Here is a 56,959-nt window from a genome sequence, read left to right on the forward strand (position 1 = left end):
CCCGTACGCCGGGACCGGGGAGGGAGCCCTGCGCCTGTGCGCCCGGACCGCCCTGGCCCGGACCGCCGGGGCCGTTCTGGCCCGGCATCGGCGCCTGCTTCTTGCCGCCCTGGGCGACGTCCACCGGGAGCATGACGAGGGCGGTGGTACCGCCCGAGTCGGAGGGGCGCAGCTGGATGCGGATGCCGTGTCGCAGGGACAGGCGGCCGACCACGAACAGGCCCATGCGGCGGGAGACGGAGACGTCCACGGTCGGGGGCGACGCGAGCCGCTCGTTGATCGCGGCGAGGTCCTCGGGGGAGAGGCCGATACCGGTGTCGTGGATCTCGACGAGCACGCGGCCGTCGGGAAGCGCGTGACCGGTGACCTTGACCTTGGTCTGCGGGGAGGAGAACGACGTGGCGTTCTCCAGCAGCTCGGCGAGCAGGTGCACGAGGTCGTTGACGACGCGGCCGGCGACGTCGGTGCCGGGCACCGACGCGAGTTCGATGCGCTCGTACTGCTCCACCTCGGACGCCGCGGCACGGAGCACGTCGACGAGCGGGACGGGGCGGGTCCAACGGCGGCCCGGCTCCTCGCCCGCGAGGACGAGGAGGTTTTCGCCGTTACGGCGCATGCGGGTCGCGAGGTGGTCGAGCTTGAAGAGCGAGGACAGCTGGTCCGGGTCGGCTTCGCGCGACTCGAGCTCGGAGATGAGCGAGAGCTGACGCTGGATGAGGCCCTGCGAGCGGCGCGAGAGGTTGGTGAACATCGCGTTGACGTTGCCTCGCAGGAGGGCCTGCTCGGCGGCGAGGCGGACGGCCTCGCGGTGCACGTCGTCGAAGGCCGCGGCGACCTGGCCGATCTCGTCGCGGGTGTGCAGGCCGACGGACTCCACCGTCGTGTCCACGTCCTGCGGGTCGGACTCGGACAGCTGCTTGACGAGCTCGGGCAGCCGGTCCTGGGCGACGCGGGTCGCGGTGTCCTGGAGGCGGCGCAGCGAGCGGATCATCGAGCGGGCCATGACGAAGGCGCCGACGAGGGAGACGCCGAGGACGAGGAGGATCAGCGCACCGTTGATGATGGCGTCGCGCTGCGACTCGTTCTTGAGCTCGCGGGCCTTCTGCTCCATGTCCTCGAGCAGGGTGAGCTCGATGACCTTCATGGCCTGGAGCTTGGTGTCGTCCGCGTCGTACCAGTCCATCCAGGACCGGTTCTTCTCCTTGGCGAACTGGTCCTTGGTGTTCAGGACGCGGCGGGCGTAGTGGTCGGCGGTGCCGATCTCCTGGTTGCCGTCGCCGAGCACCGAGAGGAGTTCCTCGGGCTTGCCCTGGTAGACGAGTTCGAAGGTCTTCTTCGACTGCTCCTCACCGCGGAGCGCGGAGAGGCCGTACAGCCGGTCGTTCTCGTTGAGGACTCCGCCCTTGGCGGGGTCCTCGGGGAGCGAGGCCGCGATGATCGCACGCTGGATCGAGGCGTACTCCTTGGCGGAGGAGAAGGCCGCCAGGGCGCGCGTGCGCTTGATCATTTCGGGGTTCGAGGTGGCCTGGGCCATGTCCTGCGAGAGCGAGAGCAGCGAGACGATCAGCGCGTTGTACTCGGTGACGGTCTGCTGGGCGCCGTTCTGGTACGCCTTCTTGCGGATTTCCTCGATGTTGGTGAGCTGGCGGCCGATCTGCAGGATGTTGTTGCGGATCGACTTGAGCGTCTCGTCCTTGTCCTCCGCGTTGTCGACCTTGTCGGTCGCGGCGGCGAAGGCCTTGGCGGCGGAGTCGGTCTGGTCGCGGACGCCCTGGACGAGGCTGTTGGGCTTGCCCGCCTGGCCGGGCACCGACAGCGGACCGGCGGAGTTGTCACGCTCGGCCTGCAGCATGGCGGCCAGGTTGGTGGCCTGCCGGGTCATCGTCGTCAGCAGCTGCATGTGCTCCAGCTGGGCGATGTCGTTCATCGAGTCGTTGATGCGGAAGCCACCGAGCGTGGTGGCGGCGACGACCGGCAGGGTCAGCAGCGACACCAGTCGCGTGCTGATGCGCCAGTTCTGCATGGCGAGACGTGAACCGGACCCAGTGGGGGCCTTGGGTATCGCCGTGTCGCGCTCGGCGGACTCGTCGTTGCCCCTGGGCTCGCCCTTGGGCTTGGAGCGTCCCTTCGCCTTCACGGCGACGGAGGCGTCGGGGCCCCCGCCTTCGACAGCCGGCCCGCGGTTCTGGGCGTGCTGGGGCGAGGAGCCACGGTCGGTCCCGCCGCGCGGCTCCTGCTCCGCCGCAGCGCTGCCATCCCTCTTGAATCGTCCCTGCACTAGCGTCGCAACCTCTGGACCAGGCGTCCCGCCGGGCGACCGGTGGGACGGTGTCGAGTCGTGGGGCAATGCGCCCCATGGTGGTCGTCGGTGACCGGCGCGTCTCCCTCTCCGTTGCCGCCGCGCTCGGCGCTGTCTCGCGCCACCTGCGCGCCGGCTGATTCCCGCGGCGGTCCCGCGAATTCCAGCACAGAGGCGGATCTCCAACAAGGTGCGAGTACCGGCCCGCCGAATCGGTCACGGTTCGTGACTCATGCACTACCCGGCGTGGAGGTCAATTCCTCTGGAATCGGACTTACGCCGCCCAAACTCCACGCCTGTCAAGGCGCCCCAGTCGCGATGATCAGGAGCGGAATGGCGCATTCAGTGGCGCAATGTCCGTTTTTCCGGGTGTAGTTGACTGCCCGAAATACCCGTAATGACCGGTCACGGGTGAGCAAACTCACATAGCCGTGGCCATTACTTCCCGGTTCAGCCGGGGATTCAGATGTTTAGCCTTGCGCTTTACAGGGTTGTCGCGTGCGACAAGCGGCATCCCCGAAGGCACACCGGCGGCACCCGCCGCCACCATCCGACCAGCGAGCCGAGGGCCCCACACTCCGATGAAGACGACGATGATGTTCCGCAACATAGCCAACCCGCGCCGCACCACCCTCGCGCACCTCAAGGACGCCGAGGAGCTGCAGGCCGTACCGGCCCCGGAGCACACCGTCGAGCTGCCGGCCCAGACCGCGAACCCGCGCCGCACCATCCTCATGGACGCGCCGGTGGCCGCCGCCGCGCAGTAGGCCCCCGGCGAAAGCCGCGCGAAGCGTCGGCCCCCACCGCGTTAGCCTGGAGTCCGCAGACTCCAGCCAGCGGAAATACAGAGGGGCAGACGCAACACGTGCGCATCGCCAGGTTCTCGATCGACGGCAATGTCGCGTTCGGCGCGGTCGAGGGCAGCACTGCCCCCGGCGCCGAAGGTGAGCTCGTCCTCGACATCATCAAGGGCATCCCGTTCGCGGACTTCGAGCTCTCCGGCACGAAGGTCCCGCTGAGCAAGGTCCGGCTGCTGCCGCCCGTGCTCCCGAACAAGGTCGTGGCCATCGGCCGCAACTACGCGGAGCACGCGGCGGAGCTCGGAAACGAGGTCCCGGACGCCCCGATCACGTTCTTCAAGCCCTCCACCTCGGTGGTCGGCCCGGGCGACCCGATCGCGTACCCCTCCTTCTCCCAGGAAGTCCACCACGAGGCGGAACTCGCCGTGGTCATCGGCCGCATGTGCCGCGAGGTCCCGCGCGAGCGGGTCAAGGACGTCATCCTCGGCTACACCTGCGCCAACGACGTCACCGCGCGCGACGTCCAGCAGCGCGAGAAGCAGTGGGCCCGCGCCAAGGGCTTCGACGGCGCCTGCCCCCTCGGCCCCTGGATCGAGACCGACCTCGACCCGAGCGACCTGACCATCCAGTGCACCGTCAACGGCGAACAGCGCCAGCTCGGCCGCACCAGTCAGATGGTCCGCTCCATCGAGGACCTGATCGTGCACATCACCGAGGCCATGACGCTGCTCCCGGGCGACGTCATCCTCACGGGGACCCCGGCCGGAGTCGGCCCCCTCAACGTCGGCGACGAGGTCGCCGTCACCATCGAAGGCATCGGCACTCTCACCAACAAGGTGATCAAGCGTGGCTAACGCGAACGTCCGCGTACGTTTCTGTCCCTCCCCGACCGGCAACCCCCACGTGGGCCTGGTCCGCACGGCCCTCTTCAACTGGGCGTTCGCCCGCCACCACGGCGGTACGTTCGTCTTCCGCATCGAGGACACCGACGCGGCCCGCGACTCCGAGGAGTCGTACGGGCAGCTGCTCGACTCGCTGCGCTGGCTCGGCTTCACCTGGGACGAGGGCCCCGAGGTGGGCGGCCCGCACGCCCCGTACCGCCAGTCCGAGCGCATGGACATCTACAAGGACGTCGCGCGGAAGCTGCTCGACGGCGGGTACGCCTACCACTGCTACTGCACCACCGAGGAGCTCGACGCGCGCCGTGCCGCCGCCCGCGCGGCCGGCAAGCCCTCCGGCTACGACGGCCACTGCCGCGAGCTGACCACGGTGCAGGTCGAGGCGTACCAGGGTGAGCACCGTGCCTCGATCGTCCGCTTCCGGATGCCCGACGAACCGATCACCTTCACGGACCTCGTCCGCGGCGAGCTGACCTTCACCCCGGACAACGTGCCGGACTTCGGCATCCTGCGGGCCAACGGCGCCCCGCTGTACACGCTGGTCAACCCGGTCGACGACGCGCTGATGGAGATCACCCACGTCCTGCGCGGCGAGGACCTGCTCTCCTCCACTCCCCGCCAGATCGCCCTGTACAAGGCGCTCATCGAGCTGGGCGTCGCCAAGACCACCCCCGCCTTCGGCCACCTGCCGTACGTGATGGGCGAGGGCAACAAGAAGCTCTCCAAGCGCGACCCCGAGGCCTCGCTCAACCTGTACCGCGAGCGCGGCTTCCTCCCCGAGGGCCTGCTGAACTACCTCTCGCTGCTCGGCTGGTCCTTCTCCAAGGACCAGGACATCTTCTCGATCGAGGAGATGGTCGCGAAGTTCGACATCCCGGACGTCAACGCGAACCCGGCGCGCTTCGACCTCAAGAAGGCCGAGTCGATCAACGCGGACCACATCCGGATGCTGGACCCGAAGGCCTTCGCGGACGCCTGCGCCCCGTGGCTGACGGCCCCGCACGCCAACTGGGCCCCCGAGGACTTCGACGCCGCGGCCTGGGAGCGCATCGCGCCCCACGCCCAGACCCGCGTCACGGTCCTGTCCGACATCACGGCCAACGTCGACTTCCTGTTCCTGAAGGAGCCGGTGGAGGACCAGGCCTCCTGGGACAAGGCGATGAAGGGCGACCCGGCGGCCCTGCTGACGACGGCCCGCGAGAACCTCTCCGCCGCGGACTGGTCGGACCCCGAGTCCCTCAAGCAGGCGGTCCTGACCGCCGGCGAGGCCCACGGCCTCAAGCTCGGCAAGGCCCAGGCCCCGGTCCGCGTCGCGGTCACCGGCCGCACGATCGGCCTCCCGCTCTTCGAGTCGCTGGAGATCCTGGGCAAGGAGCGCTCCCTGTCCCGCATCGATGCGACCCTGGCGAAGCTCACCGCGTAGGCGAACGGCGCGCACGCGCACCCGCACGCCCCCAGGGGGCGGCCACCGGAGGCTCCGGCGGCCGCCCCCCGGGGCGTTTTCGGCCTGACTTCCCCGTCGTGCCCGCGCCCGTGGGGGCCGCGGCGTAGGGTCGGCCGCATGGCCATTCGCGCGGTGCTGTGGGACATCGACGACACCCTGTTCGACTACACGGGAGCCGACCGGGCCGGGCTCGCGGCGCACCTGGCCGACGAGGGGCTTGCCGAGCGGTACGGGACCGCGGGCGAGGCCCTCGCGCTCTGGCGGCGCGTCACCGAACGCCACTGGGAGCGCTTCGCCGCGGGGGAGGGGACCTTCCAGGGGCAGCGCCGGGACCGGGTGCGGGAGTTCCTCGGGGCGCCCGCGCTGAGCGACGCGCAGGCCGACGACTGGTTCGGGCGGTACGTCGAGCACTACCAGGCCGCCTGGGAGCTGTTCCCCGACGTGGTGCCCGTACTGGACGCCCTCGCCGGCACCTTCCGGCACGGCGTGCTCTCCAACTCCTCCGTCGCCAACCAGGACCCCAAGCTGCGCCACCTCGGCCTGCGCGACCGCTTCGAGGTCCTCGTGTGCGCCGTCGAGCTGGGCGTCAGCAAGCCCGAGGCCGCCGCTTTCCTCGCGGCGTGCGCCGAGCTCGGGCTGCGGCCGGGGGAAGTCGTCTACGTGGGCGACCAGCCGGAGATCGACGCGCGCGGCGCCCGTGACGCCGGCCTGACGGCGGTCTGGCTCGACCGGGACGGCGGGCGCGGTCCCGGGCCGGAGGGCGTGCACCGGATCGCCGGACTCGACCGGCTCCCGGAGGTGCTGGCCGGGGATACCCGTTTTGGAGCACGGTCAGCCATCCGGTAATGTTCTTTCTGCGCCGCCCAAGCGGGCCGAAAGGCCGGACCGGAGGCGCTAACCGAACGAAAGTCCCTCAGGGTCTTGAGTTTTGGTGGGCTATAGTGTAATTGGCAACACGAGGGTTTCTGGTTCCCTTATTCTAGGTTCGAGTCCTGGTAGCCCAGCGCAGTTCCGTAGTGACGCAGTGCTTGCCCCCGTTGTGTAGCGGCCTAGCACGCCGCCCTCTCAAGGCGGTAGCGCCGGTTCGAATCCGGTCGGGGGTACAGATCCTTCCCGCGAGATCTCCTGGGTCGCACCCGGATGTTTTGATGCAGGATCGCTAGGGCCCCCGTTGTGTAGCGGCCTAGCACGCCGCCCTCTCAAGGCGGTAGCGCCGGTTCGAATCCGGTCGGGGGTACGGTGTCTAGCTGGTCTAGACCTTTGGGCTATAGTGTAATTGGCAACACGAGAGTTTCTGGTTCTCTTATTCTAGGTTCGAGTCCTGGTAGCCCAGCGCAGTACCGCAGTAACAGCTAGCCCCCGTTGTGTAGCGGCCTAGCACGCCGCCCTCTCAAGGCGGTAGCGCCGGTTCGAATCCGGTCGGGGGTACGCACAGGAGAGGCCTTCCGCGTTCATCGCGGAGGGCCTCTTCTTCGTTCCACGGACAGGGCGCACAAGTGTGGGCCCGAAGGCGCGCGTTCGGACGTGTGCGGCGTCGTGCGCGCCCCCGGGCCCGGGGGAGTGGTGGGAAAAGGGTCGGAAGGTCAGCTGGAGCGGCGCAGGGCCTCGGTCAGGCGGGCCGCCGCGTCGATGACGGCCTGGGCGTGCATGCGCCCCGGGTGCCGGGTCAGGCGCTCGATCGGCCCGGAGACCGATACGGAGGCCACCACCCGGTTCGAGGGGCCGCGCACCGGGGCCGAGACGGACGCCACACCGGGCTCCCGCTCACCGATCGACTGCGCCCAGCCGCGGCGCCGTACGCCCGAGAGCGCCGTCGCCGTGAAGCGCGCGCCCTGCAGGCCGCGGTGGAGCCGCTCGGGCTCCTCCCAGGCCATCAGGATCTGCGCGGCCGAGCCGGCCTTCATCGGGAGCGTGGAGCCCACCGGGACGGTGTCCCGCAGGCCCGACAGCCGCTCGGCGGCCGCCACGCAGATGCGCATGTCGCCCTGACGCCGGTAGAGCTGCGCGCTCTCTCCCGTCACGTCCCGGAGGTGGGTGAGCACCGGTCCGGCCGTGGCCAGCAGGCGGTCCTCGCCGGCCGCGGCGGCGAGTTCCGCCAGCCGCGGTCCGAGGATGAACCGGCCCTGCATGTCCCTCGCCACCATCCGGTGGTGTTCCAGTGCCACGGCAAGGCGATGTGCCGTGGGTCGTGCGAGCCCTGTCGCCGCGACCAGCCCGGCGAGGGTGGCCGGACCGGACTCCAGTGCGCTCAGTACCAGAGCTGCCTTGTCGAGAACGCCGACGCCGCTAGAGTTGTCCATGAAACGATATTCGCGTCTCACACTGTGAAACGCAAGTTCAATTTTTCCAAGAACGAGCGAGTCTGTATGTGCGGGTCCACGAACCACTGGGTCCGAGCCGTCGTCCGGGACGTGGGGTACGGGCGATCAGGCGCACAAGATCTCTATGAAGCGCCGGCACAACCGGCCGGCCGGAGGGAAAGCGATGGGTAGGACACTCGCGGAGAAGGTCTGGGACGACCATGTCGTCCGGCGCGCGGAGGGCGAGCCCGATCTCCTCTTCATCGATCTGCACCTGCTGCACGAGGTGACCAGCCCGCAGGCCTTCGAGGGTCTGCGCCAGGCCGGCCGCAAGGTCCGCCGTCTCGACCTCACCATCGCGACCGAGGACCACAACACCCCCACGATCGACATCGACAAGCCGATCGCGGACCCGGTCTCCCGGGCCCAGCTGGAGACGCTGCGGGCGAACTGCGCCGAATTCGGTGTGCGCCTGCACTCGCTGGGCGATGTGGAGCAGGGTGTCGTCCACGTCGTGGGCCCTCAGCTGGGCCTGACCCAGCCGGGCACCACCGTGGTCTGCGGCGACTCGCACACCTCCACGCACGGCGCCTTCGGCGCGCTGGCCTTCGGCATCGGCACCAGCCAGGTCGAGCACGTCCTGGCGACCCAGACGCTGCCCCTGGCGCGCCCCAAGACGATGGCGATCACCGTCACCGGCGCACTGGCCGACGGCGTCACCGCCAAGGACCTGATCCTGGCGATCATCGCCAAGATCGGCACCGGTGGCGGCCAGGGCTACATCCTGGAGTACCGCGGCGAAGCCATCGAGCAGCTGTCGATGGAAGCCCGCATGACCATCTGCAACATGTCGATCGAGGCCGGCGCCCGCGCCGGCATGATCGCCCCCGACCAGACCACCTTCGACTACCTCCAGGGCCGTGACCACGCCCCGACGGGCGAGGACTGGGACGCGGCGGTCGAGTACTGGAAGACCCTGCGCACCGACGAGGACGCGGTCTTCGACGCCGAGGTCGTCATCGACGGCACCACGCTCTCCCCGTTCGTCACCTGGGGCACCAACCCCGGCCAGGGCGCGCCGCTGTCGGCCAGCGTCCCCGACCCCGCTTCGTACGAGGACGCTTCGGAGCGCCACGCCGCCGAAAAGGCCCTGGAGTACATGGGGTTGACCGCCGGGCAGCCGCTGCGCGACATCAAGGTCGACACCGTCTTCGTAGGTTCCTGCACCAACGGCCGCATCGAGGACCTGCGCGCCGTCGCGGGCATCGTCGAGGGCCGCAAAGTCGCGGACGGCGTACGGATGCTGGTCGTCCCGGGCTCCGTCCGGGTCGCCCTGCAGGCCGTGGCGGAGGGCCTGGACAAGGTCTTCAAGGAGGCCGGCGCCGAATGGCGGCACGCGGGCTGTTCGATGTGCCTGGGCATGAACCCCGACCAACTGGCGCCCGGTGAGCGCTCCGCGTCCACCTCCAACCGCAACTTCGAGGGCCGGCAGGGCAAGGGCGGGCGCACCCACCTGGTCTCCCCGCAGGTGGCCGCCGCCACCGCGGTGCTGGGCCACCTGGCCTCGCCCGCCGACCTGTCCGACGCCACCGCGACCGCCGGAGTCTGAGAACGATGGAAGCCTTCACCACCCACACCGGCCGGGCCGTCCCGCTGCGCCGCAGCAACGTCGACACCGACCAGATCATCCCGGCCCACTGGCTGAAGAAGATCACCCGCGACGGGTTCGAGGACGGGCTCTTCGAGGCCTGGCGCAAGGACCCGGAGTTCGTCACGAACCGTCCTGAGCGCGCAGGCGCGACCGTCCTGGTCGCCGGCCCCGACTTCGGCACCGGATCCTCGCGCGAACACGCCGTCTGGGCCCTGCAGAACTTCGGCTTCAAGACGGTCATCTCCTCCCGCTTCGCCGACATCTTCCGAGGCAACTCGCTGAAGAACGGTCTGCTGACGGTCGTCCTGCCGCAGGAGACCGTCGAGCGGCTGTGGAAACTGACCGAGGCCGACCCCACCGCCGAGATCACGGTCGACCTGGTCGACCGCCAGGTCCGAGCCGAAGGCGTCGTCGCGGAGTTCGAACTCGACGACAACGCCCGCTGGCGGCTGCTGGAGGGGCTGGACGACATCTCGCTCACCCTTCAGAACGAAGCGGACATCTCCACTTACGAAAGCGGCCGGCCCACCTTCAAGCCGCGCACGATTCAGGCGTGATTCCGGCCTGATCAGCGCTTATTCGCCCTAGGGTGATGACATCGCCAACACTGTGCCCCCTGCCTTCCGGCAGGGGGCACAGCTGTGTGTTGAGGCCCCGTGAGGCGACAACTCGCCCCAGATGGCACAATCTGTGCATGGAACGCGACAGTCAACTTGAGCTCTACGAACTCGTCGCGGACCGATTGAAAGAAGCACACACAAGGGTGCGCGAACTGCAAGTCCCGGAGGGCGTAAGGATGGCGCTGTCCCGGAAGCTGTTGGTCGTCACGGCTGCGGCGAAGCATGATCTCGCCGATGCGGCAAGGCGCCTGGACAGGTTGATGAAGGACCTCAACGAGGGTCGATTCCCTGAAGGCGACTGATGCGAAGGAACTCCGCAGCGGCCTAGAGCGTTGCGGCACTAGGGTGATAAGCCCGTTTCGTGTTTGATTTGCGGTATATATCCGCCTAACGTGCGAAATAAGCTTGAACACATTCGTTCTGGCGAAGTCTCCGAAGGGGAAGACGTGAACAAGGCGCAGCTCGTAGAAGCGATTGCCGACAAGCTGGGCGGCCGTCAGCAGGCCGCGGACGCTGTCGACGCGGTACTGGACGCCATCGTCCGCGCGACCGTCGCGGGCGACCGGGTCTCGGTCACGGGCTTCGGCTCGTTCGAGAAGGTCGACCGCCCGGCCCGCTACGCGCGCAACCCGCAGACGGGTGAGCGCGTCCGGGTCAAGAAGACCTCGGTTCCCCGCTTCCGTGCGGGCCAGGGTTTCAAGGACCTGGTCGCCGGCACCAAGAAGCTCCCCAAGGGTGGCGAGGTGTCGGTGAAGAAGGCGCCCAAGGGCAGCCTCACGGGTGGCTCTTCCGCCGCCTCCGCCACGGTGAAGAAGGCGGCGGCGAAGAAGGCCACCACCGCCAAGAAGGCTGCGGCCGCCGCCAAGACCACGGTCGCGAAGAAGACCACGGCCAAGAAGGTCACGGCCACCGCCAAGAAGTCGGCCTCGAAGGCCACAGTGGCGAAGAAGGCCGCGCCCGCGGCCCAGAAGACCACCGCGAAGAAGGCCACGCCGACGGCGAAGAAGGCCACCCCCACCGCGAAGAAGACCGCGCCGGCGGCCAAGAAGACCACCGCCGCGACGAAGGCGCCCGCCAAGAAGACGGCGACGCGCAAGGCCACCGCGAAGAAGACCACCGCCCGCAAGACCAAGTAGGGCAGGAGATCACGCGCCGGGCCGGTTTCCCCGTCGGGGGAAGCCGGCCCGCGGTGCGTTCGTGCAGCCCGCCGCCCTGAGGTCCGCTGCCCCGAAGTCCGCTGCCGTGTGGTCCCGGCGGCGGAGGCCGCCCGCGGGAACGTCAGAACGTCTGCAGAGTGACCAGGGTGATCCGCAGGCCCGCGCCCTCGCCGTCCGTCTCGATCCGGACCCGCTGCCCCGGGCGCAGCAGCCGCAGGCCGCCCGCGTCGAACGCCGGGGCCTCGAAGGGCACCGGGGTGCCGTCGTCCAGCAGCACACTGCCGCTGCGGGTCTGGGAGTCGTACGTGTACGCGGTCGCCTGCATACGGGCACTGTATCGGGCCGTATGGCGCCCCACCCCGAGGACGAGGGCCGTCCGCAGATCCGCCGCGGTGTCCACGTCCCGGCGCACGCTGTCGACGCCCTCCAAGGCGATTTCCACCGCCCCCGAGGCCGAATGCCGGGCCCGCGAGGGCCCGCCGAACGAGGGCGCCAATTCCACGTCCGGAGCAGCGGAAAGCAAGGTCGTCCCGATTCCCGCCGCATCCGCCAGAAATGCCCGGGGAAATACCGATGCGGTTTCGAGCACGCGTAGCAATTCGGGCGGCCGCAGCGCCGGCAGATCGGCGTTCATCGCGGCCACCGCCGCCCCCGGCCTGCCGGTGCGTATCTCCCGTGCCCCGTGGGCCAGTGCCGCGTTGAGCCCGGCGGCCGGGGAATCCGGCACGATCCGCGCCCCCAGCCGCGCCAGTTCCGCCCCGGCCGCGGGGTCGTCCGTGACGACCACCACATCGGCGACCGCCGCGCAGGCCAGCGCCCCCGCGACGGTGTCCAGCGCGAACGCCAGGGCCAGCCCCGGCCGGGACCCGCCGAAGGCCTCCGCGAGACGGCTCTTGGCCACCGCCAGGGGCTTCAGCGGAACCACCAGACTCCAGACGGCGTTCGTGACGGACCCCTTCCCTCCGGTCGTGCTCGCGAGGCCGCGCAGACCATGCGCGGGTCATGACCTGGTCATGCGTGGGCCCATTGTCACCTCACGCCGGGCGACCCGGGGCCTGACCCGGGTGTGCGGGGCGTACGGTGTTCTCGACAGAGACCGGACCCGGGGCGACACTTGTCCGGCCCCGAGGCGCCCAAGCCGCGCACCGGTCCAAGAGGAAGGTGTCCGAGTGTCCCGCCGCAGAATCGGCTTCTGGTACCGCCTTGCGGCGGCCATCGCGAAACCGCCGCTGGTAGTGCTGTTCAAGCGGGACTGGCGGGGAATGGAACACATTCCGGCCGAGGGCGGATTCATCACCGCCGTCAATCACAACTCGTATCTGGACCCGCTGTCCTACGCGCACTTCCAGTACAACACCGGCCGGGTGCCCCGATTGCTCGGCAAGGCGGCCCTCTTCGACGTCCCCATTGTCGGCGCGATCCTGCGCGGCTCGGGCCAGATCCCCGTCTACCGGGAGTCCACCAACGCCCTGGACGCATTCCGGGCGGCCGTGGCCGCGATCGAGAAGGGTGAATGCGTCGCTTTCTACCCGGAAGGCACCCTCACCCGGGATCCCGACATGTGGCCGATGGCCGGCAAGACCGGCGCCGCACGCGTGGCCCTCCTGACCAAGGCCCCCGTCATTCCGGTGGCCCAGTGGGGCGCGAACCTCGCGATGCCGCCCTACGCCAAGGAGAACAAGCTCAGCCTGTTCCCGCGCAAGACCCTCCAGGTCCTCGCCGGGCCGCCCGTGGACCTCTCCGAGTACTACGACCGGGAACCCACCCCGGACGTGCTCAAGGAGGTCACCGAAGTCATCATGGCGGCCGTCACCGGGCTGCTGGAGGAACTGCGCGGGGACAAGGCGCCCCCGCAGCCGTACGACCATCGCCGGGCCAGGGCGCAGCAGCGGCGCAAAGCCGCGGGAGAGGGCAACAAGTGACACGTCCCGTGAAGGCAGCCGTATTCGGAACCGGCTCCTGGGGCACGGCCTTCGCCATGGTCCTCGCCGACGCCGGCTGCGAGGTGGTCCTGTGGGGCCGCCGGCGCGAGCTCGCCGACGCCGTCAACGGCAGCCGGACCAACCCCGACTACCTCCCCGGCGTCGAACTCCCCGCGAACATCCGCGCCACCACCGACCCGGCCGAGGCCGCGGCGGGCGCGGACTTCACGGTCCTCGCCGTCCCCTCGCAGACCTTGCGCGGCAACCTCGCCGACTGGGCGCCTCTCCTCGCCCCCGACACCGTGCTCGTCTCCCTGATGAAGGGGGTCGAACTCGGCACCGCCAAGCGGATGAGCGAGGTCATCGAGGAGGTGGCCAAGGTCCCCGCCGGCCGCGTCGCCGTCGTCACCGGCCCCAACCTGGCCCGTGAGATCGCCGCCCGGCAGCCCGCCGCCTCCGTGGTCGCCTGCGTGGACGAAGACGTCGCCCGGCGCCTCCAGGCCGCCTGCCACACCCCGTACTTCCGCCCGTACACGAGCACCGACGTCGTCGGCTGCGAGCTCGGCGGCGCCGTGAAGAACGTCATCGGCCTCGCCGTCGGCATCGCGGACGGGATGGGCCTCGGCGACAACACCAAGGGCTCGCTCATCACCCGGGGCTTGGCCGAAGCCACCCGCCTGGGCCTGGCGATGGGCGCCGATCCGCTCACCTTCTCCGGCCTCGCGGGCCTCGGCGACCTCGTCGCCACCTGCTCCTCGCCGCTCTCCCGCAACCACACCTTCGGCACCAACCTCGGTCGCGGCATGACCCTGGAGGAGACCATCGCGGTCACCAAGCAGACCGCCGAGGGCGTCAAGTCCTGCCAGTCCGTGGCCGATCTGGCCCGCCGCCACGGGGTCGACATGCCGATCACCGACACCGTCGTCGACATCGTCCACCACGGCAAGCCCACCCTGGTCGCCCTGAAGGAACTCATGGGGCGCAGCGCCAAACCGGAACGGCGCTGACTGCTTTCCGGACGTTCGAGCGGGTACCCTCGTGGCGATATGAGCAGCGAGAACCTCCCCCAGACCCCTGAGCAGCAGGGCCGCAAGCCCCGCGTGGCCGTCGTGTTCGGCGGCCGCAGCTCGGAACACGCCATCTCGGTCGTCACCGCGGGCGCCGTCCTGCGCTCGATCGACCGCTCCAAGTACGAGGTGCTGCCCATCGGCATCACCACGGACGGCCGGTGGGCGCTGACCGCGGACGAGCCCTCCCGGATGGCCATCGCCGACCGGCAGCTCCCCAACGTCGAGCAGCTCGCGGACTCCGAGTACGGCGCCGTGGTGCTCTCCGTCGACCCGGCCAGCCGCGAGGTCGTCTACACCGAGCCCGGCGCCGTCCCCAAGGCCCTGGGCGAGGTCGACGTCGTCTTCCCCGTCCTGCACGGCCCGTACGGCGAGGACGGCACGCTCCAGGGCCTCCTGGAGCTCTCCGGCGTCCCGTACGTCGGCTCGGGCGTCCTCGCCTCGGCCGTCGGCCAGGACAAGGACTACATGAAGCGGGTCTTCACGTCCTTCGGGCTGCGCGTCGGCCCGTACGTGACCATCCGGCCCCGCGAGTGGGAGAACGACCGCGAGGGCGCCCTCGCCCGCATCTCGGACTTCGCCGGCGAGCACGGCTGGCCGCTGTTCATCAAGCCCGCGCGGGCCGGCTCCTCGATCGGCATCACCAAGGTCGACGACGCCTCCGGGCTGGACGCGGCGATCCGCGAGGCCCGCCGCCACGACCCGAAGATCATCGTGGAGGCGCTGCTGCGCGGCCGCGAGATCGAGTGCGGCGTCCTGGAGTTCGAGGACGGGCCGCGCGCGAGCGTGCCCGCCGAGATCCCGCCGGTCTCCAGCCACGACTTCTACGACTTCGAGGCGAAGTACATCGACTCCGCCTCCGGGATCGTTCCCGCCCCGCTCACCGCGGAGCAGACCGCCGAGGTCCAGAGGCTCGCGGTCGAGGCCTTCGACGCCGCGTCCTGCGAGGGCCTGGTGCGCGCCGACTTCTTCCTCACCGAGGACGGCACCTTCGTCATCAACGAGATCAACACCATGCCGGGCTTCACCCCGATCTCCATGTACCCGCGCATGTGGCAGGAGTCGGGCATCGAGTACCCGGAGCTGGTGGACCGCCTGATCCAGGCGGCACTGCGCCGCTCCACCGGGCTGCGCTGAGCCCGGGCCGCGCGTCCCGACGTACGCACAGGACCGCCCGCCGACCCGCCCCGGAAGGGGTGGCCGGCGGGCGGTCCTTGTGAGCGGCGCGGGGTGGGCCCCCTCAGTACGAGGAGACGCCCCGCGGAACGGTCTTGGCGATCGCGGCGGACAGGCCCACCAGCATGCCCGCGTCCGTGGCATGCTCCTTGTCGACCCGGACCTCCGTGTACGCCAGCCGCATCCCGGTGGTGAACCGGAAGCCGCCGTCGTCCAGCTTCTCCAGGAGCCAGCCGACACCGTTCACGTCGACGCCGTCCTGCGCCTCGTCCGCCATCTTCCCGGGTCGGGCGATACCGCACCGCAGTACGATCGCCGAGCCGCCCCACGCGGCGGTCAGATCGGACGCCGGAACCGCCGGGGTCCGGTCCAGGCCGGACACCGTCGCGGGGAGCTCCTCGTGCAGCGCCGCACACAGGCCCGCGACCTCGGCGGGCGGAGCGGACGGCGGGGTCACACGGGCCTCGGAACCACCCGGAGAACAGCCCGCGAGGGCCGCCGGAGCGGCCAGCGCGGTCAGTGCGGCGAGCAGAGACAAGGGCCGGCGGTGTCGTGACATCACCGGCCAAGAGTAGACGGGGGCTACAGATGGACCACCGGGCAGGTCAAGGTGCGGGTGATCCCCTCCACCTGCTGGACCTTGGCCACGACCATGCGGCCGAGCTCGTCCACGGTGTCGGCCTGGGCGCGCACGATCACGTCGTACGGGCCCGTCACGTCCTCGGCCTGGATCACCCCCGCGATCTGCGCGATGGACTCGGCGACGAACGACGCCTTGCCCACCTCGGTCTGGATGAGGATGTACGCCTGTACCACGGAACCTCCAGGGCGGCCACGAGGATCATTTCCCCTACCCTTCGGGTGGGCCCGGGGATCACGGGTGGGCCCGGGGAAGAAGGGACGCCACGGTACCGCGTCGCCGAGCGCCGCGGGGAGACCCGCGGGTCCGGCACCACGCACAGCGGGGCGTACGAAGAGCAGAAGTTGACGTATCTGTTGACGGTACCCAGAGCTGTGACGGCTCGCGACCGCAAGCGGACTGGGCAAGAAGGGGCACAGCGATGAAGGGCACTGTGGGCGAGCTGGGGGAGTTCGGGCTCATTCGAGAGCTCACCTCACGGCTCACCACCACCCCGGCGGTCCGGCTCGGACCGGGCGACGACGCCGCGGTCGTGTCGGCTCCCGACCGGCGGGTCGTGGCGAGCACGGACATCCTGCTGGAGGGCCGGCACTTCCGCCGCGACTGGTCCACCGCCTACGACGTCGGCCGCAAGGCCGCCGCGCAGAACCTCGCCGACATCGCCGCCATGGGCGCGGTGCCGACCGCCCTGCTGCTCGGCCTCGTCGTCCCGGCCGAGCTGCCGGTCACCTGGCCCACCGAGCTGATGGACGGCATCCGCGACGAGTGCCAGGTCGCCGGCGCGGCCGTGGTCGGCGGGGACGTGGTCCGCGGCGACACCATCACCGTCGCCATCACCGCGCTCGGCGACCTGCGCAACCACGAGCCCGTGCTGCGCTCCGGCGCCCAGCCCGGCGACGTGGTGGCGGTCACCGGCTGGCTCGGCTGGTCCGCGGCCGGCTTCGCGGTGCTCTCGCGCGGCTTCCGCTCGCCGAGGGCCTTCGTGGAGGCCCACCGGCGCCCCGAGCCGCCCTACCACGCGGGCCCCGCGGCCGCCGGGCTCGGTGCCACGGCCATGACCGACGTCAGCGACGGCCTGATCGCCGACCTCGGGCACATCGCCGAGGCCAGCAAGGTACGGATCGACCTGCGTTCGGCGGCCGTCGACATCCCGACGCAGATGCACGACATCGGGCAGGCCGTCGGCGTGGACCCGCTCCAGTGGGTCCTCACCGGGGGAGAGGACCACGCCATCGTGGCCACCTTCCCGCCCGACGTGAAGCTCCCGGCCCGCTGGAAGGTCATCGGGGAGGTGCAGAACCGCTCCGCGCTGCCCCAGGTGACCGTGGACGGCGCCCCCTGGACCAGCACCGGCGGCTGGGACCACTTCGGCGGCGACCAGGCCGCCGAGGAGTCCCCGCGTTGACCGGGTCCCCCCCAGGGCGCCCGCACCCGCCGCTGTGCCTGACCGTCGCCGGATCGGACTCCGGCGGCGGCGCGGGCATCCAGGCCGACCTCAAGACGATGCTCGAACTCGGGGTCCACGGGATGAGCGTGGTGACCGCTGTGACCGCGCAGAACTCGCTGGGCGTCAAAGGCGTCTGGGAACTGCCCGCCGACGCCGTCAGGGGCCAGTACAGGGCCGTGGTGGACGACATCGGCGTCCAGGCCGTGAAGACGGGCATGCTGTCCAGCGCCGAGCTCGTGGAAACCGTCGCCGAGCTCCTGGCCGCGACCCGCGCCCCCGTCGTCGTCGACCCCGTCGGAGTCTCCAAGCACGGGGACGCGCTGCTCGCCGCCACGGCGCTGGACGCCGTACGCGCGCAACTGCTGCCCCGGGCCACCGTGGCGACCCCGAACCTCGACGAGGTGACCCAGCTCACCGGCGTCGTCGTGGAGAGCGAGGACGACATGCGCCGGGCCGCCGGCGCCGTCCTCGCCTACGGATCCGCGTGGGCGCTGATCAAGGGCGGCCACCTCGCCGCGCACGGGGGCGAGGCCGTCGACCTGCTGACGGACGGCACCGCCGAGCACTGGCTGCGCGCCCCCCGCCACGCCAACCGGCACACGCACGGCACGGGCTGCACGCTGGCCAGCGCGATCGCGGCGGGCCTGGCGAAGGGCCTGGAGGTCCCGGAGGCCGTCACGGCGGCCAAGGAGTACGTCACGGGCGCCATCGCGGCCGGTTTCGCGCTCGGCGCGGGCACCGGACCGGTCGACCACGCGTGGCGTCGGCGCTGAAACGCCTGTAGGGCCTGCTCCACCGCGTGAGTTCACGAGGTGAGGCAGGCCCCACAGGTTCGATCAGGCAAAGCAAGAGGCCGGCCCACCAGGTGGACCGGCCTTCTCAGCAACCGGAAAGGGCTGCGCTACGACGGGAGGCGTCAGCGCGAGACCTTGCCGGCCTTGATGCACGAGGTGCAGGCGTTGAGGCGCTTCGGCGTCCCATTGACCACGGCACGGACGCGCTGGATGTTCGGGTTCCAGCGACGCGAGGTGCGGCGGTGCGAGTGGGAAATGCTGTTGCCGAAGCTCGGCCCCTTGGCGCAAACGTCGCAGTTGGCAGCCACAGGTCACTCCAAAGACTTCAGATGCACTTACAGTGAATTCCGGCGCACCGGAATCAGGGAGTCTGAAGTGGTTTGCCGGAGGAATGGCCCGACTCTCATCGGGCAACCGGAGCAGCATACAACGCCTGCCTCGGTCCAAGAAAACTACCATGGCCGCCGCCGCCCCCGCCCCGGGGTCCCGACTCCCCGGCAGTCCTTCGTTACCCTGCGGTGAACCCTGGCCCGCACAAGGAGGAACGCCCGGTGGCGCACGAGCCGCAGCCGCATCCCGTCGACGAGCGCGACGCCCTCGACGCCGAAGCGGTGCGCACCTGGAGCTCGCTGGCCCTGGCCGCACTGGGCCGGGCCCGCGAGGACATCGACGCGATCAACGTCTATCCCGTCGCGGACGCGGACACCGGCACCAACCTCTACCTGACCGCCGAATCGGCCGACCGGGAACTCGGTGAGGCCCTCGACGGCGTGACGGACGGCACAGCGCGGGCCTCCCTGCCCCGGGCCGTACGCGCCTTCGCGCACGGCGCCCTCATAGGCGCCCGGGGCAACTCCGGGACGATCCTCGCGCAGCTGCTGCGCGGAGTGGCCGACGTACTCGGCGACGAGCCCGGCGGGCGGGGGCCCGCGCGGCTGCTCGCCCAGGCGCTGGACCGGGCCCGCGAGGAGGCGTACCAGGCCGTCGCGCACCCGGTGGAGGGCACGATGCTCACCGTCGCCACCGCCGCCGCGCAGGCCGCCGCGGTCGCCGAGGCCGCCGCCGGAACCGTCGCCGACGTGGCCCGGGCCGCCTACGACGGGGCCCGCGCGGCCCTGGAGCGGACGCCCGGGCAGCTGGCCGTACTGGGCCGGGCCGGGGTGGTGGACGCCGGCGGCTGCGGGCTGGTCGCGGTCCTCGGGGCCCTGTGGCAGGCGCTGTCCGGGCAGGAGCCCGCCCCCGAGCCGGTGCGCGGCCGGGCCGTGCCCGTACCGCAGCCGTCCGAACCCTGCGTGCAGGAGGGCGGCGGCCCCGGGTACGAGGTGGTCTACCTGCTGGAGGCGTCCGGGACGGCGGTCGGGGAGCTGCGCACGCGGCTCGACGGACTCGGCGACTCCCTGGTGGTGGTCGGCGGCGACGGACTGTGGAACGTCCACGTGCACGTCGACGACCCCGGCGCGGCCGTCGAGGCCGGAGTGGCCGCCGGGCGGCCGTACCGGATCCGCATCACGCACTTCGGCGACGAGCGGCGCCGGGCCCGTGGCGAGCGCGTCCAGCGGGCCGTCGTCGCCGTGGTCCAGGGCGAGGGGCTCGCCCGGTTGTGCGAGGAGGCGGGCGCCACCACGGTGCTCGCCCGGCCCGGCGGACCGCCGCCGTCCGTCGCCCAACTCGCCGACGCCGTCCGCCGGGCGCACGCCCGCGAGGTGGTGCTGCTGGCGAACGACGTCGAACTGCGGGCGGTGGCGGCGGCCGCCGCCGAACAGGCCCGCGCCGACGGCGTGCGCGTCGCCGTGATCCCCACGCGGTCCGAGGTCCAGGGCCTGGCCGCGCTCGCCGTGCACGACCAGGACGGCACCTTCGACGAGGACGTGGTCGCCATGACCGCGGCCGCCGGCGCCACCCGCTACGGCGAACTCGCCGTCGCCGAACGGCAGTCCTTCACCTCGGCCGGCATCTGCCAGGCCGGCGACGTGCTCGGGCTCATCGACGGCGACGTCGTCGTCATCGGCGAGGGCCTGGCGCAGACCGCCGAGGCCGTCCTGGCCCGGATGCTCGGATCCGGCGGCGAACTCGTCACGCTGGTCCTGGGACCCGACGTGCCGGACGCGCTGGCCGAGCGGCTGGAGGCGTACGTCCAGCACGGGCACCTGGCCGTCGACACCGTGACCTACCGGGGCGGGCGCTGGTCGGCGCCGCTGCTCATCGGGGTGGAATAGCCGGGTTGTCGGCGCCATGGTGTGCAATGAACAGGTGCCCGCGCTCGACGAAGACCTCAAGAAGACCCTCGGCCCCGCCACCGCCAAGGTGCTGGCCGAGCAGCTCGGCCTGCACACGGCCCTGGACCTGCTCCACCACTACCCGCGGCGGTACGCGGAGCGCGGCGAGCTGACGTCCCTGGCCGAACTCGCCGACCAGATCGACGAGCACGTCACGGTGGTCGCGCAGGTCGCCGACGCCCGGCTGATGACCTACCAGGGCAGCCGCGGGGGCGGAAAACGCCTCGAAGTCACCATCACCGACGGCAGCGGACGGATCCAGCTCGTCTTCTTCGGATCGGGCGTCCACAAGCCGCACAAGGACCTGCTGCCCGGCAGCCGGGCGATGTTCGCCGGCAAGGTCTCGAAGTTCAACCACAAGCTCCAGCTCGCCCACCCCGCGTACGAGCCGCTGGGCGCCGAGGCCGGCGAGTCCGACGCGGCGGCCGCCTTCGCGAGCCGGCTCATCCCGATCTACCCGGCCTGCGCGAAGCTGGAGTCCTGGAAGATCGCCAAGTGTGTGGACGCCGTACTGCCCAGAGCGCAGGAGGTCGTCGACCCGCTTCCCGCCGCCCTGCGCGAGGGCCGTGGGCTGGTCCCGCTCACCGAGGCCCTGCTGAAGATCCACCGCCCGGCGACCAAGGCCGACGTCGAGGACGCCCGCGGGCGCCTGAAGTGGGACGAGGCCTTCGTCCTCCAGGTCGCCCTGGCCCGCCGCCGGCGCGCCGACTCCCAGCTCCCCGCCGTGCCGCGCCGCCCCGCGCCCGGCGGCCTCCTCGACTCCTTCGACGCCAAGCTCCCCTTCACCCTCACCGAAGGCCAGGAGACCGTCTCGAAGGAGATCTTCGACGACATCGCCGCCGACCACCCCATGCACCGCCTCCTCCAAGGAGAAGTCGGAAGCGGCAAGACGATGGTCGCCCTGCGGGCCATGCTCGCCGTCGTGGACTGCGGCGGTCAGGCCGCGATGCTCGCGCCCACCGAGGTGCTCGCCCAGCAGCACCACCGGTCCATCACCGAGATGATGGGCGAGCTCGCCGAAGGCGGGATGCTGGGCGGCTCCGACCGGGGCACCAAGGTCGTGTTGCTCACCGGCTCCATGGGCGTGCCCGCGCGCCGCCGGGCGCTGCTCGACCTGGTCACCGGCGAGGCCGGGATCGTGATCGGCACCCACGCGCTGATCGAGGACAAGGTGCGGTTCCACGACCTCGGGCTGGTCGTGGTCGACGAACAGCACCGCTTCGGCGTGGAACAGCGCGACGCCCTGCGCTCCAAGGGCAAGCAGCCCCCGCACCTGCTCGTCATGACCGCCACCCCGATCCCGCGCACGGTCGCCATGACGGTCTTCGGCGATCTGGAGACCTCCGTCCTGGACCAGTTGCCCGCCGGACGCTCCCCGATCGCCACCCACGTGGTGCCCGCCAAGGACAAGCCGCACTTCCTGGCGCGGGCCTGGGAGCGGGTCCGCGAGGAAGTCGAGAACGGCCACCAGGCGTATGTGGTCTGCCCGCGCATCGGCGACGGGGAGGACGACGCGAAGAACGGCAAGGGCGCCAAGAACGCCAAGAAGAAGGCGGCCGAGGAGGACGGCGACAAGCGGCCCCCGCTCGCGGTGCTGGAGATCGCCGAGCAACTCGGCCGCGGCCCCCTCGCCGGACTGTCCGTCGAAGTGCTGCACGGGCGGATGGACCCCGCCGACAAGGACGACGTCATGCGCCGCTTCACCGCCGGCGAGGTCAAGGTGCTCGTCGCCACGACCGTCATCGAGGTCGGGGTGAACGTCCCCAACTCCACCGTCATGGTGATCATGGACGCGGACCGATTCGGCGTCTCCCAGCTCCACCAGCTGCGCGGCCGCGTCGGCCGCGGCTCCGCCCCCGGACTGTGCCTGCTGGTCAGCGAGATGCACGAGGCCAGCCCCGCCCGAGCCCGGCTCGCCGCCGTCGCCGCGACCCTGGACGGCTTCGAGCTGTCCCGCATCGACCTGGAGCAGCGCCGTGAGGGCGACGTCCTCGGCCAGGCCCAGTCCGGAGTCCGCTCCTCGCTGCGGATGCTCGCGGTCATCGAGGACGAGGAGGTCATCACCCAGGCCCGCGAGGAGGCCACCCGCGTGGTCGCCGCCGACCCGGAGCTCGCGGAGCTGCCGGGGCTGCGGACCGCCCTGGAGGCGCTGCTGGACACCGAGCGCGAGCAGTACCTGGAGAAGGGGTGAGCGGTACGACCTATCGTTGAAGGCCTGCACCACCTCCCCGCTCGCCTCACCGAAGGACCCCAGATGACCCGCGTGATCGCCGGAAGCGCCGGCGGGCGACGCCTCGCCGTACCGCCCGGCACCGGCACCCGCCCGACCTCGGACCGGATGCGCGAAGGCCTCTTCTCCACCTGGGAGTCGCTGCACGGAGTCGAGGGGGCCCGCGTGCTCGACCTCTACGCCGGCTCCGGCGCCGTCGGCCTGGAGGCGCTCTCCCGCGGCGCGGTCCACGCGCTGCTCGTCGAGCCCGACGCCAAGGCCGCCAAGGCCATCCGGGACAACATCAAGGCCATCGGCCTGCCCGGCGCCGAATTCCGATCCGGCCGGGCCGAGCAGATCGCGGCGCTCCCCCTGCACGGGGAGCCGTACGACGTGGTCTTCCTGGACCCGCCGTACGACGTGGAGCACGACGATCTTCGCGAGATCCTGCTCACACTCCGGTCCAATGACTGGCTCACCGGCGATGCTCTCGTCACCGTGGAGCGCAGGACGAGGAGCGGCGCCTTCCCGTGGCCCGAGGGCTTCGAGCCGCTCCGGTCCCGGAAGTACGGCGAAGGCACCCTTTGGTACGGTCGCGCCGCCTTCACCAGCGAAGACTCATGAAGCCCGCACCCGGGAACGAGGGAATCCAGTTGCGCCGCGCCGTCTGTCCGGGGTCGTTCGACCCCATCACCAACGGTCACCTCGACATCATCGGCAGGGCCTCGCGGCTCTACGACGTGGTCCATGTCGCCGTGATGATCAACCAGTCCAAGCAGGGGCTGTTCACCGTCGAGGAGCGGATCGAGCTGATCCGCGAGGCGACCGCCGACTACGGCAACATCGAGGTCGAGTCCTTCCACGGACTCCTCGTCGACTTCTGCAAGCAGCGGGACATCCCGGCCATCGTCAAGGGCCTGCGGGCCGTCAGCGACTTCGACTACGAGCTGCAGATGGCCCAGATGAACATGGGCCTGTCGGGCGTCGAGACGCTCTTCGTCCCGACCAACCCCACCTACAGCTTCCTGTCCTCCTCCCTGGTCAAGGAAGTCGCCGCCTGGGGCGGCGACGTCGCCCACCTGCTGCCCGCGCACGTGCACGCGGCGCTGATGGAGCGCCTGGCCGACCGCTGAGCGGGCATCGGCCGTTGCCGGGTCCCGGCCCGGTGGCCTTAAAGTCGTTGCGTCCGTCTCGGGAACCGCCCGAGGCCGAGAGAGTGCGAGCCCCCATGGACGTGCAGAAGAAGCTCGACGAGATCGTCGCGGCCGTCGGCAGCGCCCGCTCCATGCCCATGTCGGCCTCGTGCGTGATCAACCGCGCCGAGCTGCTCGCCCAGCTCGAAGAGGTCCGCGGAGCCCTGCCGGGCTCGCTCGCGCAGGCTCAGGAGCTCATCGGCGGACGCGAGCAGATGGTCGAGGAGGCCCGCCGCGAGGCGGAGCGGATCATCGAGTCGGCGCACGCCCAGCGCGGTTCGCTGATCTCCGACACCGAGGTCGCGCGCCGCTCCCAGGACGAGGCGGACCGGATCCTCGGCGAAGCCCGCCGGGAGGCCGAGGAGATCCGGGCCGAGGCCGACGACTACGTCGACAGCAAGCTCGCGAACTTCGAGGTCGTGCTCACCAAGACCATCGGCTCGGTGGACCGCGGCCGCGAGAAGCTGCTGGGCCGGGGCCCCGGGCTCGACGAGCAGGGCTACCCCGACGAGGAGGCGCCCGAGCGCAGCCACGACCCGCAGACGCAGCGCGAGCAGGCGGACGCGTACGTGGACAGCAAGCTGGCGACCTTCGAGGCGGTGCTCGCCAAGACCCTGGAGGCCGTCGGGCGGGGCCGGCAGAAGCTCCACGGCCGGGTGGCCACCGACGACCTCGGCGCGCACATGGCCGCCCAGGACGCGGCCGGGATCCAGCAGTCGCGTTCCGCGAGCGACGCGGACTTCCTGGCGGGCCTGGCCGAGCCGCAGGCCCCGCTGATCCCCGCGCAGTCGCAGTCCCAGGTCCACGCCCAGCAGCAGGAGCCGGCGTACGACGGGTACTCCTACCAGCAGCCCGTGCAGCAGGACGGCTACGGCTACCAGGACCCCTACGCGAACTACCAGCAGGTCCAGCAGCCGGACCCCTACGCCGTCTCCTACGAGCAGCGGTCCGACCCGTACGGGGGCTACCAGCAGCCCCAGCAGGGCACGCAGGAGCAGCAGGCGGCGCTCGACGAGACCAGCTTCTTCGACACGAGCATGATCAACCTGGAGCAGCTGCGGCAGTACGAGCAGGGCCGCTGAGCGCTCCTCGGGGCCTGGATTGGGCGCAGGGCGAAGCGGCGGGTATCCTGGCTCTTCGGTCGCGCGTATGCACCGCGATCCATGCTGCCCTTGAGTGGCGGAATTCTTGATCTTCAGCAGTCTCCAGTGATTTTGTGAAAGCAGGAACGGCCCTGAATACCCGCCTCGACCACCACAACCCCCTCGTGTTCGACACGCACGAGCTGGGTCGGCGTCCTGGTGCCATGCTGCGGCTGTCCCGTGAGATCGCGGCACCGGCGGACCTCGGTCTCGCCGGCGTCATCGGAGTGCCGGAAGGCAACCGGCTGAACATCAAGCTCCGCCTCGAGTCGGTCATGGAAGGGGTGCTTGTCACAGGCACCGTCCGTGGAATGGCCGCAGGGGAGTGCGTAAGGTGTCTGGAGGCCGTGGAGCGCGAGCTCAAGGCGGACTTCCAGGAGATGTTCTCGTACCCTGACGCCGACGACCGGAACCGCTCGAAGGCGGAGCCGGCCGACGACGCCGAGGACGACGAGGACACGCTCTTTCTCGAGGACGGCTTGTTCGACCTCGAACCCGTGCTGCGCGACGTGGTGGTGCTCGCACTGCCGCTGCAGCCGGTGTGCCGGGAGGACTGTCTCGGACTGTGCCCCGATTGCGGGCTCAGCCTGAACGACGACCCGGACCACCACCATGACGCCGTCGACATCCGTTGGGCGGCATTGCAAGGACTCGTCACCGATCAGGGCGTCGAGAAGGACAACATGAGCGGCACTGCGTCTGACGGAGTTCAGAGCGCCGCCGAGAAGCAGGAGAAGTAGCCGTGGCTGTTCCGAAGCGGAAGATGTCGCGCAGCAACACGCGCCACCGCCGGTCGCAGTGGAAGGCTGCGGTCCCCACCTTGGTTTCGTGTGAGCGTTGCCAGGAGCCGAAGCTCCAGCACATTGCGTGCCCGAGCTGCGGCACCTACAACAAGCGCCAGGTCCTCGAGGTCTGAGCGGCTGGTGAGAGGCGCAATGTCTGAGCTGTCCAACGCTGAGAAGCAGGCAGACAGTAAGAACGCGGCCTCGTCCCACACGCTTCTGGAAGGGCGGCTCGGGTACCACCTCGAGTCCGCCCTTCTGGTGCGTGCGCTGACCCACCGTTCGTACGCGTACGAGAACGGCGGTCTGCCCACCAACGAGCGGCTGGAGTTCCTCGGGGACTCCGTGCTGGGCCTGGTGGTCACGGACACGCTGTACACGACCCATCCGGACCTGCCGGAAGGCCAGCTGGCCAAACTGCGGGCAGCGGTCGTCAACTCACGCGCACTTGCGGAGGTCAGCCGCGGCCTCCAACTCGGCTCCTTCATCCGGCTCGGCCGGGGCGAAGAGGGCACGGGCGGCCGGGACAAGGCCTCCATCCTCGCCGACACCCTTGAAGCGGTGATCGGCGCGGTCTACCTCGACCAGGGCCTCGACGCGGCCTCGGAGCTGGTTCACCGGCTCTTCGACCCGCTCATCGAGAAGTCCTCGAACCTCGGTGCCGGCCTGGACTGGAAGACCAGTCTCCAGGAGCTCACGGCGGCCGAAGGTCTTGGTGTGCCGGAATACCTGGTCACCGAGACCGGTCCGGACCACGAGAAGACCTTCACCGCTGCCGCCCGCGTCGGTGGTGTCTCGTACGGCACCGGCACCGGCCGCAGCAAGAAGGAAGCTGAACAGCAGGCGGCGGAGTCCGCGTGGCGCGGTATCCGTACCGTGGCGGACGAGCGGGAGGCGGCGCAGGCCGCACCCGCGGCCAAGCAGGTCCCGTCCAAGGCCACCGCTTCGGCCCGGGCCGCAACCGGGGCCGAAGCCGGTGCGGCGGCCAAGGACGGCGGGGCGCAGGCGCCCGTCGACCCGGCGCCCGGAGCCTGACGCTTTCTTCCGGATTTCCCCGCCCGCCCTCGCACGCGAGGGCGGGCGGACCCGTTTGCGGACCCCGGAGGACAGGCCGGTACGCTCGCCGTGAGCGTTCGCCACCGCACCCTCCGGAGGACCCGTGCCCGAGCTGCCCGAAGTGGAAGTCGTGCGGCGGGGTCTGGAGCGCTGGGTGGCCGGTCGGACCGTCGGCGCCGTGGAGGTGCTGCATCCGCGCGCCGTACGCCGCCACGCGGCCGGCGGCGCCGATTTCGCGGCGCGGCTCGCGGGCCAGACCTTCGGGGTGCCCCGGCGCCGAGGGAAGTACCTGTGGCTGCCGCTGGTGGAGCGGGACCTGTCCGTGCTCGGCCACCTCGGGATGAGCGGGCAGCTGCTCGTGCAGCCCGCGGACGCGCCCGACGAGAAGCACCTGCGCATCAGGGTGCGCTTCCAGGACGACGCCGGGACCGAGCTGCGCTTCGTGGACCAGCGGACCTTCGGCGGGCTGTCGCTCCACGAGAGCGTCGCCGACAGCCCGGAGGGGCTGCCCGACGTCATCGCGCACATCGCGCGGGACCCGCTGGACCCGCTCTTCGACGAGGCCGCCTACCACCTGGCGCTGCGCGCCAAGCGGACCACCGTGAAGCGGGCGCTGCTCGACCAGTCGCTGATCAGCGGGGTCGGCAACATCTACGCGGACGAGGCGCTGTGGCGCGCCAGACTGCACTACGAGCGTCAGACGGCCACCCTCACGCGCCCTTCGAGCAGCGAGCTCCTCGGTCACGTCCGGGACGTCATGAACGAGGCCCTCGCCGTCGGCGGCACCAGCTTCGACAGCCTCTACGTGAACGTCAACGGCGAGTCCGGCTACTTCGACCGGTCCCTCGACGCCTACGGGCGCGAGGACGAGCCCTGCCGCCGCTGTGGTACCCCGATGCGGCGCAGGCCGTGGATGAACCGGTCGAGCTACTTCTGCCCGCGCTGTCAGCGCCGGCCGCGCGAAGCGTCGTAGACGGCCCGGGACGAGAGCACCGTGGGCATCCTGTCCTCCAGCAGCTCGATGAGCGCGATCAGGCGGTCCGCGATCTCGGCGCCCAGGGGCGTCAGCTCGTAGTCGACCCGGGGCGGGTTGGTCGGCTGGGCCTCGCGCAGGACGAGGCCGTCGCGTTCGAGTGCCTGCAGGGTCTGGGAGAGCATCTTCTCGCTGATGCCGTCCACGCGGCGGCGCAGCTCGTTGAAACGGCACGGGCTTTCGCGCAGCGCGCCCAGGGTGAGGCTGCCCCACCGGCCCGTGACGTGCTCCAGCGTCTCTCGGGACGGACAGTCGCGAGCGAACACGTCGAATGTCTGATCGGCGGCGCCGTCGTCCCCGGCTTCGCCGCAGGCTGCAGTCTGCATGCTTTCAGCCTACTCCCCCGCAGCGCCAGCCATTCTGCTTGCGCTTTCCAAAAGTTAGTGGTTTGCTCCTTCTCGTCACATCACGCCGTACAACACCGTGACCCACCACGGTGTTCTTCGAGGGAGCCCGCCTTGTCCGGTCTTACGTACACCCCTGTTGTCTCGATCGCCTACCACTCCGGCTACGGCCACACCACCGTCATCGCCGAGGCCGTCCGCGCGGGCGCCGTCGACGCCGGTGCCACGGTTCACCTGATCAAGGTCGACGAGATCGACGACGCGCAGTGGGAGCTTCTGACCGCGTCCGACGCGATCGTCTTCGGCGCCCCCACCTACATGGGCACCGCCTCGGGCGCCTTCCACGTCTTCGCCGAGGCCACCTCCAAGATCTGGTTCACCGCCGGCTGGCAGGACAAGGTCGCCGCGGGCTTCACCAACTCCGGATCCAAGTCGGGCGACAAGGGCAACACCCTCGACTTCTTCCAGACGCTGGCCTCGCAGCACGGCATGAGCTGGGTCAACCTGGGTCTGAAGCCGGGCTGGAACTCCAGCACCGCTTCCGAGAACGACCTCAACCGCCTGGGCTTCTTCGACGGCGCCGCCGCCCAGTCCAACAGCGACCAGGGTGCCGAAGGCGTCCACAAGGCCGACATCGCGACCGCCGAGCACCTCGGCCGCCGCGTGACCGAGCAGACCCGCGTCCTCCTCGCCGGTCGCGCCGCCCTGGCCTCCGCCTGAGGCACGGCCTGACGGCGGACCGGGACACGGCCGTGCGCGGCGGGAAGCCGCGCCGCCGTGTCCCGCGGGCTCAGGCCCTTCCGTGGTGGGCCGACTCCAGCAGGTCCAGGTCGGCCTGCGACAGCCGGATCGCCGACGCCGCCACATTGGCGGCGAGGTGGTCCGGGTCCCCGGTACCGGGGATGGCCAGGACGTGCGGGCCGCGGTGCAGGGTCCACGCGAGCCGGATCTGCGCGGCGCTCGCACCGTGCGCCAGGGCGACGGCCCGTACCTCCCGCGCCTCGTCCGCTCCGCCCGCTCCCACCTGCCGGCCCGGGCCGGCGATCGAGTAGAACGGGACGAAGGCGACGCCCTGTTCCCCGCAGGCACGGACGAACTCGTCCTGATCGGGGCGCATGCCGATCCCGTACGGGTTCTGCACGCACACGACGGGCGCGATGGCCCGGGCCTCCGCGAGGTGTCCGGGTGTCACGTTGGACAGGCCCAGGTGGCGGATGAGCCCGGCCTCGCGCAGTTCGGCCAGAGCGCCGAACCGCTCGGCGATCGAACCGGTCCCGACCACGCGCAGGTTGACCACGTCGAGGTGGTCGCGGCCGAGCTGGCGCAGGTTCTCCTCGACTTGGCCGCGCAGCAGACCGGGGGTGGCGTGCGGCAGCCACGCCCCCGACGGGTCGCGGCCCGGCCCGACCTTCGTCGTGATGACGAGGTCGCGCGGGTACGGGGCCAGGGCGCGACTGATCAGCTCGTTGGCCGAGCGCAGCGGCGAGAAGTAGAACGCGGCGGTGTCGATGTGGTTGACGCCGAGCTCGACGGCGCGGCGCAGCACCCCGACCGACTGGCCGCGCTCGCGCGAAGCGGCGTCGGCCGTGAGCGCTTCACCGGTCTGGGGCAGGCGCATCGCGCCGAATCCCATCCGGTTGATCTCCAGGTCGCCGAGTCTCCAGGTGCCTGATGCCTTCGCGGTGATCGTGTCCGAGGTCATGTCGGTACCTTCCGCGTGCCACGGGGGATACCGCCAATGATTCAGGCGTGACCGAATCCTCCGACCGCTGCCGCGACGACGCGGCAGCGGACCGGCAGCGCCGCGGACCGGCACACCCTCCCGGTCACAGCACTAGAAGCCGAAGTCCTGCGTCCACCACGGGCCGCCGGAGGCGTTGTACACGCCGACGCCCAGAGTGCGGAACTCGCAGTTGAGGATGTTCGCCTTGTGGCCCGGGCTGTCCATCCAGGCGTTCATGACCGCCTGCGCGTCACCCTGGCCGCGCGCGATGTTCTCGCCGCCCATGCCCGAGATGCCCGCCTTGGTGGCCCGGTCCCACGGGGTGTTGCCGTCGGGGTCCGTGTGGTCGAAGAAGCCGCGGACGGCCATGTCCTTGCTGAAGGCTTCGGCCAGCGTCGCCAGCGGCGGGTTGGCCCGGACCGGACCGCATCCGGCCTGCGCCCGCTCCTGGTTGACCAGGGTGAGTACGGCGGCCTCCTCGGCCGAGTGCCCGGTGGAGACCGTCGGGGCCGGCGGAGTGGCGGGCTTCGGGGCGGGCGGCTTCGGAGCGGCCGGCTTCGGGGCGGGCGGCTTCGGAGCGGCCGGTATCGGAGCGGCCGGCTTCGGAGCGGCCGGCTTCGGCGGGGTGGGGGCCGGGCTCGACTGCGGGGCCTTCGACGGTTCGGCCGAGGGAGCCGAGGGAGCCGGGGAAGGCGAGGCGGACGGAGAGGGCGAGGCGGACGGAGAAGGCGACGCGGAAGGGGAGGCCGAGCCCGACCCCGGACCGGCGGAGGCACGGCCGGAGAGGTTGGCGAGGCCGCCCTGCTGCTCCAGCGACCGGGCGGGGCTCGGCGAGGCCTGGGCCTCGGCCTGCGTCTTCGTACCGGAGCCCGCACCCTCGACCCCTACATAGGGGAAGGCGGAGCCGACGGGGACGACGCCCGTGGTGACCGCGGCGGTGCCGAGGACCACGGCCACGCAGGCGCCGAGGAGGCCGCCGCGCACGACGGTGCGGCGCTTTGCACCGCGGCGGGGTGCGGCGTGGAGTCGGTGGCGTCCCATCTCGGCTGCCTTCCTCGCAGTTCAAGATCAACCTTTACTCACCCAAATGGGTGAGTTCATTGCTGCGCGACTGTACGCCATGGCACCCGGGGGCGCCGTGACCCGAAAACGTTTGCCCGGTTAGCGTTCAGGCATGAACGAAGAGGTCCGGATGACCGCCTGGGTGCGCGGCCGTGTACAGGGAGTGGGCTTCCGCTGGTTCACCAGGGCCAATGCCCTGGAGATCGGCGGACTGGCCGGCTTCGCGCTCAACCTCGACGACGGGCGAGTACAGGTGGTGGCCGAAGGTCAACGTGAGAATTGCCACCGGCTCCTGCAGTGGCTGCACGGCAGCGACACGCCCGGGCGGGTGGACGGAGTGACAGAGATCTGGGGCACACCGCGCGGTGGCTACGACGGATTCGCGATCCGGTGACCGATCGACTGATCATGCACTGAACAGATCTCCGGATGGTCCGCAGGTGGTCGGATCTGCGCATTCACCGCCGAGGCGTTGCCGAGCGCGGCGATCCGTGGAAGGCTCGGAGACGAGGATGATCTCCACGGCCCTTGCGAGGCCCGGGATGCCCGCCGATACGGGGCGTGATCGTGTTGACCGTCAAACTTTTTGGTGAGACGCTGAAAGCCCCGCGCACCTGAGCTGTTTGGCAGTGGTGGCAGTAACCATGGAACGCGCGCAGTGACTGACAGTCGCTGCCGAACATCCGCGGGTGCGATTCCCTCACGACCCACACCGCTTCGGTCGGTCACTCAGTGTGGAGGACCATCCATCATGGCAAAGGCGCTTCTCGGTTACGTCGGCGGTTCCGACCCGCGACTCCTCGCCGAGATGCGACGGCTTCAGCAGCGCGTCCAGGACCTCGAGTCCGAGCTCGGACGAATTCAGTCCGAGAACGACGCACTGAACGCGGCCGCCGCACAGCACGGAGACTCGCTGCTTGACAGCATCGACCTCGACGTACCCCAGGCGGAGCCTGCGCTCACCTGATCCGCGCTCCCTCGTCGCTCGATAACCCCAGCAAGATCTGCAAGGGACGCTTCGGCGTCCCTTCTTTCTTTCCCGGCGCGCTTTCCCGGCGCGCGGGCCTTTCCCCTTTCCCCTTCCGCCTGCCGGTGGTGCCGGGCGGCGTTGCGCCAGGTGGGGGGCCGGTTCCTTTAACGTCTGATGTGCCCTGCACCTTCATGGGTGAAACCGAACGTGAAAGGGAGAGTCCGGCGCCGTGCACCTCAAGTCGCTGACCCTGCGTGGCTTCAAGTCCTTCGCCTCCGCCACCACCCTGCGCTTCGAGCCGGGCATCACCTGCGTCGTGGGCCCCAACGGCTCCGGCAAGTCCAATGTGGTGGACGCGCTCTCCTGGGTCATGGGCGAACAAGGGGCGAAATCCCTGCGCGGCGGCAAGATGGAAGACGTCATCTTCGCCGGCACGACCGGACGCCCGCCGCTCGGACGCGCCGAGGTCTCGCTGACCATCGACAACTCCGACGGCGCGCTGCCCATCGACTACGCCGAAGTCACCATCACCCGGATCATGTTCCGCGGCGGCAGCAGCGAGTACCAGATCAACGGGGACACCTGCCGCCTCCTCGACATCCAGGAGCTGCTCTCCGACTCCGGCATCGGCCGGGAGATGCACGTCATCGTCGGACAGGGCCAGCTGGACTCCGTACTGCACGCCGATCCGATGGGCCGCCGCGCCTTCATCGAGGAAGCTGCCGGAGTGCTGAAGCACCGCAAACGCAAAGAGAAGGCGCTGCGCAAACTCGACGCGATGCAGGCCAATCTGGCGCGCGTGCAGGACCTGGGCGACGAGCTGCGCCGCCAGCTCAAGCCGCTCGGGCGGCAAGCGGCGGTGGCCCGGCGGGCGGCCGTGATCCAGGCCGATCTGCGCGACGCACGGCTGCGGCTGCTCGCCGACGACCTCGTGACCCTCAAGGGCGCCCTGGACGCGGAGATCGCGGACGAGGCGGCCCTGAAGGAGCGCAAGGACGCCGCCGAGGCGCAGCTCGCGGAGGCGGCGCGGCGGGAAGCGGAACTGGAGGAGGCCGTACGGGCACTCGCGCCGCGGCTCCAGCGCGCGCAGCAGACCTGGTACGAGCTCTCGCAGCTGGCCGAGCGGGTCCGCGGGACCGCGTCCCTGGCGGACGCGCGGGTCAAGTCGGCCTCGGCGCCGGCCGAGGAGGACCGGCGCGGCCCGGGGCAGAGGGACCCCGAGAGCATGGAGAAGGAGGCCGCGCGGATCCGGGAGCAGGAAGCGGAGCTGACCGCCGCGCTGGAGGCGGCCTCGCGGGCGCTGGAGGACACCGTCGCCCACCGGGCCGAGCTGGAGCGGTCCCTGGCGGACGAGGAACGGCGGCTCAGGGACGCGGCCCGGGCCATCGCCGACCGGCGCGAGGGGCTCGCGCGGCTGACGGGCAGGCTGGGAGCGGCGCGCTCCCGGGCGGGCGCGGCACAAGCGGAGATCGACCGGCTGGTGGCGGCGCGCGACGAGGCGCAGTCCCGTGCGGTCGCGGCGCGGGAGGAGTACGAGGCGCTGGCGGAGGAGGTCGGGGAGCCGGGGGCGTCGGGGGCGGGTGGCTCCTCGGCGTCCGTCGAAGACGACTACGAGGCCGCGCGGGCCGGACTGGCGGCGGCGGAAGCCGGGCTGGGCGCGGCCCGGGACGCCCTGGCGGCGGCGGAACGCTCACGGGCGGCGGTATCGGCGCGCCGTGACGCCCTGTCGATGGGGCTGCGCCGCAAGGACGGCACGGCGGCGCTGCTCGCTGCGCGGCTGGAAGGGATGCTCGGCCCCGCGGCGGAACGGCTGTCCGTGGCCCCCGGGTACGAGACGGCGGTGGCGGCGGCGCTCGGCGCGGCGGCGGACGCGGTGGCGGTCGCGTCGGGCTCGTCGGCGGCGAGGGCCATCCGCCACCTGCGCACCGCGGACGCGGGGCGGGCCACGTTCCTGATCACCCCGCCGGGGGGCTGCGCCGCGGTTCCCGGCCAGGGCGGGGGCCCTGACGGGCCGGCGGACGGCGCCGCCGACGGTGTCGCGCCCCGAACGCCGGCGTGGCCGGCCTCCGCTCCGAATGCCATGGCTCAGGGGTCGACGGAGCCGGGTGTGTCCGGCTCCGCTTCGGGCCCGGTGGGGCCGGGTTCTGGCGCTCAGGTGTCGGATGGGGCCCGGGGGGCGGTTGCCCCGGTTCTGGGGGGTGGGGTGCCCGGGGTGGGTGCCGGCGGGCTCGTGCGGGGGGATGCCGAGGTCGTGCGGGCCGTGGCCTGGGTGTTGCGGGAGTTCGTCGTCGTGGACGGCCTGGACGACGCCGAGGCGCTGGTGGCCGCGCGGCCCGACCTGTTCGCCGTGACCACCGACGGTGACGTCCTCGGGGCGCACCTCGCGCACGGCGGGTCCGCCGGGGTGCCCAGCCTGATCGAGGTGCAGGCGGCCGTCGACGAGGCCGTCGCGGAGGTGGCCCGGCTGGACGAGCAGTGCCTGCTGCTGGCTGCCGGGAAGGAGGCGGCCGACACCCGCCGGGCCCTGGCCGGCGCCCGCGTGGAGGAGCTCGGGGAGCTGCGCCGGGCCGCCGAACAGGCGCGGGCCCGGGTCGCGCAGCAGCTCGGGCGGCTCGCCGGGCAGGCGAAGGGGGCGCTGGGCGAGGCCGAGCGTGCGGCTGCGGCCGCGGCCAAGGCCCAGGACGCGCTGGAGCAGGCGCTGGCCGACGTCGAGGAGTGCGCGGAGCGGCTCGCTGCCGCCGAGGAGAAGGACCCCGTCGGGGAGGGTGCGCAGGAGCCGGACACCTCCCGCCGGGACCGGCTCGCGGCCGACGGGGCGAACGCACGCCAGACCGAGATGGAGGCCCGGCTGCAGCTCAGGACCCACGAGGAGCGGGTCAAGGGGCTGGCCGGCCGGGCCGACTCCCTCGATCGCGCGGCCCGAGCCGAGCGGGAGGCCCGCGCCAGGGCCGAGCGCCGCCGGGCCCGCCTGCGGTACGAGGCGGAGGTGGCGGGTGCCGTCGCCGACGGAGCCCGGCAGCTGCTCGCGCACATCGAGGTGTCGCTGACCCGCGCGGCCGAGGAGCGCACGACCGCCGAGTACGCGAAGGGGCTGCGCGAGCGGGAGCTCGGGGAGGCCCGGAGCCGGGGCCGCGACCTCAAGGGCGAGCTCGACAAGCTCACGGACTCCGTGCACCGCGGCGAGGTGCTCGGGGCCGAGAAGCGCCTGCGGATCGAGCAGGTGGAGGGCCGCGCGCTGGAGGAGTTCGGGATCGGCCCGCAGGCACTCGTCGGCGAGTACGGACCTGATCAGCCGGTGCCGCCGAGCCCGCCCGCGGACGGCGAGGCGCCGGACGGCGACGCCGAACCGGGGCCTTTCGTACGGGCCCGGCAGGAGAAGCGGCTGAAGGCGGCCGAACGCGCCTACCAGCAGCTCGGCAAGGTCAATCCGCTGGCTCTGGAGGAGTTCGCGGCGCTCGAGGAGCGGCACAAGTTCCTCAGCGAACAGCTGGAAGATCTACGAAAGACGCGCGCCGACCTCCTTCAGGTCGTGAAGGAGGTCGACACCCGGGTCGAGCAGGTGTTCACGGAGGCCTACCGTGACACCGCCCGGCAGTTCGAGGGCGTGTTCTCGCGGCTGTTCCCCGGCGGCGAGGGCCGGCTCGTCTTGACGGACCCCGACAACATGCTCACCACCGGAGTCGAGGTCGAGGCACGTCCGCCGGGCAAGAAGGTCAAGCGGCTGTCGCTGCTCTCGGGCGGCGAGCGCTCGCTGACCGCCGTGGCGCTGCTGGTCTCCATCTTCAAGGCCAGGCCCAGCCCGTTCTATGTGATGGACGAGGTCGAGGCCGCGCTCGACGACACCAACCTGCAGCGGCTGATCCGGATCATGGAGGAGCTCCAGGAGAGCTCGCAGCTGATCGTGATCACGCACCAGAAGCGGACGATGGAGGTCGCCGACGCGCTCTACGGGGTCTCGATGCAGGGAGACGGGGTCTCGAAGGTCATCAGCCAGCGTCTGCGGTGACACGCGTCAGCCTCTGCATCGTTCAAGAAGTGAACTTCTGGCCTTCTTGGTTGGGGTTCAAGCCAGGAGAATTTCACCGCTCCTGAACTCTTGACTTCAAGAAATGAACACATAGGCTCACTCCGCTGTCTTCTTTCGGGTGGTGCCGGATCATGACCTGTGCGCCACTGGAAGGAATTACCCCCACCCGCCCGCCACCGCAGCCGGGCACGCAGGAGCAGACCTTGACCAGCAGCACAGCGCGGGCCTCGGCGTCAGGCGGCGGCGACTCGTCCCACCCCGACCACCTCGGGCACGTCATCTTCATCACCGCGGCCGCCGCCATGGGCGGGTTCCTCTTCGGCTACGACAGCTCCGTCATCAACGGCGCCGTCGTCGCGATCCAGGACCGCTTCGACGTCGGCCCGGGCACCCTCGCCCAGGTGATCGCCGCCGCGCTGATCGGCTGCGCCTTCGGCGCCGCGACCGCCGGCCGCATCGCCGACCGGATCGGCCGCATCCGCTGCATGCAGATCGCCGCCGTCCTCTTCACGGCCAGCGCCATCGGCTCGGCGCTGCCCTTCGCCCTCTGGGACCTCGCCCTCTGGCGGGTCGTCGGCGGCTTCGGCATCGGCATGGCCTCCGTCATCGGCCCCGCCTACATCGCCGAGGTGTCCCCGCCCGCGTACCGCGGCCGGCTGGCGTCCTTCCAGCAGGCGGCGATCGTCATCGGCATCGCCATCTCGCAGCTCGTGAACTGGGGGATCCTGAACCTCGCGGGCGGCGAGCAGCGCGGCGAGCTCGGCGGACTGGAAGCCTGGCAGTGGATGCTCGGCGTCATGGTCGTCCCGGCCGTGCTCTACGGGCTCATGTCCTTCGTCATCCCGGAGTCCCCGCGCTTCCTGGTCTCCGTCGGCCGCAACGCCGAGGCCAGGAAGGTGCTCAGCGAGGTCGAGGGCTCGCACATCGACCTCGACGCGCGCGTCGCGGACATCGAGCACGCCATGCGCTCCGAGCACAAGTCCACCTTCAAGGACCTGCTCGGAGGAAAGGTCGGCTTCCTGCCGATCGTCTGGGTCGGCATCGGCCTGTCGCTCTTCCAGCAGCTGGTCGGCATCAACGTGATCTTCTACTACAGCTCCTCGCTGTGGCAGTCGGTCGGCATCGACCCGAGCGCCTCGTTCCTGTACTCCTTCGAGACCTCGGTCGTGAACATCATCGGCACGGTGATCGCGATGATCTTCGTGGACCGGATCGGCCGCAAGCCGCTCGCGCTGATCGGCTCCAGCGGCATGGCGATCTCGCTGGGTCTGGCCGCCTGGGCCTTCTCCTTCACGTCCGGCACCGGCGACGACGTCACGCTGCCGCACGCCCAGGGCATCGTGGCCCTGGTCGCGGCCAACTGCTTCGTCCTCTTCTTCGCGCTGTCCTGGGGCGTGGTCGTCTGGGTGCTGCTCGGGGAGATGTTCCCCGGCCGCATCCGCGCCGCCGCCCTGGGTGTCGCCGCCGCCGCCCAGTGGATCGCCAACTGGGTCATCACCGTGACGTTCCCGAGCCTGTCGGACTGGAACCTGTCCGGCGCCTACGTCATCTACACCGTCTTCGCCGTGCTCTCGATCCCCTTCGTCCTCAAATGGGTGCCGGAGACCAAGGGCAAGGCGTTGGAGGAGATGGGCTGACCACCCCGCCACAGCCCCTCTCCTCTCGGAACGGGTACTGCCCTGCTCGGCGCTTCAGCCCTTGAGCCGGGGCAGTACCCGTTCGCACAGCAGCTGCAGGCTGCGCCAGCCCTCGTCGACGGGCATCCCGCCGCAGAGCGGGTGCAGCACCAGGTTCCCCGCCTCGCCGGCGCCGCGGGCGTACGCGACCGCCTCGTCCGGCGTGAGGACGCGGTACACGCCCTCCGCCCGGAGCTCCCCGACCGTGTGCGCGCCCGACCGCACGGCGCTGCGGATGTCCTTGGACTGCCAGGACGCGTACGTGCCGGCCTCGTGGAGGAAGCGCTCTCCGTGCTCGGCCCACACCTGGTCCGGGTCCTCGGCGATGTGCAGCAACGGCGTCTCGGCCGCCGGCATCATGCAGAAGCCTTCCGTGCCGTACTCCGCGAGCTTGGCGTTGTAGTACGCCTCCAGCTCGGGCAGGTGCGCGCTGGGGAAGAACGGCAGCCCCAGCCGGGCCGCGCGGCGCGCCGCCGCCTCGGAGCTGCCGCCGACCAGGAGCAGCGGGTGCGGCTGGGTGAACGGCCGCGGGGTGACCCGTACGGTACGCCCCCGGAACTCGAACGGCTCGCCGGTCCACGCCTGCAGCAGCGTCTCCAGCAGTTCGTCCTGGAGCTTGCCGCGCCGGCCCCACTCCACGCCGTGCTGCTCGTACTCCTCGGGCCGGTAGCCGATGCCGGCCACCGTGACGAGGCGGCCGCCGCTGAGCAGGTCGAGGACCGCGATGTCCTCGGCGACCTTCAGCGGGTCGTACAGCGGGCCGATGATCGCCGACACGGTGACCGCGATCCGGCGGGTGGCGCCGAAGACCGCGCCCGCGAAGGCGAAGGGTGAGGGCAGCCAGTTGTTGTCGGTGCCGTGGTGCTCCTCGGTCTGGATGGTGTCGATCCCGCGGTCGTCCGCGTACTTCGCCATCTCCAGCGCGGCCCTGTAGCGGGCCGAGAGGGTTTCCGGGGTGCCGTTCGGATCGATGAGGTTGAACCGGGCCACGGTGATGGGCATGGAGAAGTCCCCCTTCGCCGGATGTGGGTGGGCGGGCGAAGGGGGACGTTAGCTGACGTGGCGTCAGTTGGACAGGGAGGCGGCGGGGACCGGCTCCGCCTCCGCGGCCTGCTCGGCCGCCCGGTCCGGAGCCGGGGTGCGCGGGAGGACCGCGTACAGGGCTGCCGAGGTGAGGATGCCCGCCACCCAGCCCAGGCCGTTGCGGCCGGTCCACGTGGCGGCCAGCGGGCCGCTGAACCAGTCGACCTTCGTGAACATCAGGCCCACCACCAGGGCCAGGCCCCATGCGGTCATGGCCTGCCAGGCGAAGCCGCCCTTGTACCAGTAGGCGCTGGTCCGCGTGGTGTCCAGGAGCGCGGCGCCGTCATAGGACGGGCGGCGCAGCATGTCGACGCCGAAGACGCCGATCCACGCGGAGAAGGCCACGGCCAGCAGCGTCAGGAAGGAGATGAACGAGCCGAAGAAGCTGGTGGCGACCACCATGAGCAGGAAGCCGAAGATCAGACTGATGACGGCGTTGACGCTGACCGCAGCCGCGCGCGAGACCTTGATGCCGAGGGTCTGCGCGGTGAAGCCGGCCGAGTACATGGACATCGAGTTGATGAGCAGCATGCCGATCAGCGCGATCAGCAGGTAGGGGACGGCGATCCAGGTCGGCAGCAGTTCGCCGATGAAGGAGACCGGGTCCTGGGCGGTGGCGAGGTCGGGGGTGGCGACCGCCATCACCGCGCCCATCAGCACCATCGGGATCACGACGACGGCCGCGCCGCCGATGGTCGCGCCGACCATGCCCCTGGCGGAGGCGGTGCGGGGCAGGTAGCGGGTGAAGTCCGGGCCGGACGGGACCCAGCTGATGCCGCCGGCCGCGATCGTGCCGATGCCCGCGATCATCATCGCGGTCGAACCGGCCGGCTTGGCGAAGACGGCCGACCAGTCGGTCTCGGCGACCAGGTAGCCCAGCACGAGCACGCTGAAGGCGCCGAAGAGGTAAGTGGACCACTTGGAGCAGACGCGCAGCGCGTTGATGCCGAGCCCGGAGACGAGGAACGTGCACCCGACGAAGAAGAGGAGGGTGACGACGATCAGGGCGGTGTTCTTCCGCACGCCGAAGACCAGGTCGAGGACGGTCAGGACGGCGTAGGCGCCGCTGACCGCGTTGATGGTCTCCCAGCCCCAGCGGGCGACCCAGATCAGGGCGCCGGGGAAAAGGTTTCCGCGCTGGCCGAAGACGGCTCGGGACAGCGCCATGCCGGGGGCGCCGCCGCGCTTGCCCGCGATGGATATGAGACCGACGATCCCGTACGAGACGACGGGGGCGGCGATCGCAACCACGAGCACCTGCCAGATGTTCAGCCGGTTGGAGATGACCAGGCCGGCGCCCATGGTCAGCAGCAGCACGCTGATGTTGGCCGCGACCCAGGTCGGGACGAGCTCGCGGACCCGGCCGCGGCGCTCGGCGTCCGGGACGGGCTCCAGGCCGCGCGACTCGACGGCGACGGCGGTCTCGGCAGGCATAGGTGTACTCCGTGGGGGAGGTGGGCAGTGGGGGAGCTGCCCATCATCGTAGATTTGCCACAAAAAGTACAAACAGCGGCTTGCGTCCTGGTGTGAACCGCCAAGGTCCCCGGCTCCGGGCGCTCGTGGCCGATACTGGGTGGGTTATGACAGACATCCTCATCCTTGCCCTAGTCATCGCCCTGGTCGCGGTCGGCGCGATCAGCGGGCTCGTGGTCAGCAGCCGCAAGAAGAAGCAGCTGGCCCCGCCGCCGAGCACGCCGACCATCACTGCCCCGCCCGCCGAACCGCAGGTGGGGGAGGACGCCGCACCGACGGCGGAAGAGCAGCGCCGCACGATCGAGGAGGTAGACCTCCCCGCCGCGGAGACGGCCCTCGCATCGCCGGTCGCGGTCGAGGACCCGGTCGTGGAGGCTCCGCCCGCCCCCGAGATCGAGGTGCCCGAGCCCACCGCCGGCCGCCTCGTCCGGCTGCGCGCCCGCCTCGCCCGGTCGCAGAACTCGCTCGGCAAGGGGCTGCTCACGCTGCTCTCCCGCGAGCACCTCGACGAGGACACCTGGGAGGAGATCGAGGAGACCCTCCTCATCGCCGACGTGGGTGTCGCGCCCACCCAGGAGCTGGTGGACCGGCTCCGCGAGCGCGTCAGGGTGCTCGGCACCCGCACGCCCGCCGATCTGCGGGCACTGCTCAAGGAGGAGCTGGTCGCGCTCCTCGGCACCGACTTCGACCGCGCCGTGAAGACCGAGAGCGGCGTGGACACCCCCGCCGTCGTGATGGTCGTCGGCGTGAACGGCACCGGGAAGACCACGACCACCGGCAAGCTGGCCCGCGTGCTCGTCGCCGACGGTCGCAGCGTCGTGCTCGGCGCGGCCGACACCTTCCGCGCCGCCGCCGCCGACCAGCTCCAGACCTGGGGCGACCGGGTCGGCGCGCGCACCGTGCGCGGGCCCGAGGGCGGCGACCCGGCCTCGATCGCCTACGACGCGGTCAAGGAGGGCATCGCCGAGGGCGCCGACGTGGTGCTCATCGACACCGCGGGCCGTCTGCACACCAAGACGGGCCTGATGGACGAGCTCGGCAAGGTCAAGCGCGTCGTGGAGAAGCACGGCCCGCTCGACGAGATCCTGCTGGTCCTGGACGCCACCACCGGACAGAACGGCCTGACCCAGGCCCGCGTCTTCGCGGAGGTAGTGGACATCACCGGCATCGTCCTGACCAAGCTCGACGGCACCGCCAAGGGCGGCATCGTCATCGCCGTCCAGCGCGCGCTGGGCGTCCCGGTCAAGCTCGTCGGCCTCGGCGAGGGCGCGGACGACCTGGCGCCCTTCGAGCCGGAAGCCTTCGTGGACGCCCTGATCGGCGACTGACCGGAGCACCGGGAGCGCCCGAAACGCTCTACGTCGCCCAGTGCCCCCGTGGTCCACCGGACCCGGGGGCGCTGCCGTGTCCGGAACCCGGCCCCGTCTGGCTGGTGCTGCGACCGGAAAGGCCTACCGGGCCACAGCGCTAGGAACGGCGCAGCCGGTGGCACAGGTAGGCGAGGGTGCCGAGCAGGAGCCGGGCATGGGGCGGATCCCCGGCCGAGTCCAGTGACGGAGTGCGCAGCCAGCTCACCGGGCCGCGGCCCGCGAAGTCGGACGGCGGGGCGGTGACGTAGGCCCCCTGGCCCAGTGCGCGCAGATCGAGACCGGCGTCGTCCCAGCCCATCCGGTACAGCAGCTGCGGCAGCCCGGCGGCGGCCCCGGGGGCCACGAAGAACTGGGCGCGGCCGTCCGGGGTCGCGGTGACCGGGCCGAGCGGCAGGCCCATCCGCTCCAGGCGGACCAGCGCCCGGCGCCCGGCCTCCTCGGCCACCTCGATGACGTCGAAGGAACGGCCGACGGGCAGCAGCACCGCCGCTCCCGGGTATTCGCTCCAGGTCTCGGTGACCTCGTCGAGGGTGGCTCCGGCCGGCACGGTCGGAGCGAGGGCCAGCGGATGCGCCCCCGGCGCGCCGCAATTCGTATGACCGCAGGAGCAGTCGCGGGCGGGGGCAGCGGCCCGGGCGCCCGGGACCACGTCCCAGCCCCACAGTCCGGTGTACTCCGCCACCGCCGTGCACTCCGACGTCCGGCCGCGGCGCCGAGCGCCGGAACGGAACTCCTTGGTGCCGCGGCTGCCGCCGATCGTGAAGCCCATGCCCATGCCCCCTCCAACGGGTCGGACGTGCAGGTGGTTACGACATCGGCGCAACCGGACGCGGTCCGGCCGCGGCGCCCGGGCGGAGCCCGGGCCACCCGGTCCGCCCGTCGGGCACCCGGCGCACTCCTCGCCGCGCGCGCCCCGAGCGCACCTCTGTCCAACCGATCGGTTCCGCCTTCCTGTCAAGTGAATCGCGCCTGGCCGGTGGCGAGTTCATTCGAAGGGGTGGCGAATGGTGGCGTTTCCGGGATCGACCTCGCCGAGGGGGTGATCGTAGGATTACTTTCGGTGCACGAAGGGTGAAGGCTGACCCGTTCGCGGGTATGCCGGAGGCATGATGTGGAGGACCTGTGAAGGACCGTCCCCTCATGGCCTCCGACACGGTTTCGTGTCGAAGATGCTGAGGGATGGGGGCGTTCCAGTGAGCGGCAACGGCGCAAGCGGAACGAGTGCGGAGTCCGACCAGTCCTCCGCCGCGGCGCCGGAGCAGGGGGCCACAGCCCGCAACGAGCAGCTGACCTCGTGGTTCGTGCGCAGCGGCTGGTCCAAGGGTGAGCTCGCCCGCCAGGTTAACCGCCGCGCCCGACAGATGGGCGCCCACCACATCAGCACCGACACGTCCCGGGTCCGCCGGTGGCTCGACGGCGAACAGCCCCGCGAGCCCGTCCCGCGGATCCTGTCCGAGCTGTTCTCCGAACGCTTCGGATCCGTCGTCGCCATCGAGCACCTCGGCCTGCGCACCGCCCACCAGACCCCTTCCGTCTCCGGCGTCGACCTGCCCTGGGCGGGCCCGAAGACCGTCGAACTGCTCGGCGAGTTCTCCCGCAGCGACTTGATGCTGGCCCGGCGCGGCTTCCTCGGGACCTCCCTCGCCCTCGCCGCCGGCCCCGCCCTCATCGAGCCCATGCAGCGCTGGCTCGTCCCGGTCCCGGCCGCCGACCCGGGGCCGCGCGAGGCGGGGCCGACGGGCGCCCTCGACGGCCACCGGCCGCCCCGGCTCTCCGAGTCCGAGGTCGGCCTCCTCGAAGCCACCACCGTGATGTTCCGGCAGTGGGACGCCCAGTGCGGCGGCGGACTGCGCCGCAAGGCCGTCGTCGGCCAGCTCCACGAGGTCACCGACCTGCTCCAGGAGAACCACCCGGCCCCGATCATGAAGCGGCTCTTCAAGGTCGCCGCCGAGCTCGCCGAGCTCGCCGGCTGGATGAGCTACGACATCGGCCTGCACCCGACCGCGCAGAAGTACTTCGTCCTCGCGCTGCACGCCGCCAAGGAGGGCGGCGACAAGCCGCTCGGCTCGTACATCCTCTCCAGCATGAGCCGCCAGATGATCCACCTGGGGCGTCCCGAGGACGCCCTGGAGCTCATCCACCTCGCCCAGTACGGCAGCCGCGACTGCGCGGGGCCCCGTACGCAGGCCATGCTGTATGCGATGGAGGCCCGCGCCTACGCCAACATGGGCCAGCCCAGCCGCTGCAAGCGGGCCGTGCGGATGGCCGAGGACACCTTCTCCGACGTCGGCTTCGCCGGCGAGTCCGAACCCGACTGGATCCGCTTCTTCTCCGAGGCCGAGCTCAACGGCGAGAACTCCCATTCCTACCGGGACCTGGCCTACGTCGCGGGCCGCAGCCCCATGTACGCCTCCCTCGCCGAGCCGGTCATGGGGCGCGCCGTCGAGCTCTTCGAGAAGGACGAGGAGCACCAGCGCTCCTACGCCCTCAACCTCATCGGCATGGCCACCGTGCACCTGCTCCAGCGCGAGCCCGAGCAGGCCACGGTCCTCGTCGGCCGCGCTCTCGACGTGGCGGGAAAGGTGCGGTCCGAAAGGGTCAACACCCGGCTGCGCAAGACCGTCGACTCGGCCGCGCGTGAGTACGGCGACGTCGCCGACGTGGTCCGCCTGACCGACCACCTCGCCTCCCGGCTCCCCGAGGCCGCCGAGGCCGTCTGACGGCCCTCGCGGCCGCCCCCGAGGCTCCGGCCGCGGCAGTCACCCCGTGAAGCCCGATCAGGCTCCCCCAGCCAGGACGTCCGGGTACCGCCGCGGCCGGGTTCGCGCATGTGTGTTCATGAACCACTCGTTCATGGACGCGTAACACGCCGGACCTCTTCGTCATCGACGCGAAACACCCAGCGGCGCCGCCGGAAACCGGCCTGCGCGAATCTCAGGGCCATTAACCGGCCAGCCCCCCGGCCGGCCCCCCTCAGGCCTGATTCAAAAGACAGCGCCGCCCAGGTTTTCACGATCGCCCGCACGCGAACGTACCGACGACGAGGAGACGCCGATGGCATCAGCCATCACGACCCTCGCTGCAGACGCCCCGACACTGTCTGCCGCGAACACCGGGTTCATGCTCATCTGCTCCGCCCTGGTCATGCTGATGACCCCGGGACTCGCCTTCTTCTACGGAGGCATGGTCCGCGTCAAGAGCAGCCTCAACATGCTGATGATGAGCTTCATCAGCCTCGGGATCGTCACGATCCTCTGGGTCCTCTACGGATTCAGCCTCGCCTTCGGCGCCGACTCCGGCTCCCTCATCGGCTGGACCTCCGACTACGTGGGACTCAGCGGCATCGGGATCACCGAGCTGTGGGACGGCTACACCATCCCCGTCTACGTCTTCGCCGTCTTCCAGCTGATGTTCGCGATCATCACCCCCGCCCTGATCAGCGGTGCGCTGGCCGACCGAGTGAAGTTCAGCGCGTGGGCCCTGTTCATCACCCTCTGGGTCACCGTCGTCTACTTCCCCGTCGCCCACTGGGTGTGGGGCGCCGGCGGCTGGCTCTTCGAGCTCGGTGTCATCGACTTCGCCGGCGGCACCGCCGTCCACATCAACGCCGGCGCGGCCGCCCTCGGCGTGATCCTGGTCATCGGCAAGCGCGTCGGCTTCAAGAAGGACCCGATGCGCCCGCACAGCCTCCCGCTGGTGATGCTCGGCGCCGGCCTCCTGTGGTTCGGCTGGTTCGGCTTCAACGCCGGATCCTGGCTCGGCAACGACGACGGCGTCGGCGCCGTCATGTTCGTCAACACCCAGGTCGCCACCGCCGCCGCCATGCTGGCCTGGCTCGGCTACGAGAAGCTGCGCCACGGCTCCTTCACCACGCTGGGCGCCGCCTCCGGCGCCGTCGCGGGCCTGGTCGCCATCACGCCCTCCGGCGGCTCCTGCTCCCCGCTCGGCGCGATCGCCATCGGCGCCATCGCCGGTGTCGTGTGCGCCATGGCCGTCGGCCTGAAGTACAAGTTCGGCTTCGACGACTCCCTCGACGTCGTCGGCGTCCACCTCGTCGGCGGTGTCATCGGCTCCCTGCTCGTCGGCTTCTTCGCCACCGGCGGGGTCCAGTCCGACGTGGCCGGCCTCTTCTACGGCGGTGGCCTGGAGCAGCTCGGCAAGCAGGCACTGGGCGTCTTCTCGGTCCTCGCCTACTCTCTCGTGGCATCCGCGGTCCTCGCCTTCCTCCTCGACAAGACGATCGGAATGCGGGTCACCGAGGACGACGAGGTCTCCGGCATCGACCAGGTCGAGCACGCCGAGACCGCCTACGACTTCAGTGGCGCCGGCGGCGGATCCTCCTCCCGGAGCACCGCCGCACCCGCCCCCGTTGCCGCCGCGACCAAGAAGGTTGACGCATGAAGCTCATCACCGCGATCGTGAAGCCGCACCGGCTGGACGAGATCAAGGAAGCCCTGCACCGCTACGGCGTCCAAGGCCTGACGGTCTCCGAGGCCAGCGGCTACGGCCGCCAGCGCGGCCACACCGAGGTCTACCGGGGCGCCGAGTACACCGTGGACCTCGTACCGAAGATCCGTATCGAGGTGCTCGTCGAGGACGGCGACGCCGAAGACGTGATGCGGATCGTCGTCGACGCCGCCCAGACCGGCAAGATCGGCGACGGCAAGGTGTGGAGCATCCCCGTGGACTCGGTCATCCGGGTCCGCACCGGCGAGCGCGGCGCTGACGCGCTGTAGCACCTGCCAGGCCTGATCGACCGGACAGGCCCAACCAGACGGGAGCCCCTGGGTGACGAGCGTCGAAAAGACCACGGACGGCAACACGGCCGGCTCGGGACCCAGCGGCTACGCCGCGGCCCGGCTGCGGCTCCTCCAGGAGGAGTCGCGGTCCGGGCCTTCCCGGCGTTCCGCCCTGGCCGCCCTGACCGACGACTGGCTGAAAGGGCTGTTCGCCACGGCCGTGGCGCAGACGGGAGTGCGGGGCGCCGCCCTCGTCGCCGTCGGAGGCTACGGCCGCGCCGAACTCTCCCCGCGCAGCGACCTCGACCTGGTCCTGCTCCACGACGGCAAGGCCGAACAGCGCGCGCTGGCCGCCCTGGCCGACCTGCTCTGGTATCCCGTCTGGGACATGGGCCTCGCCCTCGACCACTCGGTCCGCACCCCCGCGGAGGCCCGCAAGACCGCCTCCGAGGACCTCAAGGTCCACCTCGGACTCCTGGACGCCCGGCCCGTCGCGGGCGACGTCGGCCTCCTCGCCGGCCTGCGCACCTCCGTCCTGGCCGACTGGCGCAACCTCGCCGCCAAGCGGCTCCCGCAACTGCACTCCCTGTGCCTGGAACGGGCGGAGCGGGCCGGCGAGCTCCGCTTCCTCCTCGAACCCGACCTCAAGGAGGCCCGCGGGGGCCTGCGCGACGTCACCGCGCTGCGGGCCGTCGCCGCGTCGTGGCTGGCCGACGCCCCGCGCGAGGGCCTCGACGAGGCCCGGCGCCGGCTGCTCGACGCCCGCGACGCCCTCCACCTGGTGACCGGCCGCGCCACCGACCGGCTCTCCTTGCAAGAGCAGACGCCGGTCGCGGCGCAGCTGGGGCTGCTCGACGCAGACGCCCTGCTCCGAGAGGTGTACGAGGCCGCGCGCGTGGTCTCGTACGCCGGTGACGTGACCTGGCGCGAGGTCGGGCGCGTGCTGCGGGCCCGGGCCGCGCGACCGCGGCTGCGGGGCCTGCTCGGCACCCGCGGCGCCGTCTCCGAGCGGGCACCGCTCGCCGAGGGCGTCGTGGAGTCCGACGGCGAGGCCGTACTGGCCCTGGCCGCGCGCCCGGACCGCGACCCCGTGCTGCCGCTGCGGTTCGGCGCGGCGGCGGCGCAGGCGGGTCTGCCCGTCTCGCTCCACGCGGTGCGAAGGCTCGCGGCGCAGGCCAAGCCGCTTCCGGTGCCGTGGCCGGCCGAGGCCCGCGAGCAGCTGGTGACCCTGCTGGGCGCGGGGGAGCCGACGGTGGCCGTGTGGGAGGCCCTGGAGGCGGAGGGGATCATCACCAAGCTGCTGCCCGACTGGGAGCGGGTGCGGTGCCGGCCGCAGCGCAACCCGGTGCACACCTGGACCGTGGACCGGCACCTGGTCGAGACGGCGGTGCGCGCCTCGGAACTGACCCGCCGGGTGAGCCGACCCGACCTCCTCCTCATGGCCGCGCTGCTGCACGACATCGGCAAGGGCTGGCCCGGAGACCACTCGGTGGCGGGTGAGACGATCGCGCGCGACGTGGCGCTGCGGGTGGGCTTCGACGCGGAGGACGTCGTCGTGCTGGGCGTGCTCGTACGCCACCACCTGCTGCTGATCGACACCGCGACGCGCAGGGACCTGGACGACCCGGCCACGGTCAAGGCGGTCGCGGAGGCGGTCGGCTCGACGGGCACGCTGGAGATCCTGCACGCGCTGACGGAGGCCGACGCGCTGGCGACCGGGCCGGCGGCCTGGAGCGCCTGGCGGGGCTCCCTGGTGGCGGACCTGGTCGCGCGGGTCGCCGCCGTGCTGCGGGGGGCGGCTCCGGCGGCGGGGGAAGTGGAGATCCCGTCCACGGAACAAGAACGCCTCGCTGTGGAGGCGCTGCGCACCCGGGAGCCCGTCCTGGCCCTGCACGCCCGCCAGGAGGAGGACGCGGTCGGAGTGGAACTGGTCGTGGCCGTCCCCGACCAGCCGGGGGTCCTGCCCGCGGTGGCGGGCGTGCTGGCCCTGCACCGCCTGACGGTGCGGGCGGCGGACCTGCGCTCGCTGGAGCTGCCGGACCTGCCGGGCGAGGTACTGGTGCTGCGGTGGCGGGTGGCCGCGGAGTACGGGGCCCTGCCCCAGGCGGCCCGGCTGCGCACGGACCTGGTGCGGGCACTGGACGGCTCGCTCGACGTCCCGGCGAAGCTGGCGGACCGCGAGGCGGCGTATCCGCGCCGGCGCGGGGTGATCCCGCCGCCGCCCCGGGTCACCGTGGTCCCCGAGGTCTCCACGCTGGCCACGGTCCTGGAGGTCCGCGCCCCCGACGCGGTCGGGCTGCTGCACCGCATCGGCCGCGCGCTGGAAGCGTCCGGAGTGCGGGTGCGCAGCGCGCACGTCTCCACGCTCGGCGCGAACGCGGTGGACACGCTGTACGTGACGACGGCGGACGGCAAACCCCTCGACCCGGCGGACGCGGCAGCCCTGGCCGCGTCGGTCGAGTCGGCCCTGGCATGACCGAACCGGGGATTGCCGCCCGCAGGGCCGGGCCGGTGGCGCGGCCCGATACCCTGGGGACGACCACAACGCCCCCGACCCGAGGAATCGCGACCACCGTGTTCGATACGCTTTCCGACCGCCTCAGCGCGACCTTCAAGTCCCTCCGGGGCAAAGGCCGCCTCTCCGAGCAGGACATCGACGCTGCGGCGCGGGAAATCCGTATCGCCCTCCTCGAGGCCGACGTCGCGCTCCCCGTCGTCCGCTCCTTCATCGCGAACGTCAAGGAGCGCGCCCGCGGCGAAGAGGTCTCCAAGGCCCTGAACCCGGGCCAGCAGGTCCTCAAGATCGTCAACGACGAGCTCGTCTCGATCCTCGGCGGCGAGACCCGGCGGCTGCGCTTCGCCAAGACCGCGCCCACCGTGATCATGCTCGCCGGCCTCCAGGGCGCGGGTAAGACCACCCTCGCCGGAAAGCTCGGCCTGTGGCTGAAGGGGCAGGGCCACACCCCGCTCCTCGTCGCGTGCGACCTCCAGCGCCCCAACGCCGTCAACCAGCTCTCGGTCGTGGCCGAGCGCGCCGGCGTGGCCGTCTACGCGCCCGCCCCGGGCAACGGCGTCGGCGACCCGGTCCAGGTCGCCAAGGACTCCATCGAGTACGCCCGCACCAAGCAGTACGACGTCGTCATCGTCGACACCGCCGGCCGCCTCGGCATCGACGAGGAGCTGATGCGCCAGGCCGCGGACATCCGCGACGCCGTCAGCCCCGACGAGATCCTCTTCGTCGTCGACGCCATGATCGGCCAGGACGCGGTCAACACCGCCGAGGCCTTCCGCGACGGCGTCGGCTTCGACGGCGTGGTGCTCTCCAAGCTCGACGGCGACGCCCGGGGCGGCGCCGCGCTCTCCATCGCGCACGTCACCGGCAAGCAGATCATGTTCGCCTCGAACGGTGAGAAGCTCGACGAGTTCGACGCCTTCCACCCGGACCGCATGGCGGGCCGGATCCTCGACATGGGTGACATGCTCACCCTCATCGAGCAGGCCGAGAAGACCTTCAGCCAGGCCGAAGCCGAGAAGATGGCGGCCAAGCTGGCGAAGGGCCCCAAGGAGTTCACGCTCGACGACTTCCTGGCGCAGATGGAACAGGTCCGCAAGATGGGCTCCATCTCCAAGCTGCTCGGCATGCTGCCGGGCATGGGGCAGATCAAGGACCAGATCAACAACATCGACGAGCGCGACGTCGACCGCACCGCCGCGATCATCAAGTCGATGACCCCGGCCGAGCGCCACGACCCGCACATCATCAACGGCTCGCGCCGCGCCCGCATCGCCAAGGGCTCCGGTGTCGAGGTCAGCGCCGTCAAGTCGCTCGTGGAGCGGTTCTTCGAGGCCCGCAAGATGATGTCCCGCATGGCCCAGGGCGGCGGCATGCCGGGCATGCCCGGCATCCCCGGGATGGGCGGCGGCCCCGGCCGGCAGAAGAAGCAGGTCAAGCAGGCCAAGGGCAAGCGCAAGAGCGGCAACCCGATGAAGCGCAGGGAAGAGGAGGCCGCCGCGGCCGCGCGCCGCGAGGCCGGCCCGCAGGCGGTCGAGCCCGCCGCCGCCGGCAACCCGTTCGGCCTTCCGGCCGGTGGCGGGCAGGGCGACGACTTCGACCTGCCGGACGAGTTCAAGAAGTTCATGAAGTAGGCACGCGAGTACGGCGGAGGGCCCCGGCGGATGCCGGGGCCCTCCGCCGTGTCCGGGCAGGGCGTCCCGGGCCGTCCCGGCCGGGCGCCCCGGCGGGAGGCGCAGACCCGAGCGACGGTGCGATTTGTCGCTTATGGTCGGCCGGGAGGACGGCAGAAGGAGGCCACGTGCCCAGCCCCACCCCCGTACCGCCCCGCGACCGGGCCGATACGCCCTGGCGCTCCGAAGGTGCACCGCCCGCCCCGCCGCCCAAGAAGAAGATGCCGGGCGGCTGGCGGAGCCTGATCCTCGCCGCCCTGATCGTCTACCTGGTGACCAACCTGGTCCTGTCCTTCTTCAACGACGGCGACGAGCCGACCATCTCGTACACCGAGTTCAGCAAGCAGGTCGCCAACGGCAACGTCTCGAAGATCTACGCCAAGGGCGACGCGATCCAGGGACAGCTGAAGACCGGACAGCCCAAGCCGGACGGCGCGAAGGGCGACTACACCAAATTCGTCTCCCAGCGCCCGGCCTTCGCCGACGACGACCTGTGGGCCCAGCTCACCAAGCAGAACGTCGTCGTCACCGCCTCGCCGGTGGTCGAACAGCGCAGCTTCCTCGCCAACCTGCTGCTCTCCCTCGCCCCGATGCTGCTCCTGGTCCTCCTGTGGGTCTTCATCGCCCGCCGGATGAGCGCGGGGATGGGCGGGGGCATGGGCGGACTGGGCCGCAAGGCACCGCCGAAACCGGTGGAACTGGAGGGCGCCAAGCGCACGACCTTCGAGGACGTGGCCGGAATCGACGAGGTCGAGGGCGAGCTCAACGACGTCGTGGACTTCCTGAAGAACCCCGACGACTACCGCAAGATGGGCGCCCGCATGCCCGGCGGCGTCCTGCTCGCCGGCGCGCCGGGCACCGGCAAGACCCTGCTCGCGCGCGCCGTCGCGGGCGAGGCCGGCGTGCCGTTCTTCTCCGCCTCCGCCTCCGAGTTCATCGAGATGATCGTCGGCGTCGGGGCGTCCCGCGTGCGCGAGCTCTTCTCCGAGGCGCGCAAGGTGGCCCCCGCGATCATCTTCATCGACGAGATCGACACCATCGGGCGGGTGCGCGGTGGCGGCGCGGCCGTGGGCGGCCACGACGAGCGCGAGCAGACCCTCAACCAGATCCTCACCGAGATGGACGGCTTCTCCGGCTCCGAGGGCGTGGTCGTCCTCGCCGCGACCAACCGGGCCGACGTCCTGGACCCGGCGCTGACCCGGCCGGGCCGCTTCGACCGAACCGTCGTCGTCTCCCCGCCCGACAAGGCCGGCCGGGAAGCCATCCTGCGCATCCACACCCGGGACATCCCGCTGGCCGGCGGCGTCGACCTGACGCGGGTGGCGCGCACGACCCCGGGCATGACCGGCGCCGAACTGGCCAACCTGGCCAATGAGGCCGCCCTGCTCGCCGTGAAGCGCGGGCAGCGGGAGGTCACCCAGGCGGACCTGTCCGACGCCCTGGAAAAGGTCCAGCTCGGCGCCGAACGGCCGCTGGTCATGCCGGACGAGGAGCGCCTGCGCACGGCGTACCACGAGAGCGGCCACGCCCTCCTGGGCATGCTCCAGCCGGGCGCCGACCCGGTACGCAAGATCACCATCGTCCCGCGCGGCCGGGCGCTCGGCGTCACCCTCTCCACGCCGGACGCGGACCGGTACGCGTACACCGAGGAGTACCTGCGCGGGCGCATCATCGGCGCGCTCGGCGGCATGGCGGCCGAGCAGACCGTCTACGACGTCATCACCACGGGCGCGGAGAGCGACCTCGAGCAGGTCACGAACATCGTCCGGGGCATGGTCGGCCGTTGGGGCATGAGCGAGCGCATCGGCCGCCTCACCGCCATCCCCGCGGACGGGCAGAGCCCCTACGGGCTCTCCGCCGCCCCCGCCACCCTCGACGCGGTGGACCACGAGATGCGGCGCATCGTCGACGAGTGCTACGGGGACGCCTGCCGCCTGCTCCGCGAGAACCGCGACAAGCTGGACGCCCTCGCGCAGGCCCTGATGGCGAAGGAGACCTTGGACGAGGCCGCCGCCTACGAGGCGGCGGGCATCACGCGCCTGCACAAGTGACGGCGGGGCCGGGGCGGGGCGGGGTCCTCCGGTCCCCCGGCCGCGAGGACATCCCGCCCGTCGAGCGCCGTTAGGCCGTCCGGGCGATCACGTACCGGAAGATGTTCGGCAGCCACACGGTCCCGTCACCCCGCTCGTGCGGGTGAAGCGCCTCGGCCAACTCCTTCTCCGTCAGGGCCGGATCGGCCGAGCCGTCGTACAGGCCGGTCGACAGCAGCCCCCGTACGGCACTGTCCACGTCCGCGTAGCCGAAGGGGCAGAACACCCTGCCCGACCCGTCCGGCACCAGGCCCGCGGCCGCCGCCACCGCGTCCAGGTCGCGGGCCACCGGCCCGCCGCCCAGGACCGACGGCACCGTGCACCGTTCCATGGGGCCCCAGTCGGCCAGCACCACCACCCCGCCGGGCCTGCGCAGCGCCGGCAGGGCCGCCGCCAGAGCGCCGTGGGCGGGCGAGAAGGCCAGCAGCACGTCGTACGGCACGACGGGCGCGGGCGGGGCCGCCAGGACCTCCAGCAGCCGTTCCCGCGCCAGCGTCCGGCGCGCGGGATCCGTCTCCACTCCCGTGGCCAGGGCTCCCCGCCCCGAGGCCAGCAGCAGCGGCAGTCCGGCCCCGCAGTCGAGGCCCAGCAGCCGGTCGCCCGGCCCGACCTCCAGCCGGTCGTAGACCGCCTCGTACAGCGGTACCAGCATCCGTTCCTGGATTTCCGCCCAGTCCCGGGCGACAAGCGTCGCCGTCGGCGTCGGTGTCATCGAAAGAGCGCTCCTGATTCCGTTTCGCCCCCATGCCCCCGTTGCCAGGGAACTCCCGATTGGCCCCCGCGTCCAGAGGAGCGCGCCACCCGATTCACACCCGATTCACGCTCGGCACGCCGGGCGCCGTACCATTCGCGCCATGGCAAAGGCACCCGTTCTCACCCCCCAGGCGGAGGATTTCCCCCGCTGGTACCAGGATCTGATCAACAAGGCCGAACTGGCCGACAACGGTCCGGTACGCGGCACCATGGTCATCCGACCGTACGGCTACGGGCTGTGGGAGCGGATGCAGCAGGAGATGGACGCGCGCATCAAGGACGCGGGCGCCCAGAACGCGTACTTCCCGCTCTTCATCCCGCAGTCGTACCTGACCAGGGAAGCCGAGCACGTAGAGGGCTTCGCGCCGGAGCTCGCGGTCGTCACGCACGGCGGCGGCAAGGAGCTGGACGAGCCGGTCGTCGTCCGGCCCACCTCCGAGACGATCATCAACGACTACTTCTCCAAGTGGGTCCAGAGCTACCGCGACCTGCCCCTGCTGATCAACCAGTGGGCCAACGTGGTCCGCTGGGAGATGCGCCCGCGCGTGTTCCTCCGTACGAGCGAGTTCCTCTGGCAGGAGGGCCACACGGCCCACGTCTCCTACGAGGACGCCCGGGACTACGCGTCGCGCATCCACCGCGACGTCTACGGCGACTTCATGACGAACGTGCTCGGCATCGACGTCGTGCTCGGCCGCAAGACCGCCAAGGAGCGCTTCGCCGGCGCCATCAACACCCTCACCCTCGAGGGCATGATGGGCGACGGCAAGGCCCTGCAGCTGGGCACGAGCCACGAGCTGGGCACCAACTTCGCCAAGGCCTTCAACACGCAGTACCTGTCGAAGGAAGGCAAGCAGGAGCTCGTCTGGCAGACCTCGTGGGGCGTCTCGACCCGCATGGTCGGCGGCCTGATCATGTCGCACGGCGACGACAACGGCCTGAGGGTGCCGCCGCGCCTCGCGCACGTCCAGGTCGTCGTCATGGCGATCAAGGGCGACGAGGCCGTGGCGAAGGTCCGCGAGCTGGGCGCCCAGCTCAAGGCCGCGGGCCTGCGCGTCTTCGTCGACGACCGCGTCGACACCCCCTTCGGCCGCCGCGCCGTGGACTGGGAGCTCAAGGGCGTACCGGTCCGCGTCGAGATCGGCCCCCGCGACCTGGAGGCCGGCACCGCGATGCTGGCCCGCCGGATCCCGGGCGGCAAGGAGGCCGTGCAGATCACCGACCTCGCCGCCCTGCTGCCCAAGGTGCTGGAGGAGGACCAGGCGCAGCTGCTGCGCGAGTCCCGCGAGCGCCGCGAGTCCCGTACGTCCGACGTCGCGACCATCGAGGAGGCCGCCGAGGCCGCCATCGCCGGTGGCTGGGCGCGGATCCCGTGGGCCGACCTCGGCCCCGAGGGTGAGGCCAAGCTCGCCGAGCAGGCCGTCTCCGTACGCTGCCTGGTCGCCGCGGACGGGTCCGTGCCGGAGGCCGACGACACCCCCGGCAACCTCGCCATCGTCGCGCGCTCGTACTGAGCCGGTCCGGCTGACGTCATCCCACGCCCCGGCGTGCGGCTCGCGCCGCGCGCCGGGGCGGTGGTGTCCCCGGCCCTCGTTACGTACCGACTCCTCCTGAGATCTGCGCACCCGTCCTCGTCAGGACGCATCAGACTGAACTGACTGGTACGTGCAAAAAATTTGGAATGGCCCGGAATCGGAACACCGGGGCACCTCGGCTCGTTGTCACGACGTGAGCACGACACCACCTGTCCTCGCCGCAGAACTGGCGCAGGCGTGGGCCGATATTCAGCGGTACCACTCCGAGCTGCCTGACCTTGCCGCGCCCGAGTCCCTGATCGGAGAGTCCTCGTCCGCCTGTGGCGCCGAACTCTCCTTCGAGCGACTGCTCCACGAGGCAGTCCACGGCATCGCCGCCGCACGCGGAGTGCGTGACACCTCGCGCGCCGGCCGCTACCACAACCGCAGGTTCCTCGCGATCGCCGAGGAGATGGGCCTGGACCACGCCGACGAGCCGCACGCGAGCAGCGGCTTCTCGCTGGTCTCGCTCAATCCGGAGGCCAAGACGCGTTACCGCCCCACGATGGAGCGCCTCCAGCGAGCGCTGAAGGCCCACACGGTCGCCACCGCGGCCGACACCAAGCGCAGCTTCCGCGGCCCGGCCGCCCGGCACGGATCCTCCGGCGGAGGTGTCCGGGTCAAGGCGGTCTGCGACTGCGGGCGCAACGTTCGGGTGGTCCCGTCCGTGCTGGCCCAGGCCCCGATCGTGTGCGGCGGCTGCATGAAGCCGTTCCGCATCCCCGACGTCGCGATGTCCGCCGCCGCTTCCTGACCGGGGCGGGCGGGGTGCCTCGGGCATGTGGCACAATGGCTAGCTGTACTCGACAGTCGCATAGGACCCCTCTCTCCTCCGGCTGACGCGTCCATCGGGCACCCGAGTACCGCAACCCCACGTGGCATCTCATGTGCCCAACCACGTCAAGTTCAGGAGACACCACTCCAGTGGCAGTCAAGATCAAGCTCAAGCGCCTCGGCAAGATTCGCCAGCCGCACTACCGCATCGTCGTCGCCGACTCGCGCACCCGCCGCGATGGTCGCGCGATCGAAGAGATCGGTCTGTACCACCCGACCTACAACCCGTCGCGCATCGAGGTCAACGCCGAGCGTGCGCAGTACTGGCTGTCGGTCGGCGCCCAGCCCACCGAGGCTGTGCTCGCCATCCTGAAGCTCACCGGTGACTGGCAGGCGCACAAGGGCCTCCCGGCCCCCGCGCCGCTGCTCCAGCCGGAGACGAAGGAAAGCAAGCGTCGCACCTTCGACGAGTTCGCCAAGGCCCTCGAGGGCATCGGCGAGGGCAAGGGCGAAGCCATCACCCAGAAGGCGAAGAAGGCCGACAAGAAGGCGGACGAGGCTGAGGCCGAGACCGCCGAGTCGACCGAGGCCTGAGCATGCTCGAGGAGGCTCTTGAGCACCTCGTGAAGGGCATCGTGGACAACCCCGAGGACGTTCAGGTCGCCTCGCGCGACCTGCGTCGCGGGCAGGTGCTCGAGGTTCGGGTCCACCCCGACGACCTCGGCAAGGTGATCGGCCGCAACGGCCGCACCGCACGTGCTCTGCGTACCGTCGTGGGCGCCATCGGCGGCCGGGGGATCCGCGTCGACCTCGTCGACGTGGACCAGGTTCGCTGAGTCCATTGCAGGATTGAATGACCGGCACGGGCCGGGGAGGGCATTGAGCCCGCCCCGGCCCGTCGTCGTCTGAACAGGAGAGACACACAGTGCAGCTGGTAGTCGCGCGGGTCGGCCGCGCCCACGGGATCAAGGGTGAGGTCACCGTCGAGGTGCGGACCGACGAGCCCGAGCTGCGGCTCGGGCCCGGTGCCGTGCTGCAGACCGAGCCGGCGTCGGCGGGTCCGCTGACCATCGAGACGGGCCGGGTACACAGCGGGCGGCTGCTCCTGCGTTTCGAGGGCGTCAAGGACCGCACCGGCGCCGAGGCGCTGCGCAACACCCTGCTGATCGCGGACGTGGACCCGGCGGAGCTGCCGGAGGAGCCCGACGA

51 protein-coding genes, 5 tRNA genes and 1 pseudogene (2 of these 57 running past the window's edge) are annotated in these 56,959 nt (G+C 71.2%); 44 read left to right on the forward strand and 13 right to left on the reverse strand.

The features are described from left to right. Positions 1-2,278, reverse strand: partial view of a nitrate- and nitrite sensing domain-containing protein gene (locus ACFWBY_RS13790; RefSeq protein WP_385329451.1) — the 5' portion only. 1,505 nt of this gene lie to the left of the window's left edge; only the first 2,278 of its 3,783 coding nucleotides appear in the window; it begins with the start codon at positions 2,276-2,278; its stop codon lies beyond the left edge, outside the window. A 602-nt stretch (positions 2,279-2,880) separates the two neighbouring features. Here ACFWBY_RS13790 and ACFWBY_RS13795 point away from each other — a divergent pair. The 9 genes from ACFWBY_RS13795 to ACFWBY_RS13835 all read left to right on the forward strand — a co-directional run bounded on the left by ACFWBY_RS13795 (position 2,881) and on the right by ACFWBY_RS13835 (position 6,870). Further along, the gene (locus tag ACFWBY_RS13795) at positions 2,881-3,066 is read left to right on the forward strand and encodes a hypothetical protein (RefSeq protein ID WP_385329448.1); all 186 of its coding nucleotides are present in this window, start codon (positions 2,881-2,883) and stop codon (positions 3,064-3,066) included. A gap of 98 nt (positions 3,067-3,164) precedes the next feature. Next, positions 3,165-3,953 carry a fumarylacetoacetate hydrolase family protein gene (locus tag ACFWBY_RS13800; protein WP_385329445.1) on the forward strand — a complete coding sequence of 263 codons (789 nt, stop codon included), beginning with the start codon at positions 3,165-3,167 and terminating at the stop codon, positions 3,951-3,953. After that, positions 3,946-5,421 carry a glutamate--tRNA ligase gene (gene gltX, locus ACFWBY_RS13805; protein WP_385329443.1) on the forward strand — a complete coding sequence of 492 codons (1,476 nt, stop codon included), beginning with the start codon at positions 3,946-3,948 and terminating at the stop codon, positions 5,419-5,421. Before ACFWBY_RS13800 ends, gltX begins: the two co-directional genes overlap by 8 nt. A 138-nt stretch (positions 5,422-5,559) precedes the next feature. Further along, a complete protein-coding gene (locus tag ACFWBY_RS13810) occupies positions 5,560-6,288 on the forward strand; it encodes an HAD family hydrolase (RefSeq protein ID WP_385329440.1) in 729 nt (242 codons plus the stop codon). Between the two features lie 86 nt (positions 6,289-6,374). Continuing rightward, positions 6,375-6,446: transfer RNA gene (locus ACFWBY_RS13815), tRNA-Gln, on the forward strand. Between the two features lie 26 nt (positions 6,447-6,472). Continuing rightward, a tRNA-Glu gene (locus tag ACFWBY_RS13820) sits at positions 6,473-6,545 on the forward strand. A gap of 61 nt (positions 6,546-6,606) precedes the next feature. Continuing rightward, a tRNA-Glu gene (locus ACFWBY_RS13825) sits at positions 6,607-6,679 on the forward strand. A gap of 24 nt (positions 6,680-6,703) precedes the next feature. Next, positions 6,704-6,775 (forward strand) — tRNA-Gln (locus ACFWBY_RS13830). Between the two features lie 22 nt (positions 6,776-6,797). Continuing rightward, positions 6,798-6,870: transfer RNA gene (locus tag ACFWBY_RS13835), tRNA-Glu, on the forward strand. Between the two features lie 155 nt (positions 6,871-7,025). On the opposite strand, the gene ndgR is transcribed toward ACFWBY_RS13835, so the two are convergent. Beyond that, complete coding sequence (gene ndgR, locus ACFWBY_RS13840) at positions 7,026-7,742, reverse strand: IclR family transcriptional regulator NdgR (protein ID WP_112450208.1); 717 nt, start codon at positions 7,740-7,742, stop codon at positions 7,026-7,028. A 184-nt stretch (positions 7,743-7,926) separates the two neighbouring features. Here ndgR and leuC point away from each other — a divergent pair, with 184 nt between their 5' ends. The 4 genes from leuC (at position 7,927) to ACFWBY_RS13860 (ending at position 11,149) form a co-directional block, all read left to right on the forward strand. Next, on the forward strand, positions 7,927-9,351 hold the full coding sequence (gene leuC, locus ACFWBY_RS13845; RefSeq protein ID WP_385329437.1) for a 3-isopropylmalate dehydratase large subunit: 1,425 nt from the start codon (positions 7,927-7,929) through the stop codon (positions 9,349-9,351). Between the two features lie 5 nt (positions 9,352-9,356). Beyond that, positions 9,357-9,950, forward strand: coding sequence for a 3-isopropylmalate dehydratase small subunit (gene leuD, locus ACFWBY_RS13850; protein ID WP_385329435.1), 594 nt, complete (start codon positions 9,357-9,359; stop codon positions 9,948-9,950). Between the two features lie 137 nt (positions 9,951-10,087). Next, on the forward strand, positions 10,088-10,315 hold the full coding sequence (locus ACFWBY_RS13855; RefSeq protein ID WP_385329432.1) for a hypothetical protein: 228 nt from the start codon (positions 10,088-10,090) through the stop codon (positions 10,313-10,315). 144 nt (positions 10,316-10,459) lie between these two features. Next, on the forward strand, positions 10,460-11,149 hold the full coding sequence (locus ACFWBY_RS13860; protein WP_385329429.1) for an HU family DNA-binding protein: 690 nt from the start codon (positions 10,460-10,462) through the stop codon (positions 11,147-11,149). Positions 11,150-11,498: 349 nt separating this feature from the next. Here the strand turns inward: ACFWBY_RS13860 and cofC are convergent. Then, positions 11,499-12,158 (reverse strand): annotated as a pseudogene (gene cofC, locus ACFWBY_RS13865) (2-phospho-L-lactate guanylyltransferase); the annotation flags it as partial. 181 nt (positions 12,159-12,339) lie between these two features. Between cofC and ACFWBY_RS13870 the strand changes: the two are divergent. From ACFWBY_RS13870 to ACFWBY_RS13880, 3 genes are read left to right on the forward strand one after another with little or no spacing between them, the layout of a single operon-like run. After that, entirely contained in the window at positions 12,340-13,092 is a 753-nt protein-coding gene (locus ACFWBY_RS13870) for a lysophospholipid acyltransferase family protein (RefSeq protein WP_385329426.1), read from the forward strand. After that, positions 13,089-14,099, forward strand: a complete 1,011-nt coding sequence (locus ACFWBY_RS13875) for an NAD(P)H-dependent glycerol-3-phosphate dehydrogenase (RefSeq protein ID WP_385329424.1) — start codon at positions 13,089-13,091, stop codon at positions 14,097-14,099. The genes ACFWBY_RS13870 and ACFWBY_RS13875 overlap by 4 nt, the downstream gene beginning before the upstream one ends. Positions 14,100-14,138: 39 nt before the next feature. Continuing rightward, positions 14,139-15,296: a D-alanine--D-alanine ligase family protein gene (locus tag ACFWBY_RS13880; RefSeq protein ID WP_385329422.1), complete on the forward strand. Its 1,158-nt coding sequence runs from the start codon at positions 14,139-14,141 to the stop codon at positions 15,294-15,296. Positions 15,297-15,399: 103 nt separating this feature from the next. Here ACFWBY_RS13880 and ACFWBY_RS13885 read toward each other — a convergent pair whose 3' ends face one another. Both ACFWBY_RS13885 and ACFWBY_RS13890 read right to left on the reverse strand, forming a co-directional pair. Then, complete coding sequence (locus tag ACFWBY_RS13885) at positions 15,400-15,894, reverse strand: DUF3515 domain-containing protein (protein WP_385329420.1); 495 nt, start codon at positions 15,892-15,894, stop codon at positions 15,400-15,402. Between the two features lie 23 nt (positions 15,895-15,917). After that, positions 15,918-16,151, reverse strand: coding sequence for an Lrp/AsnC ligand binding domain-containing protein (locus ACFWBY_RS13890; RefSeq protein WP_214947835.1), 234 nt, complete (start codon positions 16,149-16,151; stop codon positions 15,918-15,920). A gap of 245 nt (positions 16,152-16,396) precedes the next feature. Between ACFWBY_RS13890 and ACFWBY_RS13895 the strand changes: the two genes are divergently transcribed. Both ACFWBY_RS13895 and thiD read left to right on the forward strand, forming a co-directional pair. Beyond that, positions 16,397-17,380, forward strand: coding sequence for a thiamine-phosphate kinase (locus tag ACFWBY_RS13895; RefSeq protein WP_385329418.1), 984 nt, complete (start codon positions 16,397-16,399; stop codon positions 17,378-17,380). After that, the gene (thiD, locus tag ACFWBY_RS13900; protein WP_385329415.1) at positions 17,377-18,195 is read left to right on the forward strand and encodes a bifunctional hydroxymethylpyrimidine kinase/phosphomethylpyrimidine kinase; all 819 of its coding nucleotides are present in this window, start codon (positions 17,377-17,379) and stop codon (positions 18,193-18,195) included. The genes ACFWBY_RS13895 and thiD overlap by 4 nt, the downstream gene beginning before the upstream one ends. A gap of 143 nt (positions 18,196-18,338) precedes the next feature. Here thiD and rpmB read toward each other — a convergent pair whose 3' ends face one another. Beyond that, positions 18,339-18,524 (reverse strand): 50S ribosomal protein L28, encoded by a 186-nt coding sequence (gene rpmB / locus ACFWBY_RS13905; RefSeq protein WP_073911113.1) that lies wholly within the window; start codon positions 18,522-18,524, stop codon positions 18,339-18,341. A 243-nt stretch (positions 18,525-18,767) separates the two neighbouring features. Between rpmB and ACFWBY_RS13910 the strand changes: the two genes are divergently transcribed. From ACFWBY_RS13910 to mutM, 9 genes are all read left to right on the forward strand, one after another. Then, the gene (locus tag ACFWBY_RS13910; RefSeq protein ID WP_385329413.1) at positions 18,768-20,432 is read left to right on the forward strand and encodes a DAK2 domain-containing protein; all 1,665 of its coding nucleotides are present in this window, start codon (positions 18,768-18,770) and stop codon (positions 20,430-20,432) included. 16 nt (positions 20,433-20,448) lie between these two features. Beyond that, positions 20,449-22,683 (forward strand): ATP-dependent DNA helicase RecG, encoded by a 2,235-nt coding sequence (gene recG, locus ACFWBY_RS13915; RefSeq protein WP_385329410.1) that lies wholly within the window; start codon positions 20,449-20,451, stop codon positions 22,681-22,683. Positions 22,684-22,746: 63 nt separating this feature from the next. Then, positions 22,747-23,325: a 16S rRNA (guanine(966)-N(2))-methyltransferase RsmD gene (gene rsmD / locus ACFWBY_RS13920; RefSeq protein WP_385329407.1), complete on the forward strand. Its 579-nt coding sequence runs from the start codon at positions 22,747-22,749 to the stop codon at positions 23,323-23,325. A gap of 29 nt (positions 23,326-23,354) precedes the next feature. Next, positions 23,355-23,834, forward strand: coding sequence for a pantetheine-phosphate adenylyltransferase (gene coaD / locus ACFWBY_RS13925; protein WP_385329715.1), 480 nt, complete (start codon positions 23,355-23,357; stop codon positions 23,832-23,834). 95 nt (positions 23,835-23,929) lie between these two features. Then, positions 23,930-24,976, forward strand: a complete 1,047-nt coding sequence (locus ACFWBY_RS13930) for a DivIVA domain-containing protein (RefSeq protein ID WP_385329404.1) — start codon at positions 23,930-23,932, stop codon at positions 24,974-24,976. A 152-nt stretch (positions 24,977-25,128) separates the two neighbouring features. After that, positions 25,129-25,776, forward strand: a complete 648-nt coding sequence (locus ACFWBY_RS13935) for a YceD family protein (protein WP_385329713.1) — start codon at positions 25,129-25,131, stop codon at positions 25,774-25,776. Positions 25,777-25,778: 2 nt separating this feature from the next. Continuing rightward, entirely contained in the window at positions 25,779-25,952 is a 174-nt protein-coding gene (gene rpmF, locus ACFWBY_RS13940; protein WP_003965982.1) for a 50S ribosomal protein L32, read from the forward strand. 19 nt (positions 25,953-25,971) lie between these two features. Beyond that, positions 25,972-26,853: a ribonuclease III gene (rnc, locus tag ACFWBY_RS13945; RefSeq protein ID WP_385329402.1), complete on the forward strand. Its 882-nt coding sequence runs from the start codon at positions 25,972-25,974 to the stop codon at positions 26,851-26,853. A 124-nt stretch (positions 26,854-26,977) separates the two neighbouring features. Further along, positions 26,978-27,847, forward strand: coding sequence for a bifunctional DNA-formamidopyrimidine glycosylase/DNA-(apurinic or apyrimidinic site) lyase (gene mutM, locus ACFWBY_RS13950; RefSeq protein ID WP_385329399.1), 870 nt, complete (start codon positions 26,978-26,980; stop codon positions 27,845-27,847). On the opposite strand, the gene ACFWBY_RS13955 is transcribed toward mutM, so the two are convergent. Next, a complete protein-coding gene (locus ACFWBY_RS13955) occupies positions 27,820-28,233 on the reverse strand; it encodes a winged helix-turn-helix transcriptional regulator (protein ID WP_385329397.1) in 414 nt (137 codons plus the stop codon). The genes mutM and ACFWBY_RS13955 overlap by 28 nt on opposite strands. Before the next feature lie 132 nt (positions 28,234-28,365). Here ACFWBY_RS13955 and ACFWBY_RS13960 point away from each other — a divergent pair, with 132 nt between their 5' ends. Continuing rightward, complete coding sequence (locus ACFWBY_RS13960) at positions 28,366-28,971, forward strand: flavodoxin family protein (RefSeq protein WP_214947846.1); 606 nt, start codon at positions 28,366-28,368, stop codon at positions 28,969-28,971. Positions 28,972-29,041: 70 nt separating this feature from the next. Here ACFWBY_RS13960 and ACFWBY_RS13965 read toward each other — a convergent pair whose 3' ends face one another. After that, on the reverse strand, positions 29,042-29,953 hold the full coding sequence (locus ACFWBY_RS13965; RefSeq protein WP_385329394.1) for an aldo/keto reductase: 912 nt from the start codon (positions 29,951-29,953) through the stop codon (positions 29,042-29,044). 132 nt (positions 29,954-30,085) lie between these two features. Next, entirely contained in the window at positions 30,086-31,015 is a 930-nt protein-coding gene (locus tag ACFWBY_RS13970; RefSeq protein ID WP_385329392.1) for a CAP domain-containing protein, read from the reverse strand. Positions 31,016-31,148: 133 nt separating this feature from the next. Between ACFWBY_RS13970 and ACFWBY_RS13975 the strand changes: the two genes are divergently transcribed. The 4 genes from ACFWBY_RS13975 (at position 31,149) to ACFWBY_RS13990 (ending at position 37,670) form a co-directional block, all read left to right on the forward strand. After that, positions 31,149-31,430 carry an acylphosphatase gene (locus ACFWBY_RS13975; protein ID WP_385329389.1) on the forward strand — a complete coding sequence of 94 codons (282 nt, stop codon included), beginning with the start codon at positions 31,149-31,151 and terminating at the stop codon, positions 31,428-31,430. Positions 31,431-31,787: 357 nt separating this feature from the next. Further along, positions 31,788-32,003 (forward strand): hypothetical protein, encoded by a 216-nt coding sequence (locus ACFWBY_RS13980; RefSeq protein ID WP_030227372.1) that lies wholly within the window; start codon positions 31,788-31,790, stop codon positions 32,001-32,003. Positions 32,004-32,235: 232 nt separating this feature from the next. Then, on the forward strand, positions 32,236-36,012 hold the full coding sequence (locus tag ACFWBY_RS13985) for an AAA family ATPase (RefSeq protein WP_385329387.1): 3,777 nt from the start codon (positions 32,236-32,238) through the stop codon (positions 36,010-36,012). A gap of 224 nt (positions 36,013-36,236) precedes the next feature. Next, complete coding sequence (locus tag ACFWBY_RS13990; RefSeq protein ID WP_385329384.1) at positions 36,237-37,670, forward strand: sugar porter family MFS transporter; 1,434 nt, start codon at positions 36,237-36,239, stop codon at positions 37,668-37,670. Between the two features lie 54 nt (positions 37,671-37,724). On the opposite strand, the gene ACFWBY_RS13995 is transcribed toward ACFWBY_RS13990, so the two are convergent. Together ACFWBY_RS13995 and ACFWBY_RS14000 are read right to left on the reverse strand one after the other, a co-directional pair. Next, positions 37,725-38,711 (reverse strand): LLM class flavin-dependent oxidoreductase, encoded by a 987-nt coding sequence (locus tag ACFWBY_RS13995; protein WP_385329382.1) that lies wholly within the window; start codon positions 38,709-38,711, stop codon positions 37,725-37,727. Positions 38,712-38,774: 63 nt separating this feature from the next. Next, a complete protein-coding gene (locus ACFWBY_RS14000; protein ID WP_385329380.1) occupies positions 38,775-40,226 on the reverse strand; it encodes a cytosine permease in 1,452 nt (483 codons plus the stop codon). Between the two features lie 146 nt (positions 40,227-40,372). Between ACFWBY_RS14000 and ftsY the strand changes: the two genes are divergently transcribed. After that, on the forward strand, positions 40,373-41,593 hold the full coding sequence (gene ftsY / locus ACFWBY_RS14005; RefSeq protein ID WP_385329377.1) for a signal recognition particle-docking protein FtsY: 1,221 nt from the start codon (positions 40,373-40,375) through the stop codon (positions 41,591-41,593). A gap of 139 nt (positions 41,594-41,732) precedes the next feature. On the opposite strand, the gene ACFWBY_RS14010 is transcribed toward ftsY, so the two are convergent. Beyond that, positions 41,733-42,404 (reverse strand): bifunctional DNA primase/polymerase, encoded by a 672-nt coding sequence (locus ACFWBY_RS14010; RefSeq protein ID WP_385329374.1) that lies wholly within the window; start codon positions 42,402-42,404, stop codon positions 41,733-41,735. A gap of 424 nt (positions 42,405-42,828) precedes the next feature. Here ACFWBY_RS14010 and ACFWBY_RS14015 point away from each other — a divergent pair, with 424 nt between their 5' ends. From ACFWBY_RS14015 to ftsH, 6 genes are all read left to right on the forward strand, one after another. Next, positions 42,829-44,355, forward strand: a complete 1,527-nt coding sequence (locus ACFWBY_RS14015) for a hypothetical protein (RefSeq protein ID WP_385329372.1) — start codon at positions 42,829-42,831, stop codon at positions 44,353-44,355. Positions 44,356-44,689: 334 nt separating this feature from the next. Further along, positions 44,690-46,036: an ammonium transporter gene (locus ACFWBY_RS14020; RefSeq protein WP_385329369.1), complete on the forward strand. Its 1,347-nt coding sequence runs from the start codon at positions 44,690-44,692 to the stop codon at positions 46,034-46,036. Then, a complete protein-coding gene (locus tag ACFWBY_RS14025) occupies positions 46,033-46,371 on the forward strand; it encodes a P-II family nitrogen regulator (protein WP_214947857.1) in 339 nt (112 codons plus the stop codon). The genes ACFWBY_RS14020 and ACFWBY_RS14025 overlap by 4 nt, the downstream gene beginning before the upstream one ends. Positions 46,372-46,423: 52 nt before the next feature. After that, on the forward strand, positions 46,424-48,850 hold the full coding sequence (locus ACFWBY_RS14030; protein ID WP_385329366.1) for a [protein-PII] uridylyltransferase: 2,427 nt from the start codon (positions 46,424-46,426) through the stop codon (positions 48,848-48,850). Positions 48,851-48,948: 98 nt separating this feature from the next. Beyond that, entirely contained in the window at positions 48,949-50,520 is a 1,572-nt protein-coding gene (gene ffh, locus ACFWBY_RS14035; RefSeq protein WP_385329363.1) for a signal recognition particle protein, read from the forward strand. A 260-nt stretch (positions 50,521-50,780) separates the two neighbouring features. Further along, complete coding sequence (gene ftsH, locus ACFWBY_RS14040) at positions 50,781-52,610, forward strand: ATP-dependent zinc metalloprotease FtsH (protein ID WP_385329710.1); 1,830 nt, start codon at positions 50,781-50,783, stop codon at positions 52,608-52,610. A 70-nt stretch (positions 52,611-52,680) separates the two neighbouring features. Here ftsH and ACFWBY_RS14045 read toward each other — a convergent pair whose 3' ends face one another. Beyond that, positions 52,681-53,361 (reverse strand): methyltransferase type 11, encoded by a 681-nt coding sequence (locus tag ACFWBY_RS14045; protein ID WP_385329360.1) that lies wholly within the window; start codon positions 53,359-53,361, stop codon positions 52,681-52,683. A 142-nt stretch (positions 53,362-53,503) separates the two neighbouring features. Between ACFWBY_RS14045 and proS the strand changes: the two genes are divergently transcribed. The 5 genes from proS to rimM form a co-directional block, all read left to right on the forward strand. Then, positions 53,504-54,916, forward strand: coding sequence for a proline--tRNA ligase (gene proS, locus ACFWBY_RS14050; RefSeq protein WP_385329358.1), 1,413 nt, complete (start codon positions 53,504-53,506; stop codon positions 54,914-54,916). Between the two features lie 214 nt (positions 54,917-55,130). After that, entirely contained in the window at positions 55,131-55,730 is a 600-nt protein-coding gene (locus ACFWBY_RS14055; RefSeq protein WP_385329355.1) for a hypothetical protein, read from the forward strand. Between the two features lie 170 nt (positions 55,731-55,900). Continuing rightward, positions 55,901-56,344 (forward strand): 30S ribosomal protein S16, encoded by a 444-nt coding sequence (gene rpsP / locus ACFWBY_RS14060; protein WP_214947863.1) that lies wholly within the window; start codon positions 55,901-55,903, stop codon positions 56,342-56,344. 2 nt (positions 56,345-56,346) lie between these two features. Continuing rightward, complete coding sequence (locus ACFWBY_RS14065) at positions 56,347-56,586, forward strand: RNA-binding protein (RefSeq protein WP_385329352.1); 240 nt, start codon at positions 56,347-56,349, stop codon at positions 56,584-56,586. Positions 56,587-56,675: 89 nt separating this feature from the next. Then, positions 56,676-56,959, forward strand: partial view of a ribosome maturation factor RimM gene (rimM, locus tag ACFWBY_RS14070; RefSeq protein WP_385329350.1) — the beginning only. The gene runs 286 nt beyond the window's last position; 284 of the gene's 570 nt are visible here — the first part of the coding sequence; it begins with the start codon at positions 56,676-56,678; its stop codon lies beyond the right edge, outside the window.

This window comes from Streptomyces sp. NPDC060049, from assembly GCF_042736715.1.
Taxonomy (GTDB): domain Bacteria; phylum Actinomycetota; class Actinomycetes; order Streptomycetales; family Streptomycetaceae; genus Streptomyces.

What these genes read in the sequence shown, in the direction of transcription:
- ACFWBY_RS13795 (WP_385329448.1), top strand. Translation starts at nt 2,881, where the DNA reads ATGAAGACGACGATGATGTTCCGCAACATAGCCAACCCGCGCCGCACC.
- ACFWBY_RS13810 (WP_385329440.1), top strand. Translation starts at nt 5,560, where the DNA reads ATGGCCATTCGCGCGGTGCTGTGGGACATCGACGACACCCTGTTCGAC.
- ndgR (WP_112450208.1), bottom strand. Translation starts at nt 7,742, where the DNA reads ATGGACAACTCTAGCGGCGTCGGCGTTCTCGACAAGGCAGCTCTGGTA.
- leuC (WP_385329437.1), top strand. Translation starts at nt 7,927, where the DNA reads ATGGGTAGGACACTCGCGGAGAAGGTCTGGGACGACCATGTCGTCCGG.
- leuD (WP_385329435.1), top strand. Translation starts at nt 9,357, where the DNA reads ATGGAAGCCTTCACCACCCACACCGGCCGGGCCGTCCCGCTGCGCCGC.
- ACFWBY_RS13855 (WP_385329432.1), top strand. Translation starts at nt 10,088, where the DNA reads ATGGAACGCGACAGTCAACTTGAGCTCTACGAACTCGTCGCGGACCGA.
- ACFWBY_RS13880 (WP_385329422.1), top strand. Translation starts at nt 14,139, where the DNA reads ATGAGCAGCGAGAACCTCCCCCAGACCCCTGAGCAGCAGGGCCGCAAG.
- ACFWBY_RS13885 (WP_385329420.1), bottom strand. Translation starts at nt 15,894, where the DNA reads ATGTCACGACACCGCCGGCCCTTGTCTCTGCTCGCCGCACTGACCGCG.
- ACFWBY_RS13895 (WP_385329418.1), top strand. Translation starts at nt 16,397, where the DNA reads ATGAAGGGCACTGTGGGCGAGCTGGGGGAGTTCGGGCTCATTCGAGAG.
- recG (WP_385329410.1), top strand. Translation starts at nt 20,449, where the DNA reads ATGGTGTGCAATGAACAGGTGCCCGCGCTCGACGAAGACCTCAAGAAG.
- rsmD (WP_385329407.1), top strand. Translation starts at nt 22,747, where the DNA reads ATGACCCGCGTGATCGCCGGAAGCGCCGGCGGGCGACGCCTCGCCGTA.
- ACFWBY_RS13930 (WP_385329404.1), top strand. Translation starts at nt 23,930, where the DNA reads ATGGACGTGCAGAAGAAGCTCGACGAGATCGTCGCGGCCGTCGGCAGC.
- rnc (WP_385329402.1), top strand. Translation starts at nt 25,972, where the DNA reads ATGTCTGAGCTGTCCAACGCTGAGAAGCAGGCAGACAGTAAGAACGCG.
- ACFWBY_RS13955 (WP_385329397.1), bottom strand. Translation starts at nt 28,233, where the DNA reads ATGCAGACTGCAGCCTGCGGCGAAGCCGGGGACGACGGCGCCGCCGAT.
- ACFWBY_RS13965 (WP_385329394.1), bottom strand. Translation starts at nt 29,953, where the DNA reads ATGACCTCGGACACGATCACCGCGAAGGCATCAGGCACCTGGAGACTC.
- ACFWBY_RS13970 (WP_385329392.1), bottom strand. Translation starts at nt 31,015, where the DNA reads ATGGGACGCCACCGACTCCACGCCGCACCCCGCCGCGGTGCAAAGCGC.
- ACFWBY_RS13975 (WP_385329389.1), top strand. Translation starts at nt 31,149, where the DNA reads ATGAACGAAGAGGTCCGGATGACCGCCTGGGTGCGCGGCCGTGTACAG.
- ACFWBY_RS13980 (WP_030227372.1), top strand. Translation starts at nt 31,788, where the DNA reads ATGGCAAAGGCGCTTCTCGGTTACGTCGGCGGTTCCGACCCGCGACTC.
- ACFWBY_RS13995 (WP_385329382.1), bottom strand. Translation starts at nt 38,711, where the DNA reads ATGCCCATCACCGTGGCCCGGTTCAACCTCATCGATCCGAACGGCACC.
- ACFWBY_RS14000 (WP_385329380.1), bottom strand. Translation starts at nt 40,226, where the DNA reads ATGCCTGCCGAGACCGCCGTCGCCGTCGAGTCGCGCGGCCTGGAGCCC.
- ftsY (WP_385329377.1), top strand. Translation starts at nt 40,373, where the DNA reads ATGACAGACATCCTCATCCTTGCCCTAGTCATCGCCCTGGTCGCGGTC.
- ACFWBY_RS14010 (WP_385329374.1), bottom strand. Translation starts at nt 42,404, where the DNA reads ATGGGCTTCACGATCGGCGGCAGCCGCGGCACCAAGGAGTTCCGTTCC.
- ACFWBY_RS14020 (WP_385329369.1), top strand. Translation starts at nt 44,690, where the DNA reads ATGGCATCAGCCATCACGACCCTCGCTGCAGACGCCCCGACACTGTCT.
- ACFWBY_RS14025 (WP_214947857.1), top strand. Translation starts at nt 46,033, where the DNA reads ATGAAGCTCATCACCGCGATCGTGAAGCCGCACCGGCTGGACGAGATC.
- ftsH (WP_385329710.1), top strand. Translation starts at nt 50,781, where the DNA reads ATGCCGGGCGGCTGGCGGAGCCTGATCCTCGCCGCCCTGATCGTCTAC.
- ACFWBY_RS14045 (WP_385329360.1), bottom strand. Translation starts at nt 53,361, where the DNA reads ATGACACCGACGCCGACGGCGACGCTTGTCGCCCGGGACTGGGCGGAA.
- proS (WP_385329358.1), top strand. Translation starts at nt 53,504, where the DNA reads ATGGCAAAGGCACCCGTTCTCACCCCCCAGGCGGAGGATTTCCCCCGC.
- ACFWBY_RS14065 (WP_385329352.1), top strand. Translation starts at nt 56,347, where the DNA reads ATGCTCGAGGAGGCTCTTGAGCACCTCGTGAAGGGCATCGTGGACAAC.